The sequence below is a fragment of the Enterobacter sp. J49 genome (genome assembly GCF_002148625.1).
Classification (GTDB): Bacteria; Pseudomonadota; Gammaproteobacteria; order Enterobacterales; family Enterobacteriaceae; genus Enterobacter; species Enterobacter ludwigii.
The window spans coordinates 1-57671 of record NZ_MWPY01000023.1; the positions used below are offsets into that span (position 1 = coordinate 1).

At 55.4% G+C, this 57671-nt stretch carries 55 protein-coding genes (1 of these 55 running past the window's edge); 38 read left to right on the forward strand and 17 right to left on the reverse strand.

The features are described 5' to 3' along the window. Window positions 1-402 precede the first annotated feature (402 nt). Window positions 403-1356, forward strand: a complete 954-nt coding sequence (locus tag BJP35_RS04870; RefSeq protein WP_086462935.1) for a nickel/cobalt transporter — start codon at window positions 403-405, stop codon at window positions 1354-1356. A 33-nt stretch (window positions 1357-1389) separates the two neighbouring features. On the opposite strand, the gene proP is transcribed toward BJP35_RS04870, so the two are convergent. Next, a complete protein-coding gene (proP, locus tag BJP35_RS04875; protein ID WP_020882807.1) occupies window positions 1390-2892 on the reverse strand; it encodes a glycine betaine/L-proline transporter ProP in 1503 nt (500 codons plus the stop codon). Between the two features lie 650 nt (window positions 2893-3542). Between proP and kdgT the strand changes: the two genes are divergently transcribed. Further along, the gene (kdgT, locus tag BJP35_RS04880) at window positions 3543-4535 is read left to right on the forward strand and encodes a 2-keto-3-deoxygluconate transporter (RefSeq protein ID WP_086462936.1); all 993 of its coding nucleotides are present in this window, start codon (window positions 3543-3545) and stop codon (window positions 4533-4535) included. A gap of 32 nt (window positions 4536-4567) precedes the next feature. Here the strand turns inward: kdgT and BJP35_RS04885 are convergent, their stop codons facing one another. Then, on the reverse strand, window positions 4568-5446 hold the full coding sequence (locus BJP35_RS04885; RefSeq protein WP_014168272.1) for a diguanylate cyclase regulator RdcB family protein: 879 nt from the start codon (window positions 5444-5446) through the stop codon (window positions 4568-4570). Continuing rightward, window positions 5443-7797, reverse strand: coding sequence for a clamp-binding protein CrfC (gene crfC / locus BJP35_RS04890; RefSeq protein WP_047355930.1), 2355 nt, complete (start codon window positions 7795-7797; stop codon window positions 5443-5445). Before crfC ends, BJP35_RS04885 begins: the two co-directional genes overlap by 4 nt. 596 nt (window positions 7798-8393) lie before the next feature. Here crfC and BJP35_RS04895 point away from each other — a divergent pair. The 16 genes from BJP35_RS04895 (at window position 8394) to phnP (ending at window position 20045) form a co-directional block, all read left to right on the forward strand. After that, complete coding sequence (locus BJP35_RS04895; RefSeq protein WP_020882810.1) at window positions 8394-8729, forward strand: zinc ribbon domain-containing protein YjdM; 336 nt, start codon at window positions 8394-8396, stop codon at window positions 8727-8729. Between the two features lie 80 nt (window positions 8730-8809). Next, a complete protein-coding gene (gene yjdN / locus BJP35_RS04900) occupies window positions 8810-9247 on the forward strand; it encodes a VOC family metalloprotein YjdN (RefSeq protein WP_014168269.1) in 438 nt (145 codons plus the stop codon). Window positions 9248-9383: 136 nt separating this feature from the next. Beyond that, on the forward strand, window positions 9384-10172 hold the full coding sequence (gene phnC / locus BJP35_RS04905; protein ID WP_020882811.1) for a phosphonate ABC transporter ATP-binding protein: 789 nt from the start codon (window positions 9384-9386) through the stop codon (window positions 10170-10172). A 24-nt stretch (window positions 10173-10196) separates the two neighbouring features. After that, window positions 10197-11213, forward strand: a complete 1017-nt coding sequence (gene phnD, locus BJP35_RS04910) for a phosphonate ABC transporter substrate-binding protein (RefSeq protein ID WP_014168267.1) — start codon at window positions 10197-10199, stop codon at window positions 11211-11213. 52 nt (window positions 11214-11265) lie between these two features. After that, window positions 11266-12045 (forward strand): phosphonate ABC transporter, permease protein PhnE, encoded by a 780-nt coding sequence (gene phnE / locus BJP35_RS04915; protein WP_044857801.1) that lies wholly within the window; start codon window positions 11266-11268, stop codon window positions 12043-12045. A 20-nt stretch (window positions 12046-12065) separates the two neighbouring features. Next, window positions 12066-12791: a phosphonate metabolism transcriptional regulator PhnF gene (gene phnF / locus BJP35_RS04920; RefSeq protein WP_032679404.1), complete on the forward strand. Its 726-nt coding sequence runs from the start codon at window positions 12066-12068 to the stop codon at window positions 12789-12791. After that, window positions 12792-13244, forward strand: coding sequence for a phosphonate C-P lyase system protein PhnG (gene phnG, locus BJP35_RS04925; protein WP_047355928.1), 453 nt, complete (start codon window positions 12792-12794; stop codon window positions 13242-13244). Continuing rightward, window positions 13241-13825: a phosphonate C-P lyase system protein PhnH gene (gene phnH / locus BJP35_RS04930; RefSeq protein WP_014168263.1), complete on the forward strand. Its 585-nt coding sequence runs from the start codon at window positions 13241-13243 to the stop codon at window positions 13823-13825. Before phnG ends, phnH begins: the two co-directional genes overlap by 4 nt. Beyond that, window positions 13825-14889, forward strand: coding sequence for a carbon-phosphorus lyase complex subunit PhnI (locus BJP35_RS04935; RefSeq protein ID WP_032679402.1), 1065 nt, complete (start codon window positions 13825-13827; stop codon window positions 14887-14889). Before phnH ends, BJP35_RS04935 begins: the two co-directional genes overlap by 1 nt. Then, window positions 14882-15727 carry an alpha-D-ribose 1-methylphosphonate 5-phosphate C-P-lyase PhnJ gene (gene phnJ, locus BJP35_RS04940; protein WP_073397718.1) on the forward strand — a complete coding sequence of 282 codons (846 nt, stop codon included), beginning with the start codon at window positions 14882-14884 and terminating at the stop codon, window positions 15725-15727. The genes BJP35_RS04935 and phnJ overlap by 8 nt, the downstream gene beginning before the upstream one ends. Beyond that, on the forward strand, window positions 15724-16479 hold the full coding sequence (gene phnK / locus BJP35_RS04945; RefSeq protein ID WP_020882816.1) for a phosphonate C-P lyase system protein PhnK: 756 nt from the start codon (window positions 15724-15726) through the stop codon (window positions 16477-16479). The genes phnJ and phnK overlap by 4 nt, the downstream gene beginning before the upstream one ends. Window positions 16480-16488: 9 nt before the next feature. Then, complete coding sequence (gene phnL, locus BJP35_RS04950) at window positions 16489-17169, forward strand: phosphonate C-P lyase system protein PhnL (RefSeq protein ID WP_086462937.1); 681 nt, start codon at window positions 16489-16491, stop codon at window positions 17167-17169. Then, a complete protein-coding gene (gene phnM / locus BJP35_RS04955; protein WP_014168258.1) occupies window positions 17166-18302 on the forward strand; it encodes an alpha-D-ribose 1-methylphosphonate 5-triphosphate diphosphatase in 1137 nt (378 codons plus the stop codon). Before phnL ends, phnM begins: the two co-directional genes overlap by 4 nt. Further along, window positions 18299-18850 carry a ribose 1,5-bisphosphokinase gene (gene phnN, locus BJP35_RS04960; RefSeq protein WP_040018699.1) on the forward strand — a complete coding sequence of 184 codons (552 nt, stop codon included), beginning with the start codon at window positions 18299-18301 and terminating at the stop codon, window positions 18848-18850. The genes phnM and phnN overlap by 4 nt, the downstream gene beginning before the upstream one ends. Next, on the forward strand, window positions 18843-19277 hold the full coding sequence (gene phnO / locus BJP35_RS04965) for an aminoalkylphosphonate N-acetyltransferase (RefSeq protein WP_014168256.1): 435 nt from the start codon (window positions 18843-18845) through the stop codon (window positions 19275-19277). Before phnN ends, phnO begins: the two co-directional genes overlap by 8 nt. A 9-nt stretch (window positions 19278-19286) precedes the next feature. Next, a complete protein-coding gene (gene phnP / locus BJP35_RS04970; RefSeq protein ID WP_014168255.1) occupies window positions 19287-20045 on the forward strand; it encodes a phosphonate metabolism protein PhnP in 759 nt (252 codons plus the stop codon). Window positions 20046-20099: 54 nt separating this feature from the next. Here phnP and yjdP read toward each other — a convergent pair whose 3' ends face one another. Beyond that, complete coding sequence (yjdP, locus tag BJP35_RS04975; protein ID WP_014168254.1) at window positions 20100-20423, reverse strand: DDRRRQL repeat protein YjdP; 324 nt, start codon at window positions 20421-20423, stop codon at window positions 20100-20102. Between the two features lie 69 nt (window positions 20424-20492). Beyond that, entirely contained in the window at window positions 20493-20942 is a 450-nt protein-coding gene (gene rpiB / locus BJP35_RS04980; protein ID WP_063934520.1) for a bifunctional allose-6-phosphate isomerase/ribose-5-phosphate isomerase RpiB, read from the reverse strand. A 350-nt stretch (window positions 20943-21292) separates the two neighbouring features. Here rpiB and alsR point away from each other — a divergent pair, with 350 nt between their 5' ends. From alsR to alsK, 6 genes are all read left to right on the forward strand, one after another. Continuing rightward, the gene (alsR, locus tag BJP35_RS04985) at window positions 21293-22183 is read left to right on the forward strand and encodes a D-allose utilization transcriptional regulator AlsR (protein WP_014168252.1); all 891 of its coding nucleotides are present in this window, start codon (window positions 21293-21295) and stop codon (window positions 22181-22183) included. 64 nt (window positions 22184-22247) lie between these two features. Further along, window positions 22248-23183 (forward strand): D-allose transporter substrate-binding protein, encoded by a 936-nt coding sequence (gene alsB, locus BJP35_RS04990; protein ID WP_032681900.1) that lies wholly within the window; start codon window positions 22248-22250, stop codon window positions 23181-23183. A gap of 76 nt (window positions 23184-23259) precedes the next feature. Beyond that, entirely contained in the window at window positions 23260-24792 is a 1533-nt protein-coding gene (alsA, locus tag BJP35_RS04995; protein ID WP_014168250.1) for a D-allose ABC transporter ATP-binding protein AlsA, read from the forward strand. Next, on the forward strand, window positions 24771-25751 hold the full coding sequence (gene alsC / locus BJP35_RS05000; RefSeq protein WP_086462938.1) for a D-allose ABC transporter permease: 981 nt from the start codon (window positions 24771-24773) through the stop codon (window positions 25749-25751). The genes alsA and alsC overlap by 22 nt, the downstream gene beginning before the upstream one ends. A gap of 10 nt (window positions 25752-25761) precedes the next feature. Further along, window positions 25762-26457, forward strand: coding sequence for a D-allulose 6-phosphate 3-epimerase (alsE, locus tag BJP35_RS05005; RefSeq protein ID WP_020882821.1), 696 nt, complete (start codon window positions 25762-25764; stop codon window positions 26455-26457). Next, window positions 26441-27385, forward strand: coding sequence for an allose kinase (alsK, locus tag BJP35_RS05010; protein ID WP_086462939.1), 945 nt, complete (start codon window positions 26441-26443; stop codon window positions 27383-27385). The genes alsE and alsK overlap by 17 nt, the downstream gene beginning before the upstream one ends. Here the strand turns inward: alsK and BJP35_RS05015 are convergent. After that, complete coding sequence (locus tag BJP35_RS05015; protein ID WP_086462940.1) at window positions 27330-29618, reverse strand: ATP-binding protein; 2289 nt, start codon at window positions 29616-29618, stop codon at window positions 27330-27332. The two genes, alsK and BJP35_RS05015, sit on opposite strands and share 56 nt — an antisense overlap. Window positions 29619-29799: 181 nt before the next feature. Between BJP35_RS05015 and BJP35_RS05020 the strand changes: the two genes are divergently transcribed. The 6 genes from BJP35_RS05020 (at window position 29800) to BJP35_RS05045 (ending at window position 35930) form a co-directional block, all read left to right on the forward strand. Next, window positions 29800-31320: a sugar ABC transporter ATP-binding protein gene (locus BJP35_RS05020; protein ID WP_020882824.1), complete on the forward strand. Its 1521-nt coding sequence runs from the start codon at window positions 29800-29802 to the stop codon at window positions 31318-31320. Then, entirely contained in the window at window positions 31317-32312 is a 996-nt protein-coding gene (locus tag BJP35_RS05025; protein WP_014168244.1) for a ribose ABC transporter permease, read from the forward strand. The genes BJP35_RS05020 and BJP35_RS05025 overlap by 4 nt, the downstream gene beginning before the upstream one ends. Before the next feature lie 30 nt (window positions 32313-32342). After that, complete coding sequence (locus BJP35_RS05030; protein ID WP_014168243.1) at window positions 32343-33284, forward strand: ABC transporter substrate-binding protein; 942 nt, start codon at window positions 32343-32345, stop codon at window positions 33282-33284. Window positions 33285-33368: 84 nt separating this feature from the next. After that, window positions 33369-34055 carry a D-lyxose/D-mannose family sugar isomerase gene (locus BJP35_RS05035; RefSeq protein ID WP_014168242.1) on the forward strand — a complete coding sequence of 229 codons (687 nt, stop codon included), beginning with the start codon at window positions 33369-33371 and terminating at the stop codon, window positions 34053-34055. A gap of 10 nt (window positions 34056-34065) precedes the next feature. Continuing rightward, window positions 34066-34926 (forward strand): ketose 1,6-bisphosphate aldolase, encoded by an 861-nt coding sequence (locus tag BJP35_RS05040; protein ID WP_014168241.1) that lies wholly within the window; start codon window positions 34066-34068, stop codon window positions 34924-34926. Next, window positions 34923-35930: a carbohydrate kinase family protein gene (locus BJP35_RS05045; RefSeq protein ID WP_086462941.1), complete on the forward strand. Its 1008-nt coding sequence runs from the start codon at window positions 34923-34925 to the stop codon at window positions 35928-35930. Before BJP35_RS05040 ends, BJP35_RS05045 begins: the two co-directional genes overlap by 4 nt. Here BJP35_RS05045 and BJP35_RS05050 read toward each other — a convergent pair. Further along, entirely contained in the window at window positions 35927-36658 is a 732-nt protein-coding gene (locus tag BJP35_RS05050; protein ID WP_025206379.1) for a response regulator, read from the reverse strand. The two genes, BJP35_RS05045 and BJP35_RS05050, sit on opposite strands and share 4 nt — an antisense overlap. A 255-nt stretch (window positions 36659-36913) precedes the next feature. Between BJP35_RS05050 and fdhF the strand changes: the two genes are divergently transcribed. Together fdhF and BJP35_RS05060 are read left to right on the forward strand one after the other, a co-directional pair. Continuing rightward, entirely contained in the window at window positions 36914-39061 is a 2148-nt protein-coding gene (gene fdhF / locus BJP35_RS05055; RefSeq protein WP_078774721.1) for a formate dehydrogenase subunit alpha, read from the forward strand. 324 nt (window positions 39062-39385) lie between these two features. Then, the gene (locus tag BJP35_RS05060) at window positions 39386-40060 is read left to right on the forward strand and encodes a tetratricopeptide repeat protein (RefSeq protein ID WP_014168236.1); all 675 of its coding nucleotides are present in this window, start codon (window positions 39386-39388) and stop codon (window positions 40058-40060) included. Window positions 40061-40134: 74 nt separating this feature from the next. On the opposite strand, the gene gltP is transcribed toward BJP35_RS05060, so the two are convergent. After that, window positions 40135-41448, reverse strand: coding sequence for a glutamate/aspartate:proton symporter GltP (gene gltP / locus BJP35_RS05065; protein ID WP_013095082.1), 1314 nt, complete (start codon window positions 41446-41448; stop codon window positions 40135-40137). Window positions 41449-41871: 423 nt separating this feature from the next. On the opposite strand from gltP, the gene acs reads away from it, so the two are divergent. From acs to actP, 3 genes are all read left to right on the forward strand, one after another. Next, the gene (acs, locus tag BJP35_RS05070) at window positions 41872-43830 is read left to right on the forward strand and encodes an acetate--CoA ligase (protein WP_020882831.1); all 1959 of its coding nucleotides are present in this window, start codon (window positions 41872-41874) and stop codon (window positions 43828-43830) included. Between the two features lie 72 nt (window positions 43831-43902). Continuing rightward, window positions 43903-44217, forward strand: a complete 315-nt coding sequence (locus BJP35_RS05075; protein ID WP_014168233.1) for a DUF485 domain-containing protein — start codon at window positions 43903-43905, stop codon at window positions 44215-44217. Further along, window positions 44214-45863, forward strand: coding sequence for a cation/acetate symporter ActP (gene actP / locus BJP35_RS05080; protein ID WP_025206383.1), 1650 nt, complete (start codon window positions 44214-44216; stop codon window positions 45861-45863). The genes BJP35_RS05075 and actP overlap by 4 nt, the downstream gene beginning before the upstream one ends. A 32-nt stretch (window positions 45864-45895) precedes the next feature. Here the strand turns inward: actP and BJP35_RS05085 are convergent, their stop codons facing one another. Together BJP35_RS05085 and BJP35_RS05090 are read right to left on the reverse strand one after the other, a co-directional pair. Then, window positions 45896-46585 carry an LrgB family protein gene (locus BJP35_RS05085; protein WP_023310063.1) on the reverse strand — a complete coding sequence of 230 codons (690 nt, stop codon included), beginning with the start codon at window positions 46583-46585 and terminating at the stop codon, window positions 45896-45898. Further along, window positions 46578-46988 carry a CidA/LrgA family protein gene (locus BJP35_RS05090; protein ID WP_032679393.1) on the reverse strand — a complete coding sequence of 137 codons (411 nt, stop codon included), beginning with the start codon at window positions 46986-46988 and terminating at the stop codon, window positions 46578-46580. The genes BJP35_RS05085 and BJP35_RS05090 overlap by 8 nt, the downstream gene beginning before the upstream one ends. Window positions 46989-47090: 102 nt before the next feature. Between BJP35_RS05090 and BJP35_RS05095 the strand changes: the two genes are divergently transcribed. Next, window positions 47091-47972 (forward strand): LysR family transcriptional regulator, encoded by an 882-nt coding sequence (locus BJP35_RS05095; RefSeq protein ID WP_025206385.1) that lies wholly within the window; start codon window positions 47091-47093, stop codon window positions 47970-47972. 48 nt (window positions 47973-48020) lie between these two features. Here BJP35_RS05095 and BJP35_RS05100 read toward each other — a convergent pair whose 3' ends face one another. From BJP35_RS05100 to soxR, 4 genes are all read right to left on the reverse strand, one after another. After that, entirely contained in the window at window positions 48021-49667 is a 1647-nt protein-coding gene (locus BJP35_RS05100; RefSeq protein ID WP_014168228.1) for a Na+/H+ antiporter, read from the reverse strand. 152 nt (window positions 49668-49819) lie between these two features. After that, on the reverse strand, window positions 49820-51169 hold the full coding sequence (ghxP, locus tag BJP35_RS05110; RefSeq protein ID WP_020882835.1) for a guanine/hypoxanthine transporter GhxP: 1350 nt from the start codon (window positions 51167-51169) through the stop codon (window positions 49820-49822). Window positions 51170-51465: 296 nt separating this feature from the next. Beyond that, window positions 51466-52137, reverse strand: a complete 672-nt coding sequence (locus BJP35_RS05115) for a glutathione S-transferase family protein (protein ID WP_025206386.1) — start codon at window positions 52135-52137, stop codon at window positions 51466-51468. A 302-nt stretch (window positions 52138-52439) separates the two neighbouring features. Beyond that, a complete protein-coding gene (gene soxR, locus BJP35_RS05120) occupies window positions 52440-52898 on the reverse strand; it encodes a redox-sensitive transcriptional activator SoxR (protein ID WP_014168225.1) in 459 nt (152 codons plus the stop codon). A gap of 98 nt (window positions 52899-52996) precedes the next feature. Between soxR and soxS the strand changes: the two genes are divergently transcribed. After that, the gene (gene soxS, locus BJP35_RS05125; RefSeq protein ID WP_013095071.1) at window positions 52997-53323 is read left to right on the forward strand and encodes a superoxide response transcriptional regulator SoxS; all 327 of its coding nucleotides are present in this window, start codon (window positions 52997-52999) and stop codon (window positions 53321-53323) included. Window positions 53324-53329: 6 nt separating this feature from the next. Here soxS and BJP35_RS05130 read toward each other — a convergent pair whose 3' ends face one another. Further along, entirely contained in the window at window positions 53330-54895 is a 1566-nt protein-coding gene (locus BJP35_RS05130) for an EAL domain-containing protein (protein WP_047742377.1), read from the reverse strand. A 339-nt stretch (window positions 54896-55234) separates the two neighbouring features. Continuing rightward, window positions 55235-56635 carry a sensor domain-containing diguanylate cyclase gene (locus BJP35_RS05135; protein WP_047742375.1) on the reverse strand — a complete coding sequence of 467 codons (1401 nt, stop codon included), beginning with the start codon at window positions 56633-56635 and terminating at the stop codon, window positions 55235-55237. A 489-nt stretch (window positions 56636-57124) separates the two neighbouring features. On the opposite strand from BJP35_RS05135, the gene BJP35_RS05140 reads away from it, so the two are divergent. Then, the gene (locus BJP35_RS05140; protein ID WP_020882839.1) at window positions 57125-57406 is read left to right on the forward strand and encodes a YjcB family protein; all 282 of its coding nucleotides are present in this window, start codon (window positions 57125-57127) and stop codon (window positions 57404-57406) included. Window positions 57407-57469: 63 nt separating this feature from the next. On the opposite strand, the gene ssb1 is transcribed toward BJP35_RS05140, so the two are convergent. Beyond that, window positions 57470-57671, reverse strand: the 3' end of a protein-coding gene (ssb1, locus tag BJP35_RS05145) for a single-stranded DNA-binding protein SSB1 (RefSeq protein ID WP_020882840.1). Its footprint extends 326 nt past the window's final position; 202 of the gene's 528 nt are visible here — the last part of the coding sequence; its start codon lies beyond the right edge, outside the window; its stop codon occupies window positions 57470-57472.

Below are 57671 nucleotides of genomic sequence, written 5' to 3' on the forward strand. Positions count from 1 at the left end.
TCCATGTCACTTTGAGTGCCCACACAGATTGTCTGATAAATTGTTAAAGAGCAGTTGCGACGCGGCTTACAGCTCACCGTCGCGAGGTGGCGTATATTACGCTTTCCTCTTTCAGAGTCAACCCTGATGTTCAGGATTTTTTCTCTTCAACCGACCGGGTTAACTGTGAAGTGATTCACATCCGCCGTGTCGATGGAGGCGCATTATAGGGAGTTCTCTGCAGGCCGCAACCTAAAAGTTGCAAAAAGATGACTGACTGCTGTATTCCCCAGCAAAACCCCGCTTTATACCCTTTTACGCACAGACTTATCCACAATTGAGGCGGGATCTCTGTGCGATCCTACGGATTAACAGGCAAGATCAACTATACTAGCGACAAATATTCCCCCACCAGGCCACCCCATGACCACACAACAACTGACTCGTGACTGGCGTCTTCCTACAGCAGGCATCATATTGCTGGCGATCCTCTTAGCCGGGTTTACCCTGCATACGCACTGGAACACCTTTCTTCAGTGGTGCCTTGCCACGCAAATTACCCTGCACCGTTATCTGGTGATGTACCTGCTCCAGCTTAACAACCACCAGTACAGCGGCGGGTTATGGCTATTAACCGGCGCCTTCTTCTATGGCGTGTTGCACGCCATCGGGCCGGGGCATGGCAAATTCATTGTGACGACCTACCTCACGACAAATAAAGAAAGCGAACGGGCCGCCCGGGTCGTTCCTTTTCTTGGCAGCCTGATGCAGGGCGTCAGCGCCATTCTCTTTGTCTTTATTCTGGCGGTAGGGTTTAACCTCGCATCGGGGGATATCAGTACCAGCCGCTGGTACGTCGAGAAGATCAGCGCGGTGCTCATCGGTGCATTTGGTGTATTTGTCATTTACCAGGCGCTGAAAAGCCTGCGACCTCGCCGGATGGTTATCTCAGCCATCACGCCCCTTCATCAACATAATGAACACCGTGGTTGTGGTCATCACGGTGTAGGTGCAGATCTGGCGCAAGGCGACTGGAAAACCCGGTTGGGCGTCATACTGGCGATTGGTGCGCGTCCGTGCAGCGGGGCGATCATGATCCTGATGTTTTCAAATGCGCTGGGTATTGTTACCTGGGGGATGGCCGCGGTCATGACCATGTCGCTGGGAACGGCGTTGTCGATTATGGGCCTGTCCCTGGCGGTACGTTATGCCCGAGAGCGGACGGTGGCCTGGTTTGGCGGCGGGGCTTCACTCAGCTGGCTGGTTCCGGTCTTTAAAATAGCCGGAGGAATAGTCCTGATCCTGTTCGCAACCGTGCTGTTCCTGACGGTACTCCCCATCAGCGCCAATGGCGATTACATCGCCGCAGGCTGCTAATAAAAGAAAACCCGCCAGCGGCGGGTTTTTTTATTACTCGTTGATTCGTGGATGCTGGTCCACCAGGCGGGAGCGTTTTTGCTGCAGCTCTTCAATCTCTGCATCAATGTCTTCAATCTTCTGCTCTACATTATCGTAGTGTTCGCGCAGGATCTCTTTCGCTTCCTGGATATCAGACGCCGCAGGCGTGGCCCCTTTAAGAGGACGATTCGCCGTCTCCTTCATGGTAATACCGGTAATCAAACCAATCACCGCGATAACCATCAGGTAATAAGCCGGCATCATCAGGTTCTGCGTACTTTCCACCAGCGAGGCGGCAAGCGTCGGGGTCAGACCGGCAATCAGCACCGAGATGTTAAAGGCAGCCGCCAGCGCACTGTACCGAATGTGTGTCGGGAACATCGCAGGCAGCGTCGAGGCCATCACCCCGATAAAGCAGTTAAGGATCACCGCCAGCATCAGCAGACCGGCAAAAATCAGCCCCAGCACATTACTGTTAATCAGAATAAAGGCCGGGATTGCCAGGGCAAACAGCGCGACACTCCCCAGAATAATGAACGGTCGACGGCCAAAGCGGTCGCTCAACAGCCCCATAATCGGCTGTACAAACAGCATACCCACCATGATGGCGATAATAATCAGCACACCGTGGTCTTCTGAATAGTGCAGGTTATGCGACAGATAGCTCGGCATGTAGGTCAACAGCATGTAGTAGGTCACGTTCGTGGAGATGACCAGACCAATACAGGTCAGCAGGCTGCGCCAGTGCTTCGTCGCAATCTCTTTAAAGGAGACTTTCGGGCCATCCTGCAGTCCTTCGCGGTCGCCCTGCTCCAGCTTCTCAACGTGCTGCTGGAACGCCGGCGTTTCTTCAAGAGCATGACGCAGGTAAAGACCAATAATCCCTAATGGCAGCGCCAGGAAGAACGGAATACGCCAGCCCCAGGAGAGGAAGTTCTCTTCACCGACGACGGTAGAAATCAGCACCACCACGCCCGCACCCAGGACAAACCCGGCAATCGAGCCGAAGTCCAGCCAGCTTCCCATAAAGCCGCGCTTACGGTCCGGGGAATACTCTGCGACAAAGATAGAGGCACCCGTATACTCACCGCCTACGGAGAAGCCCTGGGCCATCTTACAAAGCAGCAGCAGAATCGGAGCCCAGATGCCGATGCTGGCATAGGACGGTATCAGGCCGATACAGAACGTACTGATCGACATAATGACAATGGTGATAGCAAGGATCTTCTGGCGACCATATTTATCGCCAAGCATACCGAAGAACAGACCACCCAGCGGGCGAATCAGGAAGGGGACGGAGAACGTACCCAGCGCGGCAATCATCTGCAGACTGGGGTCGGCGCCGGGGAAGAACACTTTACCTAACGCATAGGCCACAAAGCCGTAAACACCAAAATCGAACCATTCCATCGCATTACCCAGCGAGGCGGCGGTGATCGCTTTGCGCAGTTTGGCGTCATCAATAATGGTGACGTCGCGAAGCGTGATGGGTTTGATTTTTTTCCTTCTGAGCATAGCTATCCTCGTAGACTCGGCCCTGTCCGTTTCACAGTCCCGTATGCGATCTGTGAACCATGGGATCCGCTCCATGCGAATCGCCTTATTCAAGCGTAGCAGGTTTACTTACATTGACGTTTTACGTCGATACAACCGAACCTGTTGACGCCTGCCTGGGCAGTTAATGACCTTTTTACCCTACCAGCGTTTATATTTGTGATCAACTTCACACATATATTTATGTTACGTCAGCTGGCTGCATTTTTTGTCAATTAGCGCAAATCTGCACGTTCTCAATCGCCATAAAAACACATCCTCACACACGTCATTATTTCCCGGACAACGGAAAATGAAACCCCATTACTTCACATCAGATTTACATAAATTCTAACCCTCCGACGCGCGTTTAAAACGTTTACGTCAATATGTGATGCAGATAACTAAAACAGTGTTTTATTTTCATTGAATCATCATTCCAATGATCGCATGATAATTCCGAATACCACGTTCCCGGTGCTGTGGCACCGCGTTTACCAGGATCGCTTTTTTAGTTTTATTGCATGGGTAATGACACCATCGAACCCAAAGACATTCAATTCATTGAATTTATTAATTTATTTTTTAGTTTTTTGCCGCCCGCCATGCGGGATACGATTTGAGGGTTATCTATGAAGATTAAAGCCACGATTGAACGCATACCGGGCGGTATGATGCTGGTTCCGCTTGTACTGGGCGCTATCCTGAATACCCTGGCTCCTGAAACCGGCGCTTATTTTGGCGGGTTCACAAAAGGGATGATTACGGGCACCGTTCCCATTCTGGCCGTCTGGTTCTTTTGTATCGGCGCCTCAATTAATTTACGGGCAACAGGCACCGTATTACGGAAATCCGGCACGCTGGTGATTACGAAAATTGCCGTGGCCTGGGTAGTGGCAATGATCTGTGCGATGTTCATTCCGGAGAATGGAATTCAGACCGGATTCTTCGCCGGATTATCGGTTCTGGCAATTGTCTCTGCGATGGATATGACCAACGGCGGTTTGTATGCCAGCCTGATGAACCAGTACGGCACCAAAGAAGAGTCAGGTGCATTTGTCCTGATGTCTCTGGAGTCCGGCCCGCTGATGACCATGCTGATTCTGGGCTCTGCTGGCCTGGCGTCCTTTGAACCCCACCACTTTATCGGCGCGATCCTGCCCTTCCTGATCGGTTTTGCTCTGGGTAACCTGGATAACGATCTGCGTGATTTCTTCAGCAAAGCCACGCCGGTGCTGATCCCGTTCTTCGGTTTTGCGCTGGGTAACACCATCAACCTGAATGTCATCCTCGATACGGGTCTGCTGGGTATCGTGCTGGGCGTGGCGGTGATCATCATCACCGGTATTCCGCTGATTATTGCCGACCGGGTCATTGGGGGAGGAAACGGAACGGCGGGGATAGCCGCCTCTTCAGCCGCAGGTGCAGCCGTGGCCAACCCGGTGATCATTGCGCAGATTAACCCAGCTTTTGAACCGGTGGCCGCGTCCGCGACGGCACTGGTTGCAGCCAGCGTGATTGTGACCGCGATTCTGGTTCCCATCATCACCGCACTGTACGCAAAACGTGTCGGACATGTTGCTGAGGTTCAGACAGAGCCTAAGCCTGTTGAAACACACCACTAACCGATGCTCCCCCTCCCGGTGAGAGGGGGATTTCAGCCACCAAAAATCTCTTCCACCATCCCATCCACAAGCCGTTTTGCCGAGCACAGCCTCGGCATACCCAGCGCGACAGTGTGCCAGCTTTGCGTCACCGACCAGCTCACCGGATGGTTGTCCGCCTGACACCAGTCGCCCAGCCAACCGAGCATGTCTTTATGATCTATCAGTCCCGGCGACGCGGGCGTTGTCAGCCACTGATGGTAGAAATGGCGGGTGGAAGGAGAAGCGTTGATGCCCTGCGCAAGATAGTTTGCCGCCATACTGCGTAAGTTATCCTTGAGCATCGCCGCCACGTCTTCATTCGCCAGGCGACAGGCATCACCAAATGCGCCCCAGCGCAGCTCTTCCAGGACGACATAGCAACGCCCGGCCAGCGACCAGCCATCGTAGTGGCCGGCTCGCCAGCGGGTAAAAATTTGTTCACTGTGCTCACCCGCCTGCACCGTCAGCCCTCGCTGGGAGAGCGCCTTCTCTTTATAGGCGGCTCGTTGCGTAAAATGAGCGGAAAGCTCAGCGTACTGCTGAATCAGGCCGGGCGACTGCTGGGCCCGCGGGTTAGTCTGCTGACGCAGCGCAATCAATTTGTCTGCCATCAGCGTCAGCGCAAGGTGCCCGGGGTCAAGCATACCGGCCAGCTTTTCCGCCAGCCCCAGGCGCAGCGCCGCATTTTCATTAAGCATACCCGCCATCGCCCAAGGCCTTAGCCGGGTATGCGTCATGATCTCCTGGGTCAAACGCTCACGAAACTGCAGCTGTTGTGGTCCCGGGTGGGGATGACGCGCCGCGTCCACCCCCTGAACCAGATCGACCATAAATTTTGGATGAATACACTCCAGCGTTCGCCCGGGGCCGTCCAGTAGTTGTGTTGTCATGGTTGTTCTGCCGCGAATAGGGTTTGAATATCATCGCGTAACAGTCGGGTATCTTCCTGTATCCACGTCGCAGTCGTGATACTTTGCTTTAACAGCTGGCTGAGCGCTCGGGTCGAATGCTCATTTTGCTGACGTACTGCGAGGCTATCACGCAAACTTTCCTGTAACCCGGTCAGGCATAACGAAAATTCCGCAAAGAACGTTGCCATCCCCGCCGTAACAGAGACATCGACCTGGGCGGTCAAAGCTTTACGGATTTGTTCACAGAACTGATCGATATGCTGCTTGAATTTTTCATGCAGCTGTTCAATGTCAATGACATAGCGTGTGCGTGCAACAACATAATCTTCCCAGCCCCAGCCCGGGTTATTCAGCCAGCGAGAGACGGTTTCACGCATGCTCGCCGCGCCCGCTGGCTGGCCTGCCGGGCGGTGGTCCTGCGCAATCGCATCGTTAAACAGCGCCCGGGTGTTGAAGTTAAGTTGATGCGCCTGAAACGCCGGGAAGCTTATCCGCGCGCGAAAACCCGCATGGCTGAGTTGTTCTTTAATACGCGTTTCGATTGGCCGCATGGCTTCATTCAGCGAGCGCGCCAGCGTCGACTCCAGTTGATCGAAGCGTAACGCCAGCTCCCGGCCGATCTTCGTCTGCGCATCCAGCATGATCAGCTCGCAGGAGGAGCGGATTTTACTCAGCGCAATTTGCGCCTGCCCTTCATCATCCAGTACCAGCTGTTTCAGCGCCTGCGGCTCGTCACGGCGAAGATCCCGCGGTTCGATGCCCGCCAGGTCGAGAACAGAGCGGGCGCTAAACACATGGCTAATCGCCTGCTGGAGTGAAGTATTCTGCGACATCATAAAGTCAGCGGTGGCGTTAAGCGCCTGCTCCACTTCATGCTTCACTTCGTCGCTCACCACGCGCTGACGCGTATGCAGTAGGGCCATGTCCTCTTCCAGGCGCGCGATATTCAATTCCAGCGCCTCAAAAGCGACCGTCAGCCCCTGGTAGCGGAAGTCGAGATACTCCCGGGCGTTTTGGGCATAGTTAAGCAGCTTATGCGACGCCGAACGCAGAGCGAAGAGCGATGCATTGGCATAGGCGGCATAAATAAGCTTGCGGATCGGCTGTTCAAATAACGAATCTTCCCACAGCAAATCGGCAGCATGACGAATATGGTCGATGTCGTCCAAATCCTCCGTACGCCAGCGGCGTCCCAGCGCGGCTTCGGCAAAATCCTGAACCCAGCGCTGCTCCTTGTGATCCGGTAGCTGACCGTGGGTAGTCATCTCATAACGGGCGCGGTTCGCCAGATACGCCCACATCGACGAAACGGGATAAATTTGCCCCGGCGAAATATTCCCTTTCATTAAGGTGCCGGAGATCATCGCTTTAACCTGTTCTTCATCGTCGCTGTTACGATCTTTCTGATCGAATTTATTGACCAGCGCATACAGCGGCACCGATTTACCGGCGACTGAAATGGCCTGCCGGACCTCGTGATCGGAAATCGATTTGAGCTGGGTGTAATCCATCACCGCCAGCACCGCCGACGCGCGAGATAACTGCTCGCTCAGCATTTTTTGCAAATGCGGTTGCCCGGCCTCATTCGGCCCGGGGGTATCAAGCAGCGTCAGTTGCCCAAGGTGGGCATCCAGACCCGCGAGATGCACGAACTCCACTTCGATCACCGGAATGTGTTCGATGGCCGCATATTCAGAGAACGGAAACTCGACGCCTAACGCCTGTGAGAGCCTCACCAGGTCGTTAAGGCTTTTCAGACAATGAAATATTGGCTGCGCACCAAGGTGATGCTTCTCGAAAGCCTCCCCTTTTTCAATTCTTTCCAGCAGCGTAATCATGTCCTTATCAATTTCCAGACGCTGCGCCAGCTTACCGCGATCGTAATCGCAGAGCTTTTTCTGTAACAGGAGGATTAATTCATCGATAGGAGAGACGTGAGCAAAATGGAGCACCGGCTCTTTCTGACCCGGCGTATGACGAATCAATGTCGGAAGCGCCGTCATCGGTCGGTTGCGGTTCGGCAACACTTCGGTTCCGACAATGGCATTAATGGTGGTCGATTTCCCCGCTTTCATGGTGCCCACAATTGCCAGCACCATTTCCAGACGGGTTATTTTCCGTAATTCATTATTCAGCATAGCCTGCTGGGCTTCGACACCCCGCGCACTAAAATGCAAAGGTAAGACGTTGTTCTTTTCACCCGTAATGGCTGCGGCGGTGCTTTCTAGCTTCGCCGTCGGCATTGATTTCAACGTATCAAGATTTTGCAGGGCGAGCTGTAACAAACGCTCTGCTTCCTGGCTTAATTCAAAAATGGTCTGTGTGTGCATGATAAAAGCCTTTCCTTAACGCAAATTTATTACTTTTATTAAGCCACTGGTTTTAATTATGTTGTTCAGGCTTATATGATCACGTGTGGAAAACATGTTCACCGAAATATAACTGATTGAAGATAATCAGAAATAAATCGCTATCCTTGCATGGCGTGTAAAGCTTCCCCTCTGGCATGACAGCCAAAAGATAAAAGCATGGCCCATTTTTAAGAAACTTCAGGATATATCATCATTATTTACCCACCTAAAAAGAGAGGTAATGCGTCACCGCCATAAGATATGGATGACGGGGAAGTCAGGAGATAAATAACAATGTGTCGCTTCACCTTATCCGAAATGGAGGTGCGTAGCAATTTGCTGCAATAAAATATTCGATATATTTACTGCCATTTCTTTCCACCGTGTTAATGCCGTAAGCATCGCTTAACTGACTGACAGGAAATGTCACTGGCGACACGCTTTTTGCTTTTTTTTTAAATAGAATATCACCGACAACGGTGTGGATTTGCGTTATACTTGCCCCCTTTTTCGGCACCCAGCCGTCATTTTGCTGGCACTTTCCAGCGTGTTACGCACTTTTTGAGGATACCCTAATGCAACTCCCACACTGCCCGAAATGCAATTCTGAATACACCTATGAAGATAATGGCATGTTCATCTGCCCGGAATGCGCTCACGAATGGAATGACGCCGAGCCGTCGCACGATACTGATACGCTTGTTGTAAAAGATGCGAACGGTAATCTGCTGGCTGATGGCGACAGCGTCACCGTGATTAAAGATTTGAAGGTTAAAGGCAGCTCTTCCATGCTGAAGATCGGCACTAAAGTGAAGAATATCCGTCTGGTAGAAGGCGACCATAATATTGACTGCAAAATTGACGGCTTTGGCCCGATGAAACTGAAATCAGAGTTTGTGAAAAAGAACTGATTTACCCGCCCGGTGGCGCTTCGCTTACCGGGCTGGCGAGAACTACACTTAACGGGCTCTTCTTACGTGAGGTATAGATTATGCCGTTAAGTCCCTACATCTCTTTCGCCGGTAACTGTGCCGAGGCCTCCGCCTTTTATCAGCACGCCGTCGGCGCAGAGCTCCTCTATAAAATCACCTTCGGTGAAATGCCAAAAGGCGACAGCAGCGAAGAAGGCTGTCCGTCTGGCATGCAGTTTCCGGATTCGGCGATCGCCCACTCGAATGTTCGCATTGCGGGCAGCGATATCATGATGAGTGATGGGCAGCCGCCCGGCAGCAAAGCGCAGTATGCCGGGTTCACGCTGGTGCTGGACACCCAGGACGTGGCAGAAGGCAAACGCTGGTTCGACAATCTGGCCGCGGAAGGCCATATCGAAATGGCCTGGCAGGAGACCTTCTGGGCGCACGGTTTCGGTAAAGTCACCGACAAATACGGCGTGCCGTGGATGATTAACGTCGTTAAGCAACAGCAGTGATCTTCTGGCGGTGGGCAGTCTGCCCCCGCCTGTCATCAAACTCCCCTCAACTCTTCAAACTCCCGCAACCGAGACTTAACCCAAATGTCATATTGATGCGCCAGCATGAGGCCACATTTATTGTGAGGCCCAGCATATGCAAACTGTTATCCGCGTCGAGAAACTGAGCAAGACCTTTCATCACAACAAGGCCCTGCATGCCGTTGATCTGACCGTCCTGCAGGGCGAAATGGTGGCGCTCCTGGGGCCATCCGGCTCTGGTAAATCCACCCTTATGCGTCATTTAAGCGGCCTTATCACCTGTGATAAGACCTCAGAAAGCCACGTCGAGCTGCTGGGCAACACCGTGCAGCGTGCAGGACGCCTGGCGCGGGATATCCGCAAAAGCCGCGCCCAGACGGGCTATATCTTCCAGCAGTTCAACCTGGTCAATCGCCTGACGGTACTGGAGAACGTGCTGATTGGCGCGCTCGGCAGCACCCCGTTCTGGCGTACCTGTCTGCGCTGGTTCTCCCCCTCTCAAAAGCAGGAAGCGTTGCAGGCGCTGACCCGCGTCGGAATGGCGCATTTCGCCCACCAGCGCGTCTCCACACTTTCCGGTGGACAGCAGCAGCGCGTGGCTATCGCCCGTGCCCTGATGCAAAAAGCGCAAATCATTCTTGCCGATGAACCCATCGCCTCGCTGGACCCGGAATCGGCTCGCATCGTGATGGAAACCCTGCGCGACATCAACCTCAACGACGGCATCACCGTAGTGGTGACGCTGCACCAGGTGGATTACGCCCTGCGCTATTGCGAGCGCATCGTCGCGTTGCGTCAGGGGCATGTGTTCTTTGATGGCCCAAGCCATCAGTTTGATAACGACCGTTTCGACCATCTCTACCGCAGCATTAACCGCGTCGAAGAGAACGCGCAGGCTGCTTAATTAAAACCGATCCGAGGAAAGTACATGAGCTACAAAGCCGTTGCCGCGCTGGCGTTTACCAGCATGTTCAGCATAAGCACTCTGTTAAGCCCTGCGTACGCCCAGGAGCAGGAAAAAGCGCTGAACTTTGGCATTATTTCGACGGAATCACAGCAGAACCTGAAACCTCAGTGGGAACCGTTCCTGAAAGATATGGAAACCAAACTGGGGATCAAAGTGAACGCCTTCTTCGCCCCGGACTATGCGGGCATCATCCAGGGGATGCGCTTTAACAAAGTCGACATCGCCTGGTACGGTAACCTCTCCGCCATGGAAGCGGTGGATCGCGCGAACGGCCAGGTCTTTGCCCAGACCGTTGCCGCGGATGGTTCTCCGGGTTACTGGAGCGTGCTGATCGTCAATAAAGACAGCCCCATCAACAACCTGAACGACATGCTCGCCAAACGTAAAGAGCTGACGTTTGGTAACGGCGATCCCAACTCCACCTCTGGTTTCCTCGTGCCGGGCTATTACGTCTTTGCTAAAAACAACGCCTCTGCCAGCGAATTTAAGCGCACCGTGAACGCCAGCCATGAAACCAACGCGCTGGCCGTGGCCAATAAGCAGGTGGATGTCGCCACGAACAACACCGAGAACCTCGACAAGCTGAAAACCTCGGCACCGGACAAGCTGAAAGCGCTGAAGGTTATCTGGAAATCCCCTCTGATCCCGGGCGACCCCATCGTCTGGCGCAAAAACCTGTCTGAGACCACCAAAGACAAGGTGTACGACTTCTTTATGAATTACGGCAAAACGCCGGAAGAAAAAACGGTTCTGGAACGCCTGGGCTGGGCACCTTTCCGCCCGTCAAGCGACCTGCAGCTGGTCCCGATTCGCCAGCTGGCGCTGTTTAAAGAGATGCAGGGCGTGAAGGACAACAAGGGCCTGAAGGAGGAGGAGAAGAGCAGCAAAGTGGCTGCGATTCAGGCTCAGCTCGAAGACCTTGACCGCCTGACCGCGGCGCTCGGCGCCATGAGCAGCGTGAATAAAGCGGTGCAATAACGCTTACCGCCCTCTCCCGGTGGGAGAGGGCATTCAGACCAAAGGGGCACACATGCAAACCATCACCCTCCCACCGCCGAAACGCAGCTGGTTCTCGCTTTTTAGCTGGGCCATTTTGCTTGCGGTGCTCGTTATCTCCTGGCAGGGCGCGGAAATGGATCCGCTGCTGCTGTTTAAAGATGCCGGCAATATGGCCACTTTTGCCGCCGACTTCTTCCCGCCTGATTTCAGCCAGTGGCAGGATTACCTCAGTGAAATGGCGGTCACTCTGCAAATCGCCGTGTGGGGCACCGTCCTGGCCGTCATCCTTTCTGTTCCGTTCGGCCTGATGAGCGCCGAGAACATCGTTCCGTGGTGGATTTACCAGCCGATGCGTCGCCTGATGGACGCCTGCCGCGCCATCAACGAAATGGTCTTTGCCATGCTGTTCGTGGTGGCCGTCGGCCTGGGTCCGTTCGCCGGGGTGATGGCGCTGTTTATTCATACCACCGGCGTGCTCTCCAAGCTGCTCTCCGAAGCGGTGGAAGCTATCGAGCCGGGCCCGGTCGAAGGGATCCGCGCAACGGGCGCCAACAAAATTGAAGAGATTCTCTTCGGCGTACTGCCCCAGGTGATGCCGCTGCTGATCTCCTACTCCCTGTACCGTTTCGAATCCAACGTTCGTTCCGCCACCGTCGTCGGCATGGTGGGCGCAGGCGGTATTGGCGTCACGCTGTGGGAAGCGATTCGCGGGTTCCAGTTCCAGCAAACCTGCGCCCTGATGGTGCTCATTATCATCACCGTCAGCCTGCTGGATTTTATGTCTCAACGTTTGCGTAAGCACTTCATCTGAGAAGCGAGGCTTTGATTTGTATGCACTTATCCAGACATCCGACCAGTTACCCTACCCGCTGGCAAGAGATAGCGGCAAAGCTCGAGGTGGAACTTCGCACCCACTACCGCTGCGGAGACTACCTGCCTGCCGAGCAGCAGCTTGCCGACCGCTATGAAGTGAACCGACACACGCTGCGCCGCGCCATTGATCAGCTGGTCGAGCGCGGCTGGGTGCAGCGCCGTCAGGGCGTCGGCGTGCTGGTGTTGATGCGCCCGTTTGACTATCCGCTCAATGCGCAGGCGCGTTTTAGCCAGAACCTGCTGGATCAGGGCAGCCACCCGACCAGCGAAAAACTGCTGTCGGTGCTGCGCCCGGCCTCAAGCCACGTCGCGGACGCGCTGGGCATTCAGGAGGGCGACAATGTTATCCACCTGCGTACCCTGCGTCGGGTCAACGGCGTGGCGGTGTGCCAGATAGACCACTACTTCGCCGACCTGGCGCTGTGGCCGGTGCTGCAAAATTTCTCCAGCGGCTCGCTGCATGATTTTCTTCAGGATGCCACGGGCATCGCGCTTAAACGTACCCAGACGCGCATCAGCGCCCGCCGCGCGCAGGCCAAAGAGAGCAACGTGCTGGAGATCCCCAACATGGCTCCGCTGCTCTGCGTTCGCACCCTCAACCACCGTGACGGCGAGATCGACGCGACGGAATACTCCGTCAGCCTGACCCGCGCCGACATGATCGAATTCACCATGGAGCACTGAATGCATTTCGACACCTCCACCCGCCAGCGTTGGATGGGCGTCCTGGCGCACAGCCAGCCCGCAGCGCTTTCGGACCGCATGCAGGCGCTGAATCTGACGCCGGAATATGACCTCATCCGCGCGCCGGAAATCGGTCTGGTGCAGATCCAGGCGCGTATGGGCGGTACCGGTGAGCGCTTCTTCGCCGGCGATGCCACCCTCACCCGCGCAGTGATCCGCCTGAACAGCGGCACGCTGGGCTACAGCTACGTGCTCGGGCGCGACAAACCACACGCCGAACGCTGCGCGGTGATTGACGCCCTGTTACAGGAACACCCTCATTTCCAGACCCTGATGGAAACCCTTATTGCCCCGCTGGAAGCCGACCGTGCCGCACTGATTGCCGCCCGCCAGGCCCAGATAAACACCAGCCGGGTCGACTTCTTTACGCTCGTTCGCGGAGATAACGCATGACGCTTCAACCCGCTTTTACCCTGGCCGTCCAGGATGCCCAACAAAGTTTTCGTCGCCTGCTGAAAGCCATGAGCGAACCGGGCGTCATCGTCTCGCTGCATCAGCTCTCTCAGGGCTGGCTGCCGCTGAATCTGGCGACCACCAGCGTACTGCTGACGCTCGCCGACAACGACACCCCGGTGTGGCTCTCTGGCGCGTTATCGAATGATATCGCCAGCCAGAACCTGCGCTTTCACACCAACGCCCCGCTGGTTGAACAGCCCCGGCAGGCGGTGTTTGCCGTGGCCGACGAGCAAATCAGCCACGAGCAGCTTAATGCCCTGAGCGAAGGAAGCGCGGTGGCACCGGAGACCAGCGCCACGCTGATTTTGCAGGTATCAAGCCTGAGCGGTGGCCGCATGCTGCGACTCACGGGGGCGGGTATTGCCGAAGAGCGCATGGTCGCGCCACAGCTGCCGGAGTGCATCATTCATGAACTGACTGAACGCCCGCACCCGTTCCCACTCGGTATTGACCTGATCCTCACCTGCGGAGAACGCCTGCTGGCCATCCCTCGTACCACTCATGTGGAGGTGTGCTGATGTACGTTGCCGTCAAAGGGGGCGAGAAGGCTATCGCCGCCGCCCATGCCTTGCAGGCGCACAGACGACGGGGTGATGACGCGCTTCCCGAGCTCAGCGTCACCCAGATTGAGCAGCAGCTCAATCTGGCCGTCGACCGGGTAATGACTGAAGGCGGCGTCGCTGACCGCGAACTGGCGGCGCTGGCGCTGAAACAGGCCAGCGGCGACAATGTCGAAGCCATCTTCCTGCTGCGTGCTTATCGCACCACGCTGGCGAAACTGGCGGTGAGCGAACCGATCAATACGGCAGAAATGCGTCTGGAACGTCGTATTTCAGCGGTCTATAAAGACATCCCCGGTGGCCAGCTGCTTGGGCCCACCTATGACTACACCCACCGTCTGCTGGATTTCACCCTGCTGGCGAACGGCGAAACGCCCCAGTTGAGCACCTCGGATGCAGAGCAGGTTCCCTCCCCGCACGTTTTTAGCCTGCTGGCGAAACAGGGTCTGGCGAAGGCCGAAGACGATACTGGCGCGCAACCTGACGACATCACCCGCACGCCGCCGGTTTACCCCTGTTCACGCTCGTCGCGCCTGCAGCAGCTGATGCGCGGCGACGAGGGGTATTTACTGGCGCTGGCCTACTCCACCCAGCGTGGCTACGGCCGCAACCATCCGTTCGCGGCGGAAATTCGTAGCGGCTACCTTAACGTCGAGATCGTGCCCGAAGAGCTGGGTTTTGCGGTGAACGTCGGCGAACTGCTCATGACCGAATGCGAAATGGTGAATGGATTTGTCGCCCCCGAGAACGAGGCCCCGCATTTTACCCGCGGTTATGGGCTGGTGTTCGGCATGAGTGAGCGCAAGGCGATGGCGATGGCGCTGGTCGACCGTGCCCTGCAGGCACCGGACTACGGCGAAGCGGTCTCCGGCCCGGCGCAGGACGAGGAGTTCGTGCTGGCCCATGCGGATAACGTCGAGGCCGCGGGCTTCGTTTCCCACCTCAAGCTGCCGCACTACGTCGATTTCCAGGCCGAACTGGAACTGCTGAAACGCCTGCAACGGGAGCGCGCACATGACTAACTTAAGCGGCTACAACTTTGCTTATCTGGATGAACAAACTAAACGCATGATCCGCCGCGCCATTTTGAAAGCGGTGGCTATCCCCGGTTATCAGGTGCCGTTCGGCGGCCGCGAAATGCCCATGCCTTACGGCTGGGGTACCGGCGGCATTCAGCTGACAGCCAGCGTCATCGGCGAGTCGGACGTGCTGAAGGTCATCGACCAGGGGGCTGATGACACCACCAACGCCGTGTCGATTCGCCAGTTCTTTCAACGCGTGACGGGCGTCAATACCACCGAAAAAACCGAAGATGCGACGCTGATCCAGACCCGTCACCGCATTCCGGAAACGCCGCTGACGGAAGATCAGATTTTGATTTTTCAGGTGCCTATTCCGGAGCCCCTGCGCTTTATCGAGCCGCGTGAAACGGAAACACGCACCATGCACGCCCTGGAAGAGTACGGCGTCATGCAGGTGAAGTTGTATGAGGATATCGCCCGCTTCGGCCATATCGCCACAACCTACGCCTATCCGGTCAAGGTCAATGGACGCTACGTGATGGACCCGTCCCCCATCCCCAAATTCGACAACCCGAAGATGGACATGATGCCTGCCCTGCAGCTGTTTGGTGCCGGGCGTGAAAAACGCATCTACGCCGTACCGCCTTACACCCGCGTGGAGAGTCTCGATTTCGACGACCACCCGTTTACGGTGCAGGAGTGGGACGAGCCGTGCGCCATTTGCGGCTCAAAACACAGCTATCTGGACGAAGTGGTGCTGGATGACACGGGCAAACGGATGTTTGTCTGCTCCGACACCGACTTCTGCCGCCAACAGAGCGAGGCGAAAAGCGAATGAAACCGCTGCTTTCGGTTAATAACCTGACCCACCTTTACGCGCCGGGCAAAGGCTTCAGCGACGTCTCGTTTGAGCTGTGGCCGGGCGAGGTGCTGGGCATTGTCGGCGAGTCCGGCTCGGGCAAAACCACCCTGCTGAAATCTATCTCTGCACGACTGACGCCGCAAAAGGGCGACATTTTATATGAGGGCCGGTCGCTGTACGGCATGAGCGAGGCCGAACGCCGTCGCCTGCTGCGCACCGAATGGGGCGTGGTGCATCAACATCCTATGGACGGCCTGCGCCGCCAGGTCTCGGCCGGAGGCAATATCGGTGAAAGGCTGATGGCCACCGGCGCACGCCATTACGGCAACATCCGCGCCACGGCACAGCAATGGCTGAGCGATGTGGAGATCCCCACCTCGCGCATTGATGACCTGCCCACCACCTTCTCCGGCGGTATGCAGCAGCGCCTGCAGATTGCCCGCAATCTCGTCACTCACCCGAAGCTGGTGTTTATGGATGAACCCACCGGTGGGCTGGACGTCTCCGTTCAGGCGCGTCTGCTCGACCTGCTGCGCGGCCTGGTGGTGGAACTGAACCTGGCCGTGGTGATTGTCACCCATGATTTAGGCGTTGCCCGCCTGCTGGCGGACCGTCTTCTGGTGATGAAGCAGGGTCAGGTGGTGGAAAGTGGGCTGACCGACCGCGTACTCGACGATCCCCATCATCCATACACCCAGCTGCTGGTGTCATCGGTATTGCAGAATTAAGAGGCCCCCATGATCCGCGTAGAAAATGTCAGTAAGACCTTTGTGCTCCACCAGCAAAACGGCGTGCGCCTGCCGGTCCTGCACAGCGCCTCTCTGGAGGTTAGCAAGGGTGAATGCGTGGTGTTGCACGGCCATTCCGGCAGCGGCAAATCGACGCTGCTGCGCTCCCTGTACGCCAACTATCTGCCGGACGAAGGCCACATCTATATTCGTCATGGCAATGAATGGGTCGATCTGGTGCAGGCGCCGGCGCGTAAGGTGCTGGACGTGCGCCGCTCGACGATCGGCTGGGTCAGCCAGTTTTTGCGGGTGATCCCACGGATCTCCGCCCTGGACGTGGTCATGCAGCCGTTGCTGGACCTGGGCGTTCCGCGCGAAACCTGCGCCGCGAAAGCCGCCGGCCTGCTCACGCGCCTGAACGTGCCGGAACACCTCTGGCACCTTGCCCCGTCGACCTTTTCCGGTGGCGAGCAGCAGCGGGTGAATATCGCCCGCGGGTTTATCGTCGACTACCCGATTTTACTGCTTGATGAACCCACTGCCTCTCTCGACAGCAAGAACAGCGCGGCGGTGGTTGAACTGATCGAACAGGCCAAAGCACGCGGCGCGGCGATCGTGGGGATCTTCCACGACGACACCGTTCGCTCCCGCGTCGCAGAAAGGCTGCACCCGATGGGGACGCTCGCATGATCGTGAACAACGTAAAGCTGGTGCTGGAAAATGAAGTCGTTGATGGCTCGATTGAGATCCAGGCCGGAGAGATCCGCGCCTTTGCGGAAACCCAGAGCCGCGCCCCGGAAGCGATGGACGGTGAAGGAGGCTGGCTGCTGCCAGGTCTTATCGAACTGCACACCGATAATCTGGATAAATTCTTTACCCCGCGTCCGAAAGTCGACTGGCCTGCCCATTCCGCGATGAGCAGCCATGACGCGCTGATGGTCGCCAGCGGCATCACTACCGTGCTGGACGCCGTAGCGATTGGCGACGTGCGCGACGGCGGCGACCGTCTGGAAAACCTTGAGAAGATGATCAACGCCGTGGAAGAGACGCAAAAACGCGGCCTTAACCGCGCCGAGCATCGTTTGCACCTGCGGTGTGAACTCCCGCATCACACCACTCTGCCGCTGTTTGAAAAGCTGGTGGACCGCGAGCCGGTCTCACTGGTCTCGTTGATGGACCACTCGCCGGGGCAGCGTCAGTTCGCCAGAATAGAGAAATACCGCGAGTACTATCAGGGAAAATACGCGCTGACCAACGAGGAAATGGCGCGTTATGAAGAGGAACAGCGACAGCTTGCGGCCCAGTGGTCTCAACCAAACCGGCTCTCCATTGCCGCCATGTGTCGGGATCGCAACATTGCCTTAGCCAGCCATGATGATGCGACGCATGAACATGTGCGCGAATCACACCAGCTTGGCAGCGTAATCGCTGAATTTCCCACCACGTTTGAGGCAGCAGAAGCTTCCCGCACCCATGGCATGAACGTCCTGATGGGGGCGCCGAATATCGTGCGCGGCGGCTCCCACTCCGGCAACGTGGCGGCAAGCGCGCTCGCGTCGCTAGGTCTGCTGGATATCCTCTCGTCCGACTACTACCCCGCCAGCCTGCTGGACGCCGCCTTCCGGGTCGCGGCTGACGAAAACAATCGCTTTACGCTGCCGCAGGCGATTCGTCTGGTAACGAAAAACCCGGCAACGGCACTCAATCTTCACGATCGTGGAGAGATAGCTGAAGGTAAACGGGCGGATCTGGTGCTGGTTCACCGTAAGGGCGAGCACATCCATATCGACCACGTCTGGCGTCAGGGGAAACGGGTGTTCTGATGGGAAGACTAATCTGGCTAATGGGGCCGTCAGGCTCTGGTAAGGACAGCCTGCTGTCCGCGTTACGGCAGCGGGAACATCCCCAGCTTCTGGTTGCGCACCGCTATATCACCCGTGCGGCGAATGCCGGGAGTGAGAACCATATCGCCCTGAGCGAGCCGGAATTTTTCACGCGCGCCGGGCAAAATCTGCTGGCGCTTAGCTGGCACGCCAACGGTTATTACTACGGGATAGGCATCGAGACAGACCTGTGGCTGCACGCCGGGTTCGACGTGCTGGTCAACGGCTCACGCGCACACCTTCAACAAGCGCGCGCTCGCTATGAAGCAGCGCTGTTGCCGGTCTGTCTGCAGGTCTCGCCTGATGTGCTGCGCAGCCGGTTGCAGAGCCGGGGTCGTGAAAACGCCAAAGAGATCGAGCAGCGGCTTGAACGTGCGGCGCGCTATACCCCATCGAACTGTCATATCCTCAATAACGACGGAAGTTTGCTACAGTCAGTCGATAACTTTTTAACGCTTATCCGTCAGAAGGAGAAACAGCATGCCTGACTGCCAGCTTCGCCCCGCCACTGCCGACGATGCGCAGATTGTTTACGCGCTGATTTGCGAACTCAAGCAGAGTGAGTTTGATCATCAGGCGTTCCACGCCGGGTATCTTGCCAATCTGCAGGACCACAATATGCGCTACCAGCTGGCTGAACTAAACGGCCAGGTGGTGGGCATGATTGGACTGCATATGCAGTTTCACCTGCACCACGCCAGATGGATTGGCGAGATCCAGGAGCTGGTGGTCATGCCGCAGGCGCGCGGTCTCAGGGTGGGCAGCCAGCTGTTGGCCTGGGCGGAGAACGTGGCGCGGCAGGCGGGCGCTGAACTGACAGAGCTATCCACCAGCGTGAAGCGCCTGGACGCTCACCGTTTTTATGCGCGTGAAGGGTATACGCAGAGCCATTTTCGTTTCACCAAACTGTTGTAGAGGTGCACGATGAGTCTGACGATTACGTTAACGGGAACCGGTAGCGCTCAGCTGGTGCCGGTGTTTGGCTGCGACTGCGCCGCGTGTCGCCGGGCGCGTCTGCAGGATAACCATCGCCGTCGCCCCTGTAGCGCGGTAGTCAAATTCAACGATGCGGTAACGCTGCTGGACGCCGGTATCCCGCACCTGATGGACGACTGGCCGGCAGGCAGCTTTCAGCAGTTTTTACTGACCCACTACCATATGGATCACGTCCAGGGGCTGTTCCCCCTGCGCTGGGGCGTCGGTGCCCCTGTTCCGGTGTACGGTCCGCCAGACGAGTCGGGGTGTGACGACCTGTTTAAACACCCGGGGATTCTGGATTTCAGCCATACGGTAGAGCCGTTTGTGGTGTTTGAACTGCAGGGCCTGCGGGTCACGCCGCTGCCGCTGAATCACTCGAAAATCACCTTTGGCTACCTGCTGGAGTCCGCCCACAGCCGTGTGGCCTGGCTCTCCGACACCGCCGGATTACCTGATAAAACGGTAAAATTCCTGCTCAATAACCGGCCGCAGGCGATGATCATCGACTGCAGCCACGAACCGCGTGACGAAACGCCGCGCAACCATTGCGATCTGAATACGGTTATTGCCTTAAATGAGATCATCGGCTGTCCGCAGGTGATCCTGACCCATATCAGTCATCAGTTCGACGTATGGATGATGGATAACCCGCTACCCGACGGGTTCGAGGCGGGATATGACGGAATGACGTTGTTGCTGGATTAGGTCACTCCCTCTCTGAATGAGAGGGCGAGGCGTATGGATGCTAAACCGCGCGTATCAGCGATCGTAATCGTCTTCTAACCGGCGTTCATCTTCTTCTAACTGACGTCTGTCATCATCCAGCTGGCGTTGACGCTCATCCAGACGGCGACGGCGATCCTCCAGTTGCCTGCGGCGATCGTCATACTGACGGCTGTCGGTCTGGCGGCTGCGATCGTAGCGATCGTCGTCATCATCGCTACTGCGACTGCTGCTGGGGTTATAGGCATCGTTGATCGCCTGCTGAATATTGCCAATGGCTTCATCAATAACATCGGCGTGAGCCAGTTGGCTGGTAAGTGACAGCAGACCAAATAACAGAGCGGTAGAGTAACGTTTCATAAGACCAGACTCGCAGGTGGACTGGCCTTACGGTAATGAACAACAGCTGGCTGGGGTAGCGGAGGAATCTCATTTCTGCGCCTGTTCAATCACCCCTATCGCTTCCACTCTCACCTGGTGTCTCCCGCCCTCAAATTCTGCATTGAGCCAGGCATCGACAATCATTTTTGCCAGCTCAAGGCCAACAACACGTGAGCCAAATGCCAGGATATTGGTGTTGTTATGCCGCCTTGAAAGCTGCGCAGAATAAGGCTCACTACATACCACTGCACGAATGCCGGGGTATTTGTTGGCCGTAATAGAGATCCCAACGCCGGTACCACAAATTAAGATACCGCCATCAACCTCACCGTCGAGCAGGGAGGTCGCAACAGCGCTGGCATAATGCGGGTAATCGGTGCGTTCGGGCGACCAGGTGCCCTTATCCACCACCTCTACGCCACGCCCACGCAGATGGGCCAGTATGTCCTCTTTCAGTATGAAGCCAACGTGATCGCAACCAAACGCAATCCTTTTCATGATTTGCCTCTCAGTGAGTAAACTTTACGAACTCGATGTATTTGTGATTTAAGACCGGTTAGTTGTGCAATAAAACCACAAAACCATCGCGTTCTGAGCGTGTTCTACACCCCTGAGGATCGCATTTCAACCCTGACCTGATGGTTAAGTTTGCCTGTAAGTCTTAGGCCATTAAATGCCGAAGAAATTAAGTAATTGATTTACAACGAATGAAGCAACAACACACAGCCCAAAACTTCACAAGCAATAAAACTTTATGAATTTATAAATATTGTGAAGTTGGCAGCATATTTCCCGGGAAGGTTGTGATGATATAGTGTCGTCTTCATTTTTAAGGACAACAGAGAGCGATGAGTCAGTCAGAATTTGAAAAAGAGCTGCCTAATGGCATCGGTCTGGCACCTTACCTGCGTATGAAACAGGAAGGGATGACCGACAACGAGAGCCGTATCGTCGACTGGCTGCTTCAGCCAGGTAACCTGAGCGGTGCGCCGGCAATTAAAGATGTTGCCGAAACACTGCTGGTCTCGGAAGCGATGATCGTCAAAGTGGCCAAGCTGCTCGGGTTTAGCGGTTTTCGTACTCTGCGCGCAGCGCTTGTGGACTACTTCTCTCAATCCGAGCAGGTGCTCCCCGCTGAACTCGCCTTTGATGAAGCACCACAGGATGTGGTTAATAAAGTGTTCAACATTACGCTTCGCACCATTATGGAAGGCCAGTCGATTGTTAATGTGGATGAAATTCATCGCGCAGCACGTTTCTTCGCTCAGGCTAACCAGCGCGATCTGTACGGCGTCGGCGGCTCTAACGCCATTTGTGCCGACATCCAGCACAAGTTTTTACGTATCGGCGTGCGCTGCCAGTCCTATCAGGACGCCCATATCATGATGATGTCAGCATCGCTGCTGAAAGAGGGAGACGTAGTGCTGGTGGTAACACACTCAGGACGCACCAGCGATGTGAAAGCTGCAGTAGAGTTAGCGAAAAAGAACGGTGCGAAGATTATCTGCATTACCCATAGCTATCATTCGCCCATTGCCAAACTCGCTGATTATATTATTTGCTCGCCAGCACCAGAGACCCCTTTATTAGGGCGCAACGCCTCCGCGCGTATATTACAACTCACACTATTAGATGCTTTATTTGTATCCGTTGCACAACAGAATATTCAACAGGCCACACTCAACATGCAAAAAACCGGTGCTATTGTGGATTTCTTCTCCCCTGGTGCCCTGAAGTAACGATAAAAGGTTGATCCCGTACTAGCGGGATCAACAAAATATACCCTACATTGAGAACACTGCTATGAATAAATATCTGAAATATTTCAGCGGCGCCGCTATGGGCTTAATGTTATCTACCAGCGCATTTGCTGCCGCAGAATATGCAGTAGTATTAAAAACATTGAACAATCCATTCTGGGTGGATATGAAGAAAGGGGTCGAAGATGAAGCAAAAACCCTGGGGGTAAGTGTTGATATTTTTGCTTCGCCGTCAGAGGGTGATTTTCAGTCTCAACTGCAGCTTTTTGAAGACTTGAGTAATAAGAAATACAAAGGCATTGCCTTTGCCCCACTCTCCTCGGTCAACCTGGTGATGCCCGTGTCACGCGCCTGGCAGAAAGGCATTTTTCTGGTCAACCTCGATGAAAAAATCGATATGGATAACCTGAAAAAAGCCGGCGGTAACGTTGAAGGTTTTGTCACGACGGATAACGTAGCCGTTGGGGCAAAAGGGGCAGGCTTTATCATTGATAAACTCGGTGTGCAGGGCGGTGAAGTCGCGATTATTGAAGGGAAAGCCGGAAATGCATCGGGAGAGGCACGCCGCAATGGCGCTACAGAAACCTTTAAAAAAGCAAGTCAAATCAAGCTCGTTGCCAGCCAACCCGCCGACTGGGATCGCATTAAAGCCCTGGATGTCGCCACCAACGTTTTGCAACGCAACCCGAATTTGAAAGCCTTCTACTGTGCAAACGATACCATGGCAATGGGCGTGGCACAGGCGGTGGCAAACGCCGGTAAAACAGGAAAAGTACTGGTCGTTGGCACGGATGGCATTCCTGAAGCACGTAAGATGGTCGATGCCGGACAAATGACCGCCACCGTCGCGCAGAACCCAGCGGATATTGGTGCTACGGGCCTGAAGTTGATGGTGGATGCGGCGAAAACCGGCAACGTGATCCCACTAGAAAAAACGCCTGAATTCAAACTGGTTGATTCGGTTCTGGTGACGAAATAACTGATATCCGGTGCGGTCAGATGCCCACACCCCAACTCTCTCCCACAGGATGAGAGGGAAAACATAAGGAGTAAACATGGTCACGCCATATATCTCAATGGCGGGGATCGGCAAATCCTTTGGTCCGGTTCACGCATTAACGTCGGTTGATTTAACTATTTATCCCCACGAGATTCATGCGTTATTAGGGGAGAATGGCGCCGGTAAATCAACCTTAATGAAAGTATTGTCGGGAATACATGAACCGACCAAAGGAACTATTACTATCAACGAGGTAAATTACGACAAGCTCGATCATAAACTGGCAGCACAGTTGGGCATTGGCATAATTTACCAGGAACTTAGCGTTATCGATGAATTAACCGTTCTGGAGAATTTATATATTGGCCGTCATCTGACGAAAAAAGTCTGTGGCGTCAATATAATCGACTGGAAAGAGATGCGTATTCGCGGCGCAATGATGCTTTTACGCGTGGGATTGAAAGTCGATTTAGATGAAAAGGTGGCGAATTTATCCATCAGCCACAAGCAAATGCTGGAAATTGCAAAAACATTAATGCTCAACGCTAAAGCGATCATTATGGATGAGCCCACATCGTCTTTAACCAATAAAGAGGTGGATTATCTTTTCCTGATCATGAATCAATTACGTAAAGAGGGTACAGCAATTGTGTATATCTCGCATAAGCTCGCAGAAATCCGCCGCATTTGCGACCGCTTTACCGTGATGAAAGATGGAAGCAGCGTCTGCACGGGCATGGTGAGTGATGTCACAAACGACGATATTGTGCGCCTGATGGTGGGTCGCGAGTTGCAAAACCGCTTTAACGCGATGAAAGAAAGTACCGGCAATCTCGAACGCGATACCGTGTTCGAAGTGAAAAACGTCACCAGCCGGGACAAGAAAAAAGTACGTGATATCTCGTTCAGCGTGAACCGCGGTGAAATCTTTGGCTTTGCAGGACTCGTCGGCTCAGGCCGCACCGAGCTGATGGACTGCCTCTTCGGGGTGGATAAACGCGCTAGCGGTGAAATCCGTCTCAACGGTAAAACCATCTCCCCACACTCGCCGTTAGATGCGTTGAAAAAAGGGATGGCCTACATCACTGAAAGCCGTCGGGAAAACGGCTTCTTCCCCAACTTCTCTATTGCTCAGAACATGGCGGTCAGCCAAAGCCTGAAAAATGGCGGCTACAAAGGCGCCATGGGCCTGTTTCGCGAACATGAAGAGCGCAAAACTGCTGAAACGCAGCGCCAGCTGCTGGCGTTAAAGTGCCATAGCGTGGAGCAAAACATCACTGAGCTCTCCGGCGGAAACCAGCAGAAGGTGCTGATTTCCAAATGGCTGTGCTGCAACCCGGACGTCATCATTTTTGATGAACCTACCCGCGGCATCGACGTCGGCGCAAAGGCCGAAATCTACAAGGTGATGCGCCAGTTAGCTGACGAGGGCAAGGTCATCCTGATGGTGTCATCCGAGCTACCTGAAATTATCGCCGTCTGCGACCGCATCGCCGTGTTCTGCGAAGGGCGACTGACGCAAATCCTGACCAATCGCGACGACATGGGCGAAGAGGAGATTATGGCATGGGCATTACCACAAGAGTGAAACGCGATATGGACGAAAAAAAACCGTTTAATTTCGCGCTGTTCTGGGACAAGTACGGCACCTTTTTCATCCTCGCGATCATCGTTGCCATCTTTGGCACGCTGTCGTCGGAATACTTCCTGACCACCAATAACATCACTCAAATTTTTGTCCAGAGTTCGGTGACGGTGCTGATCGGGATGGGCGAGTTCTTTGCCATTCTGGTGGCAGGTATCGATCTGTCCGTCGGGGCGATTCTGGCGCTGTCCGGGATGGTGACCGCCAAGCTCATGCTGGCCGGCGTCGACCCGTTCCTGGCAGCGCTCATTGGCGGCGTGCTGGTTGGCGGTGCGTTAGGCGCGATCAACGGCTGTCTGGTCAACTGGACCGGGCTGCATCCGTTCATTATCACCCTGGGCACTAACGCCATTTTTCGCGGCATTACGCTGGTGATTTCGGATGCCAACTCGGTATACGGCTTCTCGTTCGACTTTGTAAACTTCTTTTCCGCCAATGTCTTAGGTGTTCCCGTGCCGGTAATCTTCTCGCTGGTAGTGGCGGTGATCCTCTGGTTCCTCACCACCCGTATGCGGCTGGGACGCAACATCTACGCGCTGGGCGGTAACAAGAACTCGGCGTTCTACTCCGGTATTGACGTGAAGTTTCATATCCTGGTGGTTTTCATTATCTCCGGTGTGTGTGCAGGGCTGGCAGGCGTGGTGTCAACGGCACGACTGGGGGCAGCAGAGCCGCTGGCTGGGATGGGCTTTGAAACCTACGCCATTGCCAGCGCCATTATCGGCGGAACCAGCTTCTTTGGCGGTAAAGGGCGCATCTTCTCTGTCGTGATTGGGGGGCTCATCATCGGCACCATCAATAACGGACTCAATATTTTACAAGTACAAACCTACTACCAGCTGGTGGTGATGGGCGGGTTGATTATCGCCGCTGTCGCCCTCGATAGATTGATCAGTAAGTAAGGAATTGACGATGAAAATTTCCCCCTCCCTGATGTGTATGGACCTGCTGAAATTCAAAGAGCAGATCGAATTCATAGACCAGCACGCGGACTACTTCCATATCGACATCATGGACGGTCACTTTGTGCCCAATTTGACGCTGTCACCGTTCTTTGTCAGCCAGGTGAAGAAGCTCGCCACCAAACCGCTGGACTGCCATCTGATGGTGACACGCCCCCAGGACTACATTAGTCAACTGGCACAGGCCGGAGCGGATTTCATCACCCTGCATCCGGAAACGATTAACGGTCAGGCCTTCCGTCTGATTGACGAAATTCGCCGTCATGGCATGAGAGTCGGTCTGATCCTCAACCCTGAAACGCCCGTTGAAGCGATGAAATATTACATTCACAAGGCGGACAAAATTACGGTCATGACCGTCGATCCTGGCTTTGCCGGGCAGCCTTTCATTCCGGAAATGCTCGAAAAAATTGCCGAGCTGAAAGCCTGGCGCGAACGTGAAGGGCTGCGCTATGAGATTGAGATCGATGGCTCCTGCAATCAGTCCACCTACAAAAAACTGATGGCCGCCGGGGCTGATGTCTTTATCGTCGGGACGTCAGGACTGTTCAACCACGCAGAGAATATCGACGACGCATGGCAACTGATGGCCGGACAGATTCTGTCGGCAAAGAACGAGGCCCTTCCTCATGCAAAAACAGCCTGATGTCGTCGCCGGAGTGGATATGGGCGCTACCCATATCCGTTTTTGCCTGCTTACAGCCGACGGGGCCGTGCTGCACTGTGAAAAACACCGTACAGCAGACATTATCCGTTCAGGCGTCATGTGCGGCGTCGCAGAAATGATCGTTGCAAGGCTTCGTCACTATCAGGTTCGCTGTCGGGGTCTGGTGATGGGTTTTCCTGCACTGGTCGGCAAAGACAAACGCACCATTATCTCGACACCAAACCTGCCATTACAGGCAACAGACCGACGGGACCTGGCGGGCAAACTGGCGGACGCGCTGGGATGCCCGGTCGAATTCTACCGTGACGTTAACCTCCAGCTCTCTTTTGATGTTATGCAGCACAACTTGCAGCATCAGCAGGTTCTGGCAGCCTATCTCGGTACCGGCATGGGGTTCGCCATCTGGCTGAACGGCGCGCCCTGGACAGGTGCACACGGGGTCGCGGGCGAGCTTGGACATATTCCGCAGGGCGATATGTCACGCCATTGCGGTTGTGGTAACACAGGATGTCTGGAAACCGTCTGTTCCGGTATTGCCCTGAAACAGTGGTATGAACAACAGCCCCGTGATTACGCGATTGGCGAGATTTTTACCTCAGCGTGTCATGACCCCTTTGTCATACAGCTCTTAAATCATGCAGCCCGAGCCATTGCCACCAGCGTAAATCTCTTCGACCCGGATGCGGTGATCCTCGGCGGCGGCGTGATGGATATGGTCGATTTTCCACGCGACGCGCTGATTGCCAGAATTAAACAGCATCTGCGCCGTCCGCTGCCGTATGAGGCAGTCCGTTTCATTACAGCATCATCGTCATCCTTTAACGGTGCTCAGGGGGCGGCGACCCTGGCTCTCAGCCAGTTCCTGTCATCACCTTGCGCAACGCCTGCGCCAGCTGAACACGGGTAAAAGGCTTACGCAGTAACGCCACGTCCGGCAGTTGCGGGTTATGCGTCGGACGCAGATCCTGGCCGCTGATCAGCAACACCGGAAGCTGCGGATAATGGCTGCGCACATGGTTGATCACCTCGGCACCGCTGAGGTTGCCGGGCAGCATTAAATCGCTAATAAACATGCCAATATCCGGTGACACGTCCAGCATCTTCAGGGCCTGTTCGCCGTTGTCCGCTTCAAGCGTCAGATAGCCCAGCTGATGCAGCTGCTCGCACAGGGTCTGGCGGACATCGGCTTCATCTTCCAGCATCAGTACCAGGCGTTCATTTTCAACGGCAGCCGCGGCGGCCTGGGTTTCATCAGCAGAACTAACAGGCAGCGTCGAGCGTGGCAGATGCAGCCGCACGGTGGTCCCCTGCCCCGGCGCGCTTTCAATCTCCACGCGCCCACCGGACTGGCGTACAAAACCGTAGACCATCGACAGGCCTAATCCGCTACCGCTTCCGGTTTGCTTGGTCGTAAAGAACGGTTCGAAGACCCGGGATTTGACCTCCTGCGACATTCCACTTCCCCGGTCAATAACCTCCAGCGCCACCATATCCTGTCTGCGTCCGTCACTGCGGGTCACGCGCTGATTCCACGTGCGGATCTTAATAACCCCCGTCTGTCCCTCCATCGCATCACGGGCGTTCATCACCAGGTTAATAATGGCGTTTTCCAGCTGGCTAACGTCTATCCACGCCGGCCACGCCGGTGATTGCGCTTCAATTTCCAGCGTCAGGGTGGCCGGCAGCGAGTGGTACATCAACTCCCGCAGGTTCTCGAGCAGCGGTTTCATCTCTACCGCGTGCGGGGTCAGGGATTGCTTGCGGGAAAACGCCAGCAGGCGCTGGGTCAGCACCGCACCACGCTCGGCGGCCTTGAGTGCCCGGGTGATACGCGGGGCGTCCTGTGAGTCAGGATCGGTGAGTTCCAGACTGCCAATGATCACCGCCAGCAGGTTGTTAAAGTCATGCGCCAGACCGCCCGTCAGCTGCCCGACGGCCTTCATCTTCTGGCTGTGCACCAACGCCTCTTCCAGCCCCTGACGCTCGATGCGGTCGATCTCCATCTGCGTGGTTTTTTCTTTCAGCAGGCGGGTGGTGTGGACAAGCGAGGCGGTGTTGCGGGCAAAAACGTTAAACGCTCGAGCCAGCTCACCCAGCTCATCACGACGCTGCAGCCCGGGGACGGAAACATCCTGCTCGCCGTGAGCAAGGCGCGACATCGCCCGGGAGATGGCCGTCAGGTTGGAGGCCAGATTACGGTAGATATACCAACAGGCGCACCCGGTGATGATCAGCGCCAGCACGGCGAACACACTGATAAATACGCTGATGGAGCGCAGCTCCTGGTGACTCTGGGCAGTGCGCAGCCGGGAGGCCTGCGCCACCTGTTCAACGTACTGATTGATGTCGCTGTTTAATATCGCCACCAGCGCCTTGATGTGGAACATATACCAGCTGATCGCCAGATCGCTCTCCTCCAGCTGCGTCGAGAGCGGAACAAGCTTGTGAAGCTCGGCATTAAAATCGGGCAGGATAGCGTTCACCACGGGCTGCGTCACGCTCCGGGGCAGCGTTGCCGTCACGGCATCCAGCTGTTGAACCGTGGCGCGCGGCGAGGGCGTTTCAATAGCGGCGATGATTAGTCTGTCCATTTCCATAAGCTGTTGCGCATCCGGGACGTTGCTGGCGTAACGGCGGTTGATGTCCTGCAGATGGCGCAAATAGCTCTGGCTTTGATAGAGCGCGCTGAGAAGCGCATTACGCTCCAGATGACGCCGCTGCCCGCGCTCCAGCATGCCCGTCACGCTCTGCTGTAACTCATTACTTCTCTGAATAATTCGCGCCACCAGCGCGGGCTCCTGTTGCGCCAGTGGCGCATCGGCAAGCTGTTCCAGCGAGTGACGCAGCGCCATCTGCGTCTGCTTCAGGCGCTCGGCTTCGCCCTTGTATTCCAGCGCGCCTACAACTTGCGAGAGCCGCACCGCCGCCGTTGCCACATTGGCGGTATCGCGGGCGAGGTTCATGCTGCCGGTCATGTCATCCAGCGTCTGCTGCTGCACCTGTTCCTGGATCTGGCTGGCATGACGAAAGCCGAGCACCGCCACGCCGCTGACCATCAGCGTCACCGCCACCACCAGCAGATTAAAAATCAGCAGGCGACCACGGGCGCTGGCAAAGAAGGGCGGACGGTGTGATGGCATACGGTAAGCTCCGGTGGAATGTGATGCCCTCACCCTGGCCCTCTCCTGCTGAGAGGGAAAAAGCGGGGAATTGTGATGTAAGTTAACTATTCATAACTATGACAAATATGAACGGCTTCTGACATTTTGCATTTACCAACCTGTGATGAAGTGCGGATATCGACATTCAAGGAGATCCGCCATGAGCAGAACCCCGGTACTGGAGATGCGCAACATTGCCAAAACGTTTGGCCATTTCCACGCGCTCAAGGGTGTGGATTTGACGGTGTACCCCGGTGAGATCCACGCGCTGATGGGGGAAAACGGCGCAGGAAAGAGTACCCTGATGAAGATCCTCGCGGGGGCCTATACCGCCACCAGCGGCGAGATCCTGATTGACGGACAGCCGTTTCACATCAAAGGGCCAAAGGATGCGCTGGCCGCGGGTATCACCCTCATTTATCAGGAGATGCAGCTTGCCCCCAATCTGACCGTCGCTGAAAACATTTTCCTGGGCAGCGAGCTGTCGCGCGCCGGGCTGGTGCAGCGCAAAGAGATGGCCGCGCAGGCGCAGGCGGTGATTGACCGTCTGGGCGCGCACTTCAAGGCGACCGACCTGGTAATGAGGCTGACCATCGCCGAGCAGCAGCAGGTTGAAATTGCCCGCGCGCTGCACCGTAACAGCCGCATTCTGGTGATGGATGAACCCACCGCCGCCCTCTCCTCACGTGAAACCCATCGCCTGTTCGAGCTGATACTGCGCCTGCGAGAGGAAGGAATGGCGATTATCTATATCAGCCACCGCATGGCGGAAGTGTATGAACTCTCCGATCGCGTCAGCGTTCTGCGTGACGGGCAGTACGTCGGTAGCCTGACGCGCGACAAACTGAACGCCTCTGAGCTGGTGAAGATGATGGTCGGCCGTCCGCTAAGCGATCTGTTTAACAAAGAGCGCGATATCCCACTCGGCAGCCCGCGTCTTAACGTGCATCACCTTACCGACGGCAAAAAAGTGCTCCCCTGCAGTCTGCAGGTGCGGTCCGGAGAAATTGTCGGGCTGGCAGGTCTGGTGGGCGCCGGACGTTCCGAACTGGCGCAGCTGATCTTCGGCGCGCGCAAAGCCACGGGCGGCATGATTGAGGTCGACGGCGAACCGGTGGTGATCCACTCCCCGCGTGCCGCCATCGACAACGGGATCGGTTTTCTCACCGAGAACCGCAAAGAACAAGGGCTGTTCCTCGAGCTGGCCGCACAGGAGAACATCACCATGGCGACGCTGGAGCGCGACGCCACCTTCGGCATGCTGAACCGCAAAAAAGCGCAGACCATTTCTGACGATGCGATCGCCCTGCTTAACATCCGCGTGCCGCATTCACAGGTCCGCGCGGGTGGCCTGTCCGGGGGCAATCAGCAAAAGCTGCTTATCTCCCGCTGGGTGGCCATCGGCCCACGCATTCTGATTCTGGACGAACCGACGCGCGGCGTCGACGTCGGGGCGAAAAGTGAAATCTACCGCATCATGAACCAGATGGCGCGCAAGGGCGTGGCGATCCTGATGATCTCCAGCGAGCTGCCGGAAATCGTCGGCATGAGCGACCGCGTCTATGTCATGCGTGAAGGCAGCATTGCAGGTGAACTTCACGGAGCAGAAATTTCTCAGGAAAACATCATGACGCTGGCGACCGGCGTGAACGACTCTCATCATCAGGCGGTGCAACTATGACAAATTCAACCCATCCGCAGCAGGTGGCGAAGTCCGCCTCTGCCAAAAAAATGCTGATGAGCGATCTGATGCAGACGGTCGGCATTTTGCCCATCTTGATCCTGATTGTGGCGGTATTTGGTTTTATCGCGCCTAACTTCTTTACCGAAAGTAATCTGCTCAATATCACCCGCCAGGCGTCGATCAACATCGTGCTGGCCGCAGGGATGACCTTCATCATTCTGACCGGCGGGATCGACCTCTCCGTCGGCTCCATTCTGGGCACCACGGCCGTGGCGGCGATGGTGGTGTCGTTAATACCTGAGTTCGCCATGCTTTCTATTCCGGCAGCGCTCATGCTCGGCCTGGTGCTGGGTTTGTTCAACGGCGCGCTGGTGGCTTTTGCCGGGCTGCCGCCGTTTATCGTGACGCTCGGTACCTATACGGCCCTGCGCGGTGCGGCTTATTTGCTGGCGGACGGTACGACCGTCATTAACTCCAACATTAACTTTGAGTGGATCGGCAATAACTACCTTGGACCCATTCCGTGGCTGGTGGTGATCGCGCTGGCGGTCATTGTGCTGTGCTGGTTTATTCTGCGCCGCACCACGCTTGGCGTTCACATTTATGCGGTTGGCGGCAACATGCAGGCGGCGCGTCTGACAGGCATTAAGGTCTGGCTGGTGCTGTTGTTTGTGTACGGCATGAGCGGGCTGCTCTCGGGCCTGGGCGGCGTGATGAGTGCCTCGCGTCTCTACAGCGCCAACGGCAACCTGGGCATGGGCTACGAGCTGGATGCGATTGCGGCGGTGATCCTCGGCGGCACCAGCTTTGTCGGCGGGATCGGCACGATCACCGGCACGCTGGTGGGGGCGCTGATCATCGCCACGCTTAACAACGGCATGACGCTGATGGGCGTCTCCTACTTCTGGCAACTGGTGATCAAAGGGGCGGTGATCATCATAGCGGTGCTGATCGACAAATACCGTACCCGACACCATCAAAGTGCATAACAACAATACCCTACAAGCGAGGAAGAGAAGATGCGTTTGAAACCGTTAGTGACCGCGCTCTGTGCTGGCGCGCTGCTTGCCGCAACGCCGTTTGCGCAGGCGAAAGATCTGAAGTCCATCGGCGTGACGGTGGGCGACCTGGCCAACCCATTCTTCGTGCAGATCACCAAAGGTGCCGAGCTGGAAGCGCGCAAACTGGCGGGGGATAACGTCAAAGTGACGCTGGTTTCCAGCGGTTACGATCTCGGCCAGCAGGTAGCGCAGATCGACAACTTTATTGCGGCCAAAGTGGACATGATCATCCTTAACGCCGCGGATTCCAAAGGGATCGGCCCGGCGGTTAAACGCGCGAAAGAGGCCGGGATCGTGGTTGTCGCGGTTGACGTCGCGGCGGAAGGGGCGGATGCCACCATCACCTCCGATAACACCCAGGCGGGGGAAATGGCCTGTAAATACATTACTGACCGCCTGAAAGGCAAAGGCAACGTGGTCATCATCAACGGGCCGCCAGTGTCCGCGGTGCAAAACCGCGTCGAAGGCTGCCAGACCGAGTTCAAAAAACATCCGGATATCAAGGTGCTCTCTGATAACCAGAACGCCAAAGGTAGCCGTGAAGGCGGTCTGGAAGTGATGACCTCACTGCTGGCGGCCAATCCGAAGATCGACGGCGTGTTCGCGATTAACGATCCGACGGCGATCGGTGCCGATCTGGCGGCAAAACAGGCCCAACGCAATGAATTCTTTATCGTTGGCGTAGACGGCAGCCCGGACGGCGAGGAAGCGCTTAAGCGTGAGAACTCCCTGTTTGTCGCGACGCCAGCTCAGGATCCGCAGGTAATGGCGGCAAAAGCGGTTGAGATCGGCTATGACATTCTGCAGGGCAAACCTGCGCCTAAAGAGCCTGTGCTGATCCCGGTGACGATGATCGATAAAAAGAACGTCGGATCCTATAAGGGGTGGACAGTGAAGTGATGTAGTACGGTTTGATGCCCTCACCCTGATCTTCTCTTCGCGGGAGAGTTGGGGTGAGGCCTGACATAGCGTCCAGGGGGCCCCATGAAACGCTCCGAAATCAATGAAATCCTTGGCCACACGCGGCAGTTCTTCTCCATGCACGACGTGCATCTCCCTCCCTTTGCCAGTTTTCCGCCGACGAAATGGCAGCAGCTTGATCCGGCAGCCTGGCAGGAAGTGTTTGATCTCAGGCTTGGCTGGGACGTAACGGCATTCGGCGGCGACCATTTTGCCGCACAGGGGCTAACGCTCTTTACCCTGCGCAATGGCTCACCGAACGGCGTGCCCTATGAAAAGTGCTATGCCGAAAAAATCATGCACGTCCGGGATGGTCAGGTGACGCCCATGCATTTTCACTGGCGTAAACGGGAAGACATCATCAACCGTGGCGGCGGAAACCTGATCGTCGAGTTATGGAATGCCGGCGCACATCAAGAACCTGAAAATACCGACGTGACCGTTACCCTCGACGGCTGTCTGCAGACCCACGCGCCCGGCAGTCAGTTACGCCTGCAACCCGGGGACAGCATCTGCCTCACCCCCGGCCTGTACCACAGTTTCTGGGGCGAACGCGGTTTTGGCGACGTACTGGTGGGAGAAGTGTCATCGGTGAATGACGATGAACACGATAACCATTTTTTACAGCCCATTGCCCGCTATAACAATATCGAAGAAGACGAACCGGCGGTGCTGGTGTTGTGCAACGAGTACAACCTGTTTCGGAAATAAGGAGTAAATGATGCCATTGATTTCTCTTGCCGACGGTCTTGAGCACGCCAGGAAACACCGCTACGCGCTCGGCGCGTTTAACGTTCTCGACTCCCATTTTTTGCGCGCGCTGTTTGCTGCCGCGAAACAGGAACGCTCGCCGTTTATCATTAATATTGCGGAAATCCACTTTAAGTATGTCTCCCTGGAGTCGCTGGTCGAAGCGGTCAGGTTTGAAGCCGCCCGTCATGATATTCCGGTGGTGCTCAATCTCGATCACGGCCTGCATTTCGAGGCGGTGGTACGTGCGCTGCGCGTAGGCTTCAGCTCCGTGATGTTTGATGGCTCCACCCTGAGCTACGAAGAAAACATTCGCCAGACGCGGGAGGTGGTGAAGATGTGCCACGCGGTTGGCGTATCGGTAGAAGCGGAGCTGGGTGCGGTAGGCGGTGACGAAGGTGGCGCGTTGTATGGCCATGCGGATGAAGCGTTGTTTACGGACCCGCTGCGGGCGCGCGAGTTTGTCGATGCCACCGGCATTGATGCGCTAGCGGTCGCCATTGGCAACGCGCACGGTAAATACAAAGGCGAGCCAAAACTCGATTTCCCTCGTCTGGACGCCATTCGCCAGCAGACCGGCCTGCCGTTGGTCTTACACGGCGGCTCCGGCATCAGCGATGCCGATTTTCGTCGCGCCATCGAACTGGGGATCCATAAAATCAACTTTTATACCGGCATGTCACAGGCCGCGCTCTCTGCCGTTGAGCAACGGATGGCAAAACGTCAGCCTCTGTACGATGAATTTGCAGAACTGTTGCTGGGCATAGAGGAGGCGATTACCGATACGGTCGCCGCGCAAATGCGCATCTTTGGCAGCGCGGGGCAGGCATAATGGAACGTAAAGGGATTATCGCCGCCGGCAATATGCTGGTGGATCATGTCCACCAGATTGTGCAATGGCCGGAGCGCGGCTGGCTGGCGGAAATTACCCACAGCGAACGTTCAACCGGCGGTGCGCCGCTGAACGTCCTGCTGACGCTGGCCAAAATGCACGTTGGCCTGCCGCTGCAGGCCGTCGGCCTGATTGGCGAAGATAGCGACGGCGATTACATCCTGGCGATGCTCGACCAGTATCACGTCAACCGCCAGCGGGTGCAGCGCACGACCTTTGCGCCAACCTCTATGTCGCAGGTTATGACCGACCCCAGCGGGCAGCGCACTTTTTTCCACTCCCCGGGCGCCAACCGTCTTCTGGATCTGCCCGCCTTCGACCGCCTCGACGGCGCGATGAAGATTTTCCACCTCGGCTACCTGTTACTGCTCGACAGCCTGGATATGCCCGATGACGAGTACGGCACCCGCAGCGCACGGCTGCTGGCCCAGATGCGCGATCAGGGGTATGAAACCTCGCTCGATCTGGTCTCGCGAAAGGGTGACCCTCGCTATCAGCCGCTGGTTCTCCCTGCCCTGCGCCATCTTGATTATCTGGTCATCAACGAACTGGAAGCCGGCGAGTTTAGCGGGCTGGAGATGCGCGACGAGAACGATGCCCCGCACATTGCCCATATCGCGGAAGCCGCCTCACAGCTTCTGGCGGCTGGCGTGCGTCAGCGGGTGGTGATCCACTGTCCGGAAGGGGCGTGGGGGTTAACACCGGACGATGAAGGGCGCTGGATCCCCTCCTGGTTGCTGGAGCGGGAAGAGATTATCGGCAGCGTCGGGGCGGGTGATGCCTTCTGCGCAGGCTTCTTATACGGCTGCCATGAAGCATTGCCGCTGGTCGAGAGTATTTACCTGGCCCATGCCTGCGCGCGGGCAAGCCTGCTGGCTGCGAACGCCATTGATGGGGCAAAAACGCTGGCCGAGCTGCAGCTGTTTATTAAAGAGAATATTTAAGCCGCTTTCTCGCTGTGAGACACATCGGCAGCAAAGACGTAGCCCAGCCCACGGACGGTTTTAATGAGTACGGGCTGATGCGGGTTGGCTTCTATTTTACGGCGCAGGCGCATGATCAACACATCGATTGTGCGGTCGAACACCTCGGCACTTTCGCTGTGCGTCAGCTCGAGCAGTTGTTCCCGGCTGAGCACCCGCCGGGCGTTCTGGGTGAGCGCCAGCAGCAGACCATATTCTCCCTGGGTCAACGGTACAGGGTTACGCTGCGGATCGCTGAGTTCACAGCGGGAGGTATCCAGCGTCCAGCCATTGAACGTCACGCCCGCCACGCGTGGCACCGGGGTGTCTGCGGCCAGCGCCCCGGTACGGCGAAGCACGGCTTTAACCCGGGCAACCACCACGCGCGGGTTAAACGGTTTGCCAATATAATCGTCGGCCCCCATCTCCAGCCCCACCACCACGTCTGACTCACTGCCCAGCCCGGTCAGCATCACCACCGGCAGCTCCGGACGTTGCTTTTGCAGGTGCAGTAATACCTGCAGGCCGTTGATATCCGGCAGCATCATATCCAGCAGGACAAGGGCAATGTGTGGCTCATGCTGAACCAGACTCAGCGCGTCCTGGCCGTTATGGCAGACGAGCACGCTAAAGACGTGCTCACTCAGCACATCCTGCAGCAGCTCGCAAACTGCGGTATCGTCATCAACCACCAGAATCGCCGGTTTCATCGCATGCTTCCATCAGGGGATTATGTTAAGTCTGAACTATTCTGCCGTCGGCTCCAGCCAATTTGACTTTTACATGACGGAATTACAACCCATGTCACATCCACTGCCCATTCGACACGTCAATTTTGACGATTGGCTGTTTTTCGTCAGGGTTTTGCCCCTCTGTTGGCCGTAAAGTCTGCTGATACCCACAATAAAAACATGGCATAGAAGCTGCATAGTGGGGCGTAAGCATTGATTAACTGGAGCAGACTGATGAAAAAAGTCGTCACGGTTTGCCCTTATTGTGCCTCGGGTTGCAAGATCAACCTGGTGGTCGATAACGGCAAAATCGTCCGGGCGGAGGCCGCCCAGGGGAAAACCAACCAGGGCACGCTGTGCCTGAAAGGCTACTACGGCTGGGATTTTATTAACGATACCCAAATCCTTACCCCACGCCTGAAAACCCCTATGATCCGCCGCGAGCGCGGTGGCAAGCTGGAAGCCGTCTCCTGGAGCGAGGCGCTGGATTATGTCGCCACGCGCCTGAGCGCTATCAAAGCCAAGTATGGCCCGGATGCGATCCAGACTACCGGCTCTTCACGCGGTACCGGTAATGAAACCAACTATGTAATGCAAAAATTCGCGCGCGCCGTTATTGGTACCAATAACGTCGACTGCTGCGCTCGTGTCTGACACGGCCCATCGGTTGCAGGTCTGCACCAGTCGGTCGGTAACGGCGCTATGAGTAATGCGATTAACGAGATAGATAACACCGATCTCGTGTTTATTTTTGGCTATAACCCGGCGGATTCTCACCCTATCGTCGCGAACCACGTTATTCGCGCCAAACAGAATGGGGCGAAAATCATCGTCTGCGATCCGCGCAAAATTGAAACGGCACGTATTGCGGATATGCACATTGCACTGAAAAACGGCTCGAATATCGCGCTGTTGAATGCGATGGGCCACGTCATTATTGAGGAGAATCTGTACGACCAGGCGTTCGTCGCGACCCGTACGGAAGGGTTTGACGAGTATCGGAAAATTGTCGAAGGCTACACGCCGGAGTCCGTCGAAGCGATAACCGGCGTAAGCGCGCAAGAGATCCGCCAGGCAGCGCGGATGTACGCCGGGGCGAAAACCGCGGCCATTTTGTGGGGCATGGGCGTAACCCAGTTCTATCAGGGCGTGGAAACCGTACGCTCCCTGACAAGCCTCGCGATGCTGACCGGAAATCTGGGCAAACCGCATGTGGGCGTGAACCCGGTACGTGGTCAGAATAACGTGCAGGGTGCGTGTGACATGGGCGCACTGCCGGATACCTATCCGGGCTATCAGTACGTTAAGTTCCCGGAAAATCGTGAGAAATTCGCGAAGGCCTGGGGCGTGGAGAGCCTGCCGGAACATACCGGGTATCGCATCAGCGAGCTGCCGCACCGTGCGGCGCACGGTGAAGTGCGTGCCGCCTACATTATGGGTGAAGATCCGCTGCAGACCGACGCCGAGCTGTCAGCGGTGCGTAAAGGCTTTGAGGATCTCGAACTGGTGATTGTCCAGGACATCTTTATGACCAAAACCGCGGCGGCGGCGGATGTGATTTTACCGTCAACGTCATGGGGCGAGCATGAAGGTGTCTACACGGCGGCAGACCGCGGCTTCCAGCGCTTCTTCAAAGCGGTGGAGCCGAAGTGGGATCTGAAAACCGACTGGCAGATCATCAGCGAAATCGCCACCCGCATGGGTTATCCGATGCACTACAACAACACCCAGGAAATCTGGGACGAGTTGCGCAAACTGTGTCCGGACTTCACCGGTGCCACCTATGAGAAAATGGGTGAGCTGGGGTATATCCAGTGGCCATGCCGCGATGAGTCAGAGGCCGATCAGGGCACGTCGTATCTCTTTAAAGAGAAGTTCGACACCCCGAACGGACTGGCGCAGTTCTTCACCTGCGACTGGGTCGCGCCAATCGATAAACTCACCGATGAGTATCCGATGGTGCTCTCTACCGTGCGTGAAGTGGGCCACTACTCCTGTCGCTCAATGACCGGTAACTGTGCTGCGCTGGCGGCACTGGCGGATGAACCGGGCTATGCGCAGATCAATACCGCTGACGCAGAGCGTCTGGGCATTGAAGATGAAGCCCTGATCTGGGTGCACTCGCGTAAAGGACGCATCATTACCCGTGCGCAGGTCAGCGACCGACCTAACAAAGGGGCGGTCTATATGACCTACCAGTGGTGGATTGGTGCCTGCAACGAACTGGTGACGGAGAACTTAAGCCCGATAACCAAAACGCCGGAGTATAAGTACTGCGCCGTACGCGTGGAGCCGATTGCTGACCAGCACGCCGCGGAACAGTATGTGATTGACGAATATAGCAAGCTGAAAGCCAGACTGCGTGAAAGCGCGTTGGGTTAATGCTGTTAATTAATCGATGAATAAAAGGGGGTGACCTATTCACCCCTTTTTTATTTCTTAATAAGCTATTTATATTATCAATATATATTGTGCACGCTGCCCCGCAGCAATAATGTCATTAGCACCGAAATAAATACCCGGCTTTGTATTTTAATTCAGTGAGAGAATCTCCCCCGCGAGCGTCTAATGCCCTCTTTCACAAGCATTATTGTGAGACGAAACGCGGCGGGCACCGGGAAATGTTCATTCACCTTTACCGCGCCCGTTTTTTTCTTCTGCGACGACGATTATACTGCGCGGCGTGTACCCAGATGATAAGAATCCATGAAATCAATTTTTCTGATGTTGTTATTTTTTACGTCACTCGTCCACGCGGATGAGATTGGCAGCCAGTACAAGCAACAGGCGGAAGCGGGTGACGCCCGCGCCCAGTATTACCTTGCCGATACCTACTTCAGTTCCGGCGACAGCAAGCAGGCCGCGCAGTGGGCAGAGAAAGCAGCAAAAGGGGGCGATGTCGACGCCATGGCGTTGTTATCGCAAATCCAGTTTACACAGGGCGATTACGCGCAGGCCAAAGCGCTGGCGCAGCAGGCCACTATCGCCGGCAGTAAACGCGGCGCAATTATGCTGGCACGCGTGCTGGTCAACACCCAGGCAGGGAAAACCGACTACCCACAGGCCATCGCACTGCTGCAAACGGCAACCGAAGATATCGACAACGATTCCGCGGTGGATGCGCAAATGCTGCTGGGGATGATTTATGCCAACGGCGTTGAGGTGGCGCAGGACGACGTCAAAGCCGCGTCGTGGTTCAAACGCAGCTCCTCCCTTTCGCGTACGGGTTACGCGGAGTACTGGGCCGGAATGCTGTTCCAGCAGGGCGAGAAAGGCTTTATAACGCCGAATAAGCAGAAAGCGCTCTACTGGCTGAACCTGAGCTGTACCGAAGGGTTTGATACGGGATGTGAAGAATTTGACGCGTTGAGTGGGGAGTAAAGCCTCTTACACGGCCCTCTCTTTTGGACAGAGAGGGAATGCGAAAAGGCCGGGTTAACCCCGGCCTTTTTATTTTACTGGTCTGCGGTCTTATCAAAACGACCCAGCACTTCGCGTTCATACGCCAGCGCTTTTTTACGGTCGAATTTGTGCTCCCACTTAGCGATAACCAGCACCGCCAGGGCGTTACCCACCACGTTCAGCGCCGTACGCGCCATGTCGAGGATACGGTCGACACCGGCGATAAACGCCAGACCTTCCAGCGGGATCCCTACGCTGCCCAGGGTTGCCAGCAGCACGACAAAGGAGACGCCAGGTACGCCTGCGATGCCTTTTGAGGTCACCATCAGGGTCAGCACCAGCACGATCTCCTGCCACAGAGACAGGTCAATGCCGTACAGCTGAGCAATAAAGATAGCCGCAATACTCTGGTACAGCGTTGAGCCGTCCAGGTTAAAGGAGTAGCCGGTTGGCACCACAAAGCTGGTAATCGATGCCGGCGCGCCGTAGGCCTCCATCTTCTCGATAATACGCGGCAGTACGCTTTCAGAGCTTGCCGTGGAGTACGCCAGAATCAACTCATCTTTGAGAATACGGATCAGGATCCAGATGCTCAGCCCACACAGGCGCGCCACAATTCCCAGTACCACCAGCGCGAAGAACAGGATGGCGAAGTGAACCAGAATCACCAGCTTCGCCAGCGGCCACAGAGAGGCGAAACCGAAGTTCGCCACGGTTACCGCGATAAGCGCAAACACCCCAACCGGCGCGTAGCGCATCACCATGTGAGTCACTTTGAACATGGTTTCAGAAATTGAGCGGAACACGGTGACCAGCGGTTCACGGTGCGTGGCAGGCAGGGAGGAAAGACCCAGACCAAACAACACCGAAAAGAAGATGATCGGCAGCATCTCGCCCTTCGCCATGGAAGCCACGATGTTGGTCGGCACCAGCGAAAGGATGGTTCCCATCAGGCCATGCGCGTGGCTCTGTACTTCAGCGGTAGTGCTTTGATATTTCGAAATATCCACCGTCGCCAGCTGCGACATATCGATCCCGGATCCTGGCTGGAACACGTTCGCCAGTGTGATGCCCAGAATGATGGCAATCGTCGTGATCACTTCGAAATAAAGAATTGTCTTCGCGCCGATACGGCCTAACTGTTTTGCATCCCCCACACCGGCAATGCCGACGACCAGCGTTGAGATAACAATCGGTACGACAATCATCTTGATCAGATGAATAAAGATATCTCCTGCCGGGGAGAGCAGGTTCGCAATCAGCCACTCGCGGCTGTCGCTGTGATAATGCAGGTAGCTACCCAGCAGGATACCCAGCACAAGGGCTAGCAAGATTTGCCAGGCCAGGCTGACTTTAACGTTTTTCATAGAAACTGACTTCCTCAATGAAGCGCCCTATTCACATAAACTGCATGAATATGGATACATACTGAAAGGGTATGAATTGTGTTGCGTTGGTTTATGGGATTTTTTAACGCGGCGTATGAGTATCATTTGCGCGGCATGTTGCGCAAGCCTTAAAGAACGGCACATTTCGCTGCAAAAAGCGGTCATGACGTGAGTTTGTCACAATTCCCATCAATAACTTTTTGTTATAAAAAGGCTTTTTTAATCGAAATTGTGAATAATCGGCACGGTGAATTATTTTCCTTCAAAGTTTCATTCGCTCATTTTTCATACTCTTCAAACAATGCGTGATCTGTAGCCCAAATAATAAACAAAGCTTGTAAAGCCCCTACTATTAACGTTTTTGCGACATATTATTAACATCTTACAAGGAGAAAAAAAGCCATGAGCCAAGTACATAAACACGACATTCCCGCAAATATTGCGGACCGTTGCCTGATAAACCCGGAGCAGTACCACGAGAAGTATCAGCAATCCGTCTCCAGCCCGGACGTCTTCTGGGGTGAGCAGGGCCATATTCTTGACTGGATTAAACCTTATCAGAAGGTGAAGAACACCTCCTTTGCGCCCGGCAACGTCTCCATTAAATGGTACGAAGACGGCACGCTGAACCTGGCAGCAAACTGTCTTGACCGCCACCTTGCCGAACGCGGTAATGAAACGGCCATTATCTGGGAGGGTGACGACGCCTCTCAAAGCAAACACATTACATATAAAGAACTGCACCGCGACGTGTGCCGCTTTGCCAACGTTCTGCTGGAAAGGGGCATTAAAAAAGGCGACGTAGTGGCTATCTATATGCCAATGGTGCCTGAAGCGGCGGTAGCCATGCTGGCCTGCGCGCGTATCGGTGCGATTCACTCGGTGATTTTTGGCGGCTTCTCACCGGAAGCGGTAGCCGGACGTATTGTCGATTCCAGCTCGAAACTGGTGATCACGGCCGATGAAGGCGTGCGCGCTGGCCGTGGCATTCCCCTGAAGAAAAACGTCGATGAAGCGCTGAAAAATCCGAACGTGAAAACTGTCAGCAACGTCATCGTTCTCAAGCGTACCGGCGGCAAGATCGACTGGAACGAAGGACGCGACCTGTGGTGGAGCGATCTGATTGAAAAAGCCAGCGACCAACATCAGCCGGAAGAGATGAACGCGGAAGACCCGCTGTTTATTCTTTACACCTCCGGCTCAACCGGCAAACCGAAAGGCGTGTTGCACACCACCGGCGGCTATCTGGTCTATGCCGCTACCACCTTCAAGTACGTATTCGACTACCATCCGGGCGACATTTACTGGTGTACTGCCGACGTGGGTTGGGTCACCGGTCACAGCTACCTGCTTTACGGCCCGCTGGCCTGTGGTGCCACTACGCTGATGTTTGAAGGCGTACCGAACTGGCCAACGCCGGCGCGCATGTGTCAGGTGGTCGATAAACACAAAGTCAATATTCTCTATACCGCCCCAACGGCGATCCGCGCATTAATGGCGGAAGGCGATAAGGCCATTGAAGGCACTGACCGCTCTTCGCTGCGCATCCTCGGTTCCGTTGGCGAGCCCATCAACCCGGAAGCCTGGGAGTGGTACTGGAAGAAAATCGGCAACGAAAAATGTCCGGTAATGGACACCTGGTGGCAGACCGAAACCGGCGGCTTTATGATCACCCCTATGCCGGGTGCGACGCAGTTAAAAGCCGGTTCAGCAACTCAACCGTTCTTCGGCGTACAACCTGCGCTGGTGGATAACGAAGGCAATCCGCTGGACGGAGCCACCGAAGGCAATCTGGTGATCACCGATTCCTGGCCGGGCCAGGCGCGTACCCTGTTCGGCGATCACGAGCGCTTCGAGCAGACCTACTTCTCGACCTTTAAAAATATGTACTTTAGCGGTGACGGCGCCCGGCGTGACGAGGACGGTTATTACTGGATAACCGGGCGCGTGGACGACGTGCTGAACGTCTCCGGCCACCGTCTGGGTACCGCGGAGATTGAATCCGCGCTGGTATCTCATCCGAAGATCGCCGAAGCCGCCGTCGTCGGGATCCCACACAACATTAAAGGCCAGGCGATTTATGCCTACGTCACGCTGAATCATGGCGAAGAGCCGTCACCAGAACTGTATGCCGAGGTGCGCAACTGGGTACGTAAAGAGATTGGCCCGCTTGCCACGCCGGACGTGCTGCACTGGACCGACTCTCTGCCGAAAACCCGCTCAGGCAAAATTATGCGCCGCATATTGCGCAAAATCGCAGCCGGTGACACCAGCAACCTCGGTGATACCTCAACGCTTGCCGATCCTGGCGTGGTGGAAAAACTGCTCGAAGAGAAGCAGTCCATCGCAATGCCATCGTAACGCGATCTCCCCTCTCCCCCCCGGGAGAGGGAATAAAAAAACCTCCCCTATAAATACTTCTGGAGACCTCTGATGAATAACGATATTTGTCAGCAGATAGAGAATAGTGCGCACTACAGGGAGCTCGTGGATAAACGGCAACGGTTTGCCTTCTTACTTTCCATCATCATGCTGATTATTTACGTCGGCTTTATTCTGCTGATTGCCTTTGCCCCACACTGGCTCGGTACGCCGCTGCACGCGGGCACCAGCGTCACGCGCGGAATTCCGATTGGGATTGGCGTGATAATCATTTCGTTTGTGCTGACCGGCGTGTACGTCTGGCGCGCCAATGGCGAATTCGATCGTCTTAACAGAGCAGTCCTGGCAGAGGTAAAAGCATCATGAAGAGAGTCCTGACGGCGCTTGCCGCCACACTTCCCTTTGCCGCCAACGCCGCTGATGCCATCACCGGCGAGGTACAGCGCCAGCCAACCAACTGGCAGGCGATTATCATGTTCCTGATTTTCGTGCTGCTGACGCTGTACATCACGTACTGGGCCTCGAAACGCGTGCGCTCCCGTAATGATTACTACACCGCAGGCGGCAACATTACCGGTTTTCAGAACGGGCTGGCAATTGCAGGCGACTTTATGTCCGCTGCCTCCTTCCTCGGTATCTCCGCGCTGGTATACACCTCCGGCTACGATGGTCTGATTTACTCCCTCGGCTTCCTCGTGGGCTGGCCGATTATTTTGTTCCTGATCGCAGAACGCTTGCGCAACCTGGGCCGCTATACCTTCGCAGACGTGGCCTCCTACCGGCTGAAGCAGGGGCCGATTCGTACCCTCTCCGCCTGCGGCTCGCTGGTGGTGGTCGCGCTGTATCTGATTGCGCAGATGGTCGGCGCGGGTAAATTGATCGAACTGCTGTTCGGCCTGAACTACCACATCGCGGTGGTGCTGGTGGGTGTGCTGATGGTGATGTACGTCCTGTTCGGCGGCATGCTGGCCACGACCTGGGTGCAAATCATCAAAGCGGTTCTGCTGCTGTTCGGCGCCAGCTTTATGGCCTTTATGGTCATGAAACACGTCGGGTTCAGCTTCAATAATCTGTTCACTGAAGCGATGGCGGTACACCCGAAAGGGGAAGCGATCATGAGCCCTGGCGGGCTGGTGAAAGACCCTATTTCTGCGCTTTCGCTCGGTCTGGGTCTGATGTTTGGTACGGCTGGCTTGCCACACATCCTGATGCGTTTCTTCACCGTGAGCGATGCGCGTGAAGCGCGCAAAAGCGTCTTCTACGCCACAGGCTTTATGGGTTACTTCTACATCCTGACCTTTATCATCGGTTTTGGCGCCATCATGCTGGTGGGGGCGAATCCGGCGTTTAAAGACGCGGCGGGCGGGCTGATTGGCGGTAACAACATGGCGGCAGTGCATCTGGCCGACGCGGTAGGCGGTAACCTGTTCCTTGGCTTTATCTCGGCCGTGGCCTTCGCCACCATCCTCGCGGTGGTTGCCGGGCTGACGCTGGCGGGCGCGTCTGCGGTATCGCACGACCTCTATGCCAACGTTATCCGCAAAGGGGCAAGCGAACGTGATGAGCTGAAAGTCTCGAAAATCACCGTGCTGGTGCTGGGCGTGGTCGCTATTCTGCTGGGGATTTTGTTCGAGAAGCAGAACATCGCCTTTATGGTGGGGCTGGCTTTCTCCATTGCGGCAAGCTGTAACTTCCCTATCATCCTGCTCTCCATGTACTGGTCAAAACTGACCACCCGTGGGGCGATGATTGGCGGCTGGCTGGGGCTTTTGACGGCCGTGATTCTGATGGTCCTTGGCCCGACGATTTGGGTACAGATCCTCGGTCACGAAAGCGCTATCTTCCCGTATGAATACCCGGCGCTGTTCTCCATTGCCGTGGCGTTTATTGGTATCTGGATCTTCTCCGCGACCGATAACTCGCCGGAAGGTAACCTGGAGCGTGAGAAATTCCGCGCCCAGTTTATCCGCTCACAAACGGGTCTGGGCGTCGAGCAAGGCCGCGCGCACTAACCTCGTCTCCCCGGCCTTTCCGGCCGGGGAAATCAGAACATCACCCACGCCACCAGCGGTGCAATCAATACCATCACCACGCCAGAGAGCATCATCACCAGGCTTGCCACCACCCCTTCCTGCTGCCCAAGTTCATACGAACGTGCCGTTCCCGCACCGTGCGATGCCGCGCCAAATCCCGCCCCTTTCGCCATTCCTTCACGGATCGACAGCCGCAAAAAAAGCATGTCGCCAACCGCCATCCCGAAGACGCCCGTCACGACCACAAATAGCGCGACCAGATCCGGCTGTCCGCCGAGCGGCTTGGCCGCGGCCAGCGCAAACGGGGTGGTGACCGAACGGACGGCCAGGCTGCGCTGAATTTCATCGGGCAGCGTAAACAGCCGTGCCAGCCAGACGGAACTGCAGACCGCCACCACCGTGGCCGTGATCACGCCAGCGCTGAGCGACATCCAGTGGCGTTTGATGATCGCCAGGTTGTCATACACCGGTACCGCAAAGGCAATGGTCGCAGGCCCCAGTAGCCACAGCAGCCAGTGGGATTCCCCAATGTAGTTCTGCCAGGAGATATGCCCGAAGACCAGCATCAGGACCAGCAGGATCGGCGTGAAGACCAGCGGCATCAGCGGCAGCGCGTGAAAACGGCGATACAGGCGTTTATTGGCAAAGTAGATCGCCAGAGTGGCAATCAGGCACAACACGCTTATCTGGAAGTTAGTCATGCTTTTGCCTGCTGATTTCAAACCGATACACTTTATCAACCACCCAGGCGGTGGCCCCCAGCACCATCAGCGTGCTCAGCGCAATGACCGCGAAGATGCGCCAGCCATCTACCCTCAGCAGTTGCGCATAGTTCACCACCGCGACCACGGCAGGCACAAAGAACAGCAGCATTTCCGCCAGCAGCCAGCGCGCGCCGGCGCGTACCCAGTTGAGGGGGATAACGCGACAGAGGATAAGCGTCAGCATCAGCACCATTCCGACCAGGTTGGCAGGCAGCGGCAGATGCAACCAGTTGACAAGATATTCAGCGAAAACAAACAGTCCCGCATAAAGCAGTACCTGAACCGGTACCTGAAGTCGTTGCACAACGGCAGGCGTAACACGGCTTAACGCCACGGCCATGGGGGTTTTCCTCAAAAATGAGACGAGGCGCCAGTATAGTGAGCGCACGTAATGGACTGAAATGAATTAAAATCATCAAAGGCATAGTTCCGAGGAATAATCATGGACATAAGAACGCTGCGCTATTTTGTCGAAGTGGTTCGTCAGCAAAGTTTTACCCGCGCAGCGGAGAAGTTGTTTGTCACCCAACCCACCATCAGCAAGATGCTGAAAAACCTCGAAGATGAACTGAACTGCACCCTGCTTATCCGCGACGGACGCAAGCTGCTGCTGACCGATACCGGGCGGGTCGTCTTTGAACGCGGGCTGGCGATCCTGGCGGAGTTCCGCCAGCTGGAAGCGGAGCTTGGCGATATCAATCACCTGACAAAAGGGCTGCTGCGCCTCGGCATCCCGCCGATGGTTGGGATGATGATGGCCGGCCCCATCAGCCTGTTTCGCCAGCGTTATCCCGGCGTTGAGCTGAAAATTTCCGAGTTTGGCGGCTTAACGGTTCAACAGGCGGTCACCAACGGCGAGCTGGATGTCGCCATGACCGCCCTCCCCGTGGAGGAAGAGAGCGGTCTGGCGACGCTGCCGCTCTTTAGCCACCCGCTGTGCGTGCTGGTCCCCCGCTCTGGTGACTGGCTGAAGGTCGACACGGTGAAACCCGAACGGCTCGGTGAACACCCGCTGCTGATTTACAACGAAGATTTCGCCCTCAGCCGCCAGCTGATGGCGCTGTTTAATCAACACAACGTGAAGCCGCGCATTGCGGTGCGCAGCGGGCAGTGGGATTTCCTGGCCGCGATGGTGCAGGCTGGCGTCGGCATTGCGATATTGCCGCAGCCGATTTGCGAACGGCTCGATAAAAACACCCTGCGCTGGATCCCGCTGGAAAGCGATTTGCACTGGCAGTTAGGGATGATTTGGCGCGAAGGGGTTTATTTATCGCACAGCGCGCAGGCGTGGCTGAAATGCTGTGAAGGGTTTTGGGTTCCCTGACCCTCTCCGGGCGGAGAGGGTCAGGGTGAGGGCATCAGCCCGCACGGGCTACTGATTCTCTATCAGCAAGGCTTCCAGCAAATCCAGATCGTGCAGCAGTTTTTGCAGCGTCTCATTGCTGATTTGCCGCGTGGCGCGCAGGTGGTACAGCTCCGCACGCTCTGAGCGCAGCGCCGCCAGACGGAACCGGCGCTCCAGGTTCTCCTCCTGCAGCGAACTTTCCACATCGTTGCGGCCATCGGCACGACGACGCAGGTTACCAATCACGCGCGAGCTCACTTCAGTCAGCAGCTGGTTGTCGATGTTCTCTTCCGTGTCCGCCGCAAGACGTTCTTCCATCTTCTGAATGGCCACAATCGCCACTTCGGCGGTCGCCGCGCGGGCAATACGCTCCTCTTTATGCTGCTGAGTCGAGTCACCCGTCTCAATATGCTGCAGCAGAAGAGGCAGCATTATCACGCCGACAAACAGTGAGAACAGAATCACCCCTGCCGCCAGGAACACCAGTTCATAGCGCGCCGGGAAGACATCGCCCGTGGGCAGCAGCAGCGGAATGGACAGCACACCGGCAAGCGTAATCGCCCCGCGAACGCCAGCAAAAGAAGCAATCAGCAGCTCCCGCGTGGTCCACGAGCCGAACTCCATCGGTTTTTTCGTCAGGAAGCGCATGCTGAATTTTTTCATCGTCCACAGCCAGCCGAAACGCACCAGCATCAGCGCCATGTAGATCAGCACGATATCGGTGAACAACATCCACGTTTCGACGTTCGGGTCGGCCTCGGCCGCCACCAGCGAGGATTCCATGATGCCCGGCAACTGCAGGCCCAGGAGCAGGAACACCATCCCGTTAAAGACAAATTCCAGCATCGCCCAGGTGCTGTTCGCACGCAGGCGCATGGCCAGCGGCGCGCGGCGCATTACGCCGGAGCGGGTGATGGTCATCCCTGCCGCCACCGCCGCCAGAATGCCCGACACGCCGATATGCTCGGCAATCAGGTAAGAGGCAAACGGCAGAAGGAACAGCAGCACAATCTGTGTCGCCGGTTCATCGCCGCCCCAGCGGCTGAGGAAGCGCAGCGAACGACCATACAGCCAGCTCACCACAAACCCGGCCAGGATACCGCCAATCGCCACCTTGAAGAATTCCAGGGTCGCGCCGCCTACGGTAAAGATCATCGTGCCCATCGCGACGGCCACGGCAAATTTCAGGGCAACCAGGCCAGAGGCGTCATTCATCAGCGCCTCACCCTGTAAAATCCCCATGATTTTCTTCGGAATACGGCCTTCACCGACAATGCCGGACAACGCCACGGCATCGGTTGGTGACAGTACCGCGGCCAGCGCAAAGGCCGGAATTAACGGAATGCCCGGTACCGCCCAGTAGATCAGGAAGCCAATCCCAACCACCGTGACCACCACGAGCGCCAGCGCCAGACCTAATATCTCTCGCCCGTGTTCAAGGAATTCACGCGTGGGCGTTTTCCAGCCATCGGCAAACAGCAGCGGCGGAATAAACAACACGAGGAACAGTTCGGGATCGAACTCCACGTGCAGGCCAAACGTCGGCCACGCCAGCAGCGCGCCGATGGCAATTTGCATTAATGGCAGGGGGACCTGAAAGGGCAGTACGCGTGTGACTACCCCGGATAGCGAGACCACAAGAGTCATGATGAGTATTGTGAAGAAGATTTCCATGCGTTCCCTGTTTGCTGTGTTTCTTAAAAGCCAAACCTAAGGCGTCGTGCCTGTTATTCTATCTTCCCCAGAGTAACGCAAAAGACAACAGGATGAGTCCTGAAAATAAAAACGGGCGGCCTGAGCCACCCGTTTTCGCATCAATGGACAACTTAGATTGCCCAGCCGCCCGCGTAGAACGCCACCAGCGCGACGGCAATCACAACGGTGCCGATGTTCAGCTTGCGCCACTCGCCGGAGACCAGACGCCCAATCACCAGCGACGCGAAACCGATCATGATGCCGGTCACGATATTACAGGTCAGCACGATAAAGACCGCCGTGATGAGGCCTGACATCGCATCCACAAAATCAGCAAAATCGATTTTCGCCACGTTGCTCAGCATCAGCAGACCAACGTACATCAGCGCAGGTGCGGTCGCGTAGGCCGGCACCAGGTAGGAGAGTGGAGAGAGGAACAGGATCAGCAGGAACAGCACGCCAACGGTAATGGCCGTCAGGCCGGTTTTACCGCCTGCCGCCGTACCCGCAGCGGACTCGATATACACCGCAGCCGGAGCCGCGCCCACCAGACCCGAGAAGACGCTGCTCAGGGAGTCGGTGGTCAGCGCTTTGCCGCCATCGATAATCTGACCGTCTTTATCCAGCAGGTTCGCCTGCCCCGCGACGGCACGGATGGTACCCGTTGCATCAAACACCGCGGTCATCACCAGCGCCAGCACGCTTGGCAGGATCACCGGGTTCAACGCCCCCATGATATCCAGACTGCCAATCAGAGAGTTGCCTTTGTCATCGCTCAGCGACGGCATGGCGAAAATCCCGGAGAAGTGAACGTTAGGATCGAAAATCAGGCCAACAATGGACACCCCGATAATGGTCAGCAAAATGCCGCCCGGGACTTTCAGTTTTTCCAGACCAATAATCACCGCCAGACCGATCAGGGACATAATGACCGGGAAGCTCGCGAAGTGCCCCAACGCCACCGGCAGACCGTCCAGCGGGTTCTTGATCACCAGGCCGACGCCGTTTGCGGCAATCAGCAGCAGGAACAGCCCGATACCAATGCCGGTGCCATGCGCCACGCCCTGAGGCAGGTTGCGCAAAATCCAGCTACGGATGCCGGTGGCGGAGATAACGGTAAACAGTACCCCCATCAGGAACACGGCACCGAGCGCAACCGGTACGCTGATGTGCTGACCCAGAACCAGGCTGAAAGCGGTAAAGGCGGTCAACGAGATTGCACAACCGATCGCCAGCGGCAGGTTCGCCCACAGGCCCATCACGATGGAGCCAACGCCCGCCACAAGACAGGTAGCAACAAAGACGGCCGCCGGTGGGAAGCCCGCTTTACCCAGCATACCCGGAACGACAATGACGGAGTAAACCATCGCCAGAAACGTGGTCAGACCGGCAACGATTTCCTGACGCACGGTGCTGCCGCGAGCCGAAATTTTAAAGATGGCGTCAAGCGAACCGCCAGTACGCGCAGATGGCGTAGACATAGAAAACATCCCCTGAGAGTTTTTATAGAAAGTCCGTAAGCGTGGTGGAGACGCCACTGCCAGCTAAACGTCAAATCCGTGTTTTGCATTTGCGACGAAAGGGGCGTCACAGAAAAAGCAAACGTTTAGCTCCGCGCTTACAAACGGGTGGTCAAATTAAGGCAAACGATTATCTAGCCTAATCCCCGCCCTTTTCAACTGAACTTTATCGTTTTTCGCTAAAATTCCCTTATGACGCTGAAGAAATAAACAGAGGATGCGCAAACGTTATCGTCTGTGCGCAATTTGTTTACATTTCACTCCCCACCAGGAATCGATAACGGGCCACCTTGCTCCAGCGTTTTTTGCCAGCCAGGACTGCTCTCTACTTTTTTCTTCCAGGCCTGGGTATGCGGGAGGTTATCGATGCCACCGCGCGCCAGCAGGGCAAAAATCGGGAAACTCATCTGAATATCCGCCATGCTGAGCGCGTCGCCGGCAAACCAGCTGTTTTCGGCAAGATGCGACTCAATAAAGCGTGCATGGGTTTCAAGCTGGCGGTTGAGATACGCTTTTTGCACTCCCTGCCCCAGCGCTTTACCCAACGTGCGGATACCAAACGGCACGGGCGGCTTACCGAGGCTACTGAAAACCAGCTTCATCAACAGCAGCGGCATTAGTGAACCTTCGGCATAGTGCAACCAGAAGCGGTATTGCACCTTATGCGCAGGATCCAGAGGCTTAAGCCGCGACTCAGGATCGTAGGTTTCCTGAAGATATTCGAGGATGGCCCCCGACTCGGCGAGGATCAGGCCGTTATCTTCAATAACCGGCGATTTGCCCAGCGGGTGCACTTTTTTGAGCGACTCAGGCGCCAGCATGCTCTTTTCGCGCTGGTAACGAACAATCTCATAGGGCAGGGAAAGTTCTTCCAGCGCCCAGATCACACGGTGTGAGCGGGACTGGTTCAGGTGGTGTACCGTGAGCATTGTGTTCTCCTTTTATTCATACTTTTTAACTATAGAAAATCGAACAACACCGCGAAAAAAATTCGCCTAAAAAATGGCCTGACCGACTGGCGAAAAGACGGGTCTTGCATAGAATTAAAGTGTCAGCACAATCCGGAACCTCCCCAACACGCTCGACATGAGGGGTGCTGATGTCGGGGGAAACCCTCCCGTGAACCAGCGGGATAGAGTGAAAGACAAAGACCGGGAAAAACTAAAGCGCCCTTTTGTGGCGCTTTAGTTCTTTATGAGGTGCGGTATGAGGTGCGGTTTTCCGCCGCATCTCAGTCTTCCTCCAGCAACCGCGCCCCTGTCCCCTGCTCACCCAGCCTGTCGCCCGGGTTACGCAACGGACAATCACTGCGCGACAAACAGCCGCAGCCAATGCATCCGTCCAGTTCATCACGCAGCGCTACCAGCGTGTGAATGCGTCGATCCAGCTCTTCACGCCACTGAGAGGAAAGCTCTTTCCACTCTTTCGGGCTGAGAGAGTGCCCTTCCGGCAGCACGCCGAATGCATCGCCGATGGTGGCCAGGGGGATTCCGATTCGTTGGGCAATTTTGATAATCGCGACATAACGGAGCACGTCACGCGTGTAGCGTCGCTGGTTTCCGGCGTTTCGGATGCTTTTAATTAACCCTTTGCTTTCATAGAAGTGGAGCGCCGACACCGCAACGCCGCTTCGCTTCGCCACTTCGCCGGGGGTTAACAACGCTTTAATTCGCGGCAATCTCTTTTCCATAAAACCTCTTTACCTCAAGTTAACTTGAGGAATTATACTCGCCCGCAGAGAAAACGACGAATCAACCAGGGCAGTTGTATCTACAGAGGGGCAACCTTATGTCGCATCAGCAAATTATTCAGACACTTATTGAATGGATTGATGAACATATCGACCAACCGTTGAACATTGATGTGGTCGCTAAAAAATCCGGCTATTCGAAATGGTATTTACAGAGAATGTTCCGTACCGTTATGCACCAGACGCTGGGTGAGTACATTCGTCAGCGCAGACTGCTGCTGGCAGCGCAGGCCTTACGCTCAACGCAGCGGCCCATTTTTGATATCGCGATGGATCTGGGATATGTGTCGCAACAAACCTTTTCCCGCGTGTTTCGCCGCGAGTTTGACCGCACACCGAGCGACTATCGCCACCAGTTGAATTAATGGCTCTCAATGCAAAGGTTGCTGCTGCCAGGTCATAAACTCCTGGGGCGGCATCGCTTTCGCGAAGTGCCATCCCTGACAGAACTGAACGCCACGCTTCAACAACCAGCTCACCTGCTCTGCCGTTTCCACCCCTTCCGCAATGGTTTTAAGCCGCAGGCTTTGTGCCATCTCAATAATATGCTCGGCGATAAGGTGGCTGGTGCTGTTGGTTGTTAGGGTGTCGATAAAGGATTTGTCGATTTTCAGAATATCGACATTCAGCGAATAAAGGTTGTGCAGGTTAGAGTAACCCGTTCCAAAATCATCAATCGCCACTTCGTAACCCGCCTGACGGAACGCCTGAATAACCGGGGTGGTTTTAGGGACATCAATAAAACCGCGCTCCGTGACTTCGATTTTAATTTGCTGCGCACGCACGGCGTAGTGTCGGGCCTTGTCTGAAATCATGGCGATCAGCCGTGAAGAGTGGAAATCCGTGGCCGACAGGTTAATCGAAATATAGAGATGCGGATGTGTTGCCAGGAATGTGCCCAGATCGCTGAATACCTCTTCGACAACATAATCCGTAATTCGCTCGCTCATGCCCTCTTTTTCCGCCAGCGGAATAAATTCAGCCGGGCTCATGACCGGTCCGTTAAAGCCAGGCCAGCGTAATAACGCCTCGGCTCCCACGCACTGGTTGTTCTTGATATCAATAATCGGCTGATAGTGAACACAAAGCTGGCGTTTATTGAGCGCTCGCTGCAGTAACCGCCCGGGAGAATTAAGTTCACGATGGGTGCGAGACCACACCAGCAAAATAATTATGCTGCAGATCATCCCCAGCGGTAGCGTCAACGTCGCCTGGTGATAAAGCATTTCATAAAAACGTTTATTCGACGTCGACACGATAGCGGCAATAGGCCGTTTTGGGGATTTGACGACCGTATAAAAACGGTTATCTTTTTGAAATACCGATTCCTTATCCCGAATCATCGAACTTAATAAAGAAACATTCGCGCGCTGACTGACGGAAAAGAATGCATTCGTTACCGTGTCGTATACCCCCCACGAAAGGGAATGATCTGTCGACATTACTTCGCTGTAGGAAAGCGGATTGACCACCACAACATAATTTCCGCGCTGCATATATGTCATTTTATAGCCAGTAAAAAATGGCGTATCGCGATAATAATAGATAGCAACGTCAGGTTTACGTGTGTAATTAGCCGTGGATATCAGATAAGGTTTGGCGGGTGTAAAAACGGTCGAACAAAGAAAATTCTGACCTTCTGCATAAATTAAATCCGCAACAAACAGACGACCCCGAACAACGTTCAACATATATTGGCGATGTTCTGGTGTACAACGCTCACCCTGATATTTTTCAGCCTCGTCGCGGGCCAGATCAACCTGTTGAATTACCAGCTCTGTTTTGTCTAACGCCAGTTCAGCAAAGGTGCGTAGTTGGGAGCTTGTTTCCGACACGGCTCTTATCTGGGCAAACCATAGCGCAAGCATCACCGGCAGCATAACTACCATGATGATCCCTACCACCCTGAGCATCTTGCGCCGCGCGCTACGATTCATTTCCCGCCCTATATCCCTGCATGTTGTACGCCTGTAGTAATGAAGGCCGGATGCTTTGTTTAACAGGTGATTACGTTGCATGAATCATGCGAAGTTAGCAACTGACTTTTAGTATTAAAAATCTTAATTTTCGTTATGACGATAATATTTTCCCGTAAGCTAAACTGTAAGTATTCGTTCCGTTTCAATTAAGGAAAATAATTATCCAGCGGGTACGGGAGGTTTGAAGATAACACAACAGAGGATCGTTGATTAAGCCAAACTTCTGGCAGTGTGAAAAAACAACAACGGCAACATGACATTTTATGCTATTTACTCGCGCGTATTTTGTTTTTTGATTTATAAATAATCAGCAGCCACCACCGTTTTCCCCCGACCCGTACGCTTGGCGTCATATAATGCTTTATCGGCACGCATCAGTAATCCTGAAGTATCGCGTTGGCCCTGGCAAACCTCCACCGCCCCGGCGCTGAATGACAGCACCAGCTTTTTCTCTCCCACCACGAGCGGGTTGGTTTTGAGGGCAGTACGTAGCCTCGCCGAAAAAAGGGCGCCCGCGTTGCCGTCGGTTCGTGCCAGCAGGAGCAAAAACTCCTCGCCGCCCACACGGCCAAGCGCAGCGTTCTCGGGGCTTAACTCACGGATAGCCTGGCAAAAGTGGATAAGCGCCCGATCGCCCACCTGATGCCCCCACCGATCGTTGATCTGTTTGAAAAAATCCAGGTCAAACATGAGCACGCAAAAATGGCTGTCAGCATCCTGCCTGGCATTTACCGCCAGCGCGGATTCCAGCTGCTGTAAAATGGTTGAACGGTTAAAACACCCGGTAAGATCGTCCGTGGTCGCTTTCACTTCCAGCTGCTGTTCGGCTTTTTTACGTTCGGTAATATCAAGCCCGATATTCAGGACTGAGCTGTCCGGCAGCAGAATGTTTGACCACAAAACCGTCAACGGCGTACCGTCTTTACGCAATGGATGCCACTCGTACATATCCTTTAGCGGCGAGACATTTACCGACTCCCTGACCCGTCGCCGTTCTTCCGGGTCGGGGTAAAACAGTGAGAGCGGATCGGCATGGGCGCTAATCTCCGCCATTGTCCAGCCAAACACTTTTTCACACTCAGCATTCCACAGCACGCAGCGGTTAAATTTATCGAATGAGTTCATTAAAACAGGCGCTCGTTCAAACAGGGTTTTATATTGGGTCACCACACGCTGCATTTCCTGCGCTGTTTTTTCACGAACGATAATTTCTGAAAAATAGTCTTTTAATTTTTCGACCAGTACCGCAACAATACTTTTCAGGATGGCCAGAGAATATAACGGCTCAGCAAACGCCAGAAAGAAATAGCCGCTGCCTTGTCCGTTATGGGTTGAAAGCTTGCATAACACCCCGCTTTGCAATTGCGAATAACCCGGATGATGAGCGGAGAATAATGCGCGGCCGATATTCTCTTTCCAGTAGACGACCCGCCACGCACGGTGATGCTTCTCCAGCAGGGTACCGGCAAGAAAATCGGCCACCTCAAATGAGTGACAGGTCACTTCACCGGCACAGACCACGCGCTGCAGCCCGTCAGTATCAACGCTAATCCAGGCCAGGCTTGCCCCGAAGGCCCGGTTGATCGTCTCAAGCATCTCGCCCAGCGAACAATGGGCGTGAAGCTGGGGCATCAGATCTGCCAGCGCATGCAACGCCCGCAGGCTGTCATTAACAATCTCACGTCGTTTTTCTTTCATTTTTTTCGCAGATTATTAAGCGTTAAACCGGACGCAACTTTCTTCAGATTCAAAAATCGGCGAGCCAGAGCAGGATGCTGAATATCAGCACAGCTGGAGTGCGAGACGTTGTGTGTAATTAAAAACGTACAAAGAGAAAAAAACCAATAAAATTCAAAAACCTGAATTATAGAATGCGAGTAAATTTATTTATCCACTCAAGCATAATCCAAAGGATTGTTGCTGTAAACGTTCTACAGCACACCTCAATTTGCAGAGGATTTGTTATCTCAATGAATTTATTACCTGGAAGCGATAAAAGGGGGTCATTAGCGTGCAAAGATATATTTTCCCCTCAATCCTCGTGCGACGCCTGGCTGTGATAATTCCTGCTTTTTTCACCCGTCTGAGGCTGGCGAATAAATCAACAAATGTGATATAGTTCACACATATTGTGTAACGAGAAACACTGTTTCATTCAGTTCGTCTGTTTTGTTGAGGATGGGTTTTATGGCAACCATTACTACCAGCATGGTTCTCCTGCGCTGGCCTTTGTTAAGTGCGGTGCTGATGTTCCTGGCCAGCACGCTAAACATTCAGTTTCGTAAATCTGACTATGCTGGCCTTGCTGTCATCAGCACCCTGTTGGGGTTGGGCGCAGCATGCTGGTTCGCAACGGGCCTGCTTGGCATCACCCTGCTGGATCTCGCTGCCGTCTGGGAAAATATTAAAGTGGTCATGGTGGAAGCCATGAGCCATACCCCGCCAGACTGGCCGATGGTGATTACCTGATCCCTGAGATGAATAAAAAAACCCAGACCGAGGTCTGGGTTTTTTATTTTAAACCGTCGGATATCAGAACGGAATATCGTCGTCGAAGTCCATTGGGGGTTCGTTAGACGGTGCTGGCGCGGACTGCTGCTGTGGGCGAGACTGCGCGCCACCGCTGAACTGGTTGCCGCCCTGTGGCTGCTGAGGCTGACCCCAACCGCCCTGCTGCTGCTGACCGCCACCTGCTGGTGCGCCACCGCCCTGACGGCCACCGAGCATCTGCATG

Excerpts from the sequence above, each read along its gene's own strand:
- BJP35_RS04870 (WP_086462935.1), top strand. The coding sequence starts at position 403 with ATGACCACACAACAACTGACTCGTGACTGGCGTCTTCCTACAGCAGGC.
- proP (WP_020882807.1), bottom strand. The coding sequence starts at position 2,892 with ATGCTCAGAAGGAAAAAAATCAAACCCATCACGCTTCGCGACGTCACC.
- kdgT (WP_086462936.1), top strand. The coding sequence starts at position 3,543 with ATGAAGATTAAAGCCACGATTGAACGCATACCGGGCGGTATGATGCTG.
- BJP35_RS04885 (WP_014168272.1), bottom strand. The coding sequence starts at position 5,446 with ATGACAACACAACTACTGGACGGCCCCGGGCGAACGCTGGAGTGTATT.
- crfC (WP_047355930.1), bottom strand. The coding sequence starts at position 7,797 with ATGCACACACAGACCATTTTTGAATTAAGCCAGGAAGCAGAGCGTTTG.
- BJP35_RS04895 (WP_020882810.1), top strand. The coding sequence starts at position 8,394 with ATGCAACTCCCACACTGCCCGAAATGCAATTCTGAATACACCTATGAA.
- yjdN (WP_014168269.1), top strand. The coding sequence starts at position 8,810 with ATGCCGTTAAGTCCCTACATCTCTTTCGCCGGTAACTGTGCCGAGGCC.
- phnC (WP_020882811.1), top strand. The coding sequence starts at position 9,384 with ATGCAAACTGTTATCCGCGTCGAGAAACTGAGCAAGACCTTTCATCAC.
- phnD (WP_014168267.1), top strand. The coding sequence starts at position 10,197 with ATGAGCTACAAAGCCGTTGCCGCGCTGGCGTTTACCAGCATGTTCAGC.
- phnE (WP_044857801.1), top strand. The coding sequence starts at position 11,266 with ATGCAAACCATCACCCTCCCACCGCCGAAACGCAGCTGGTTCTCGCTT.
- phnF (WP_032679404.1), top strand. The coding sequence starts at position 12,066 with ATGCACTTATCCAGACATCCGACCAGTTACCCTACCCGCTGGCAAGAG.
- phnG (WP_047355928.1), top strand. The coding sequence starts at position 12,792 with ATGCATTTCGACACCTCCACCCGCCAGCGTTGGATGGGCGTCCTGGCG.
- phnH (WP_014168263.1), top strand. The coding sequence starts at position 13,241 with ATGACGCTTCAACCCGCTTTTACCCTGGCCGTCCAGGATGCCCAACAA.
- BJP35_RS04935 (WP_032679402.1), top strand. The coding sequence starts at position 13,825 with ATGTACGTTGCCGTCAAAGGGGGCGAGAAGGCTATCGCCGCCGCCCAT.
- phnJ (WP_073397718.1), top strand. The coding sequence starts at position 14,882 with ATGACTAACTTAAGCGGCTACAACTTTGCTTATCTGGATGAACAAACT.
- phnK (WP_020882816.1), top strand. The coding sequence starts at position 15,724 with ATGAAACCGCTGCTTTCGGTTAATAACCTGACCCACCTTTACGCGCCG.
- phnL (WP_086462937.1), top strand. The coding sequence starts at position 16,489 with ATGATCCGCGTAGAAAATGTCAGTAAGACCTTTGTGCTCCACCAGCAA.
- phnM (WP_014168258.1), top strand. The coding sequence starts at position 17,166 with ATGATCGTGAACAACGTAAAGCTGGTGCTGGAAAATGAAGTCGTTGAT.
- phnO (WP_014168256.1), top strand. The coding sequence starts at position 18,843 with ATGCCTGACTGCCAGCTTCGCCCCGCCACTGCCGACGATGCGCAGATT.
- phnP (WP_014168255.1), top strand. The coding sequence starts at position 19,287 with ATGAGTCTGACGATTACGTTAACGGGAACCGGTAGCGCTCAGCTGGTG.
- yjdP (WP_014168254.1), bottom strand. The coding sequence starts at position 20,423 with ATGAAACGTTACTCTACCGCTCTGTTATTTGGTCTGCTGTCACTTACC.
- rpiB (WP_063934520.1), bottom strand. The coding sequence starts at position 20,942 with ATGAAAAGGATTGCGTTTGGTTGCGATCACGTTGGCTTCATACTGAAA.
- alsR (WP_014168252.1), top strand. The coding sequence starts at position 21,293 with ATGAGTCAGTCAGAATTTGAAAAAGAGCTGCCTAATGGCATCGGTCTG.
- alsB (WP_032681900.1), top strand. The coding sequence starts at position 22,248 with ATGAATAAATATCTGAAATATTTCAGCGGCGCCGCTATGGGCTTAATG.
- alsA (WP_014168250.1), top strand. The coding sequence starts at position 23,260 with ATGGTCACGCCATATATCTCAATGGCGGGGATCGGCAAATCCTTTGGT.
- alsC (WP_086462938.1), top strand. The coding sequence starts at position 24,771 with ATGGGCATTACCACAAGAGTGAAACGCGATATGGACGAAAAAAAACCG.
- alsE (WP_020882821.1), top strand. The coding sequence starts at position 25,762 with ATGAAAATTTCCCCCTCCCTGATGTGTATGGACCTGCTGAAATTCAAA.
- alsK (WP_086462939.1), top strand. The coding sequence starts at position 26,441 with ATGCAAAAACAGCCTGATGTCGTCGCCGGAGTGGATATGGGCGCTACC.
- BJP35_RS05015 (WP_086462940.1), bottom strand. The coding sequence starts at position 29,618 with ATGCCATCACACCGTCCGCCCTTCTTTGCCAGCGCCCGTGGTCGCCTG.
- BJP35_RS05020 (WP_020882824.1), top strand. The coding sequence starts at position 29,800 with ATGAGCAGAACCCCGGTACTGGAGATGCGCAACATTGCCAAAACGTTT.
- BJP35_RS05025 (WP_014168244.1), top strand. The coding sequence starts at position 31,317 with ATGACAAATTCAACCCATCCGCAGCAGGTGGCGAAGTCCGCCTCTGCC.
- BJP35_RS05030 (WP_014168243.1), top strand. The coding sequence starts at position 32,343 with ATGCGTTTGAAACCGTTAGTGACCGCGCTCTGTGCTGGCGCGCTGCTT.
- BJP35_RS05035 (WP_014168242.1), top strand. The coding sequence starts at position 33,369 with ATGAAACGCTCCGAAATCAATGAAATCCTTGGCCACACGCGGCAGTTC.
- BJP35_RS05040 (WP_014168241.1), top strand. The coding sequence starts at position 34,066 with ATGCCATTGATTTCTCTTGCCGACGGTCTTGAGCACGCCAGGAAACAC.
- BJP35_RS05050 (WP_025206379.1), bottom strand. The coding sequence starts at position 36,658 with ATGAAACCGGCGATTCTGGTGGTTGATGACGATACCGCAGTTTGCGAG.
- BJP35_RS05060 (WP_014168236.1), top strand. The coding sequence starts at position 39,386 with ATGAAATCAATTTTTCTGATGTTGTTATTTTTTACGTCACTCGTCCAC.
- gltP (WP_013095082.1), bottom strand. The coding sequence starts at position 41,448 with ATGAAAAACGTTAAAGTCAGCCTGGCCTGGCAAATCTTGCTAGCCCTT.
- acs (WP_020882831.1), top strand. The coding sequence starts at position 41,872 with ATGAGCCAAGTACATAAACACGACATTCCCGCAAATATTGCGGACCGT.
- BJP35_RS05075 (WP_014168233.1), top strand. The coding sequence starts at position 43,903 with ATGAATAACGATATTTGTCAGCAGATAGAGAATAGTGCGCACTACAGG.
- actP (WP_025206383.1), top strand. The coding sequence starts at position 44,214 with ATGAAGAGAGTCCTGACGGCGCTTGCCGCCACACTTCCCTTTGCCGCC.
- BJP35_RS05085 (WP_023310063.1), bottom strand. The coding sequence starts at position 46,585 with ATGACTAACTTCCAGATAAGCGTGTTGTGCCTGATTGCCACTCTGGCG.
- BJP35_RS05090 (WP_032679393.1), bottom strand. The coding sequence starts at position 46,988 with ATGGCCGTGGCGTTAAGCCGTGTTACGCCTGCCGTTGTGCAACGACTT.
- BJP35_RS05095 (WP_025206385.1), top strand. The coding sequence starts at position 47,091 with ATGGACATAAGAACGCTGCGCTATTTTGTCGAAGTGGTTCGTCAGCAA.
- BJP35_RS05100 (WP_014168228.1), bottom strand. The coding sequence starts at position 49,667 with ATGGAAATCTTCTTCACAATACTCATCATGACTCTTGTGGTCTCGCTA.
- ghxP (WP_020882835.1), bottom strand. The coding sequence starts at position 51,169 with ATGTCTACGCCATCTGCGCGTACTGGCGGTTCGCTTGACGCCATCTTT.
- BJP35_RS05115 (WP_025206386.1), bottom strand. The coding sequence starts at position 52,137 with ATGCTCACGGTACACCACCTGAACCAGTCCCGCTCACACCGTGTGATC.
- soxR (WP_014168225.1), bottom strand. The coding sequence starts at position 52,898 with ATGGAAAAGAGATTGCCGCGAATTAAAGCGTTGTTAACCCCCGGCGAA.
- soxS (WP_013095071.1), top strand. The coding sequence starts at position 52,997 with ATGTCGCATCAGCAAATTATTCAGACACTTATTGAATGGATTGATGAA.
- BJP35_RS05130 (WP_047742377.1), bottom strand. The coding sequence starts at position 54,895 with ATGAATCGTAGCGCGCGGCGCAAGATGCTCAGGGTGGTAGGGATCATC.
- BJP35_RS05135 (WP_047742375.1), bottom strand. The coding sequence starts at position 56,635 with ATGAAAGAAAAACGACGTGAGATTGTTAATGACAGCCTGCGGGCGTTG.
- BJP35_RS05140 (WP_020882839.1), top strand. The coding sequence starts at position 57,125 with ATGGCAACCATTACTACCAGCATGGTTCTCCTGCGCTGGCCTTTGTTA.